49 protein-coding genes and 2 tRNA genes (1 of these 51 only partly in view) are annotated in these 57,671 nt (G+C 68.7%); 18 read left to right on the forward strand and 33 right to left on the reverse strand.

Annotation, left to right across the window (positions count from 1 at the left end):
• The 20 genes from eccE to AC5Y4Z_RS14655 form a co-directional block, all read right to left on the reverse strand.
• A protein-coding gene (gene eccE, locus AC5Y4Z_RS14560; protein WP_499965041.1) for a type VII secretion protein EccE crosses the window boundary here: on the reverse strand, positions 1–262 show its start. Its footprint begins 1,304 nt before the window's first position; only the first 262 of its 1,566 coding nucleotides appear in the window; its start codon is at positions 260–262; the stop codon falls past the left edge of the window.
• A complete protein-coding gene (gene mycP, locus AC5Y4Z_RS14565) occupies positions 259–1,926 on the reverse strand; it encodes a type VII secretion-associated serine protease mycosin (protein ID WP_499965043.1) in 1,668 nt (555 codons plus the stop codon). Before mycP ends, eccE begins: the two co-directional genes overlap by 4 nt.
• Entirely contained in the window at positions 1,911–3,437 is a 1,527-nt protein-coding gene (gene eccD, locus AC5Y4Z_RS14570) for a type VII secretion integral membrane protein EccD (protein ID WP_499965500.1), read from the reverse strand. The genes mycP and eccD overlap by 16 nt, the downstream gene beginning before the upstream one ends.
• Positions 3,438–3,445: 8 nt before the next feature.
• Positions 3,446–4,474, reverse strand: a complete 1,029-nt coding sequence (locus tag AC5Y4Z_RS14575; protein ID WP_499965045.1) for a MinD/ParA family ATP-binding protein — start codon at positions 4,472–4,474, stop codon at positions 3,446–3,448.
• A 147-nt stretch (positions 4,475–4,621) separates the two neighbouring features.
• Positions 4,622–5,452 carry an ESX secretion-associated protein EspG gene (locus tag AC5Y4Z_RS14580; protein WP_499965048.1) on the reverse strand — a complete coding sequence of 277 codons (831 nt, stop codon included), beginning with the start codon at positions 5,450–5,452 and terminating at the stop codon, positions 4,622–4,624.
• Between the two features lie 116 nt (positions 5,453–5,568).
• On the reverse strand, positions 5,569–5,856 hold the full coding sequence (locus AC5Y4Z_RS14585) for a WXG100 family type VII secretion target (protein ID WP_499965050.1): 288 nt from the start codon (positions 5,854–5,856) through the stop codon (positions 5,569–5,571).
• Between the two features lie 37 nt (positions 5,857–5,893).
• On the reverse strand, positions 5,894–6,217 hold the full coding sequence (locus AC5Y4Z_RS14590) for a WXG100 family type VII secretion target (RefSeq protein ID WP_499965052.1): 324 nt from the start codon (positions 6,215–6,217) through the stop codon (positions 5,894–5,896).
• A 130-nt stretch (positions 6,218–6,347) separates the two neighbouring features.
• A complete protein-coding gene (locus AC5Y4Z_RS14595; RefSeq protein WP_499965054.1) occupies positions 6,348–7,535 on the reverse strand; it encodes a PPE domain-containing protein in 1,188 nt (395 codons plus the stop codon).
• A 7-nt stretch (positions 7,536–7,542) separates the two neighbouring features.
• A complete protein-coding gene (locus AC5Y4Z_RS14600) occupies positions 7,543–7,842 on the reverse strand; it encodes a PE domain-containing protein (RefSeq protein WP_499965056.1) in 300 nt (99 codons plus the stop codon).
• A 312-nt stretch (positions 7,843–8,154) separates the two neighbouring features.
• Positions 8,155–12,372 carry a type VII secretion protein EccCa gene (gene eccCa / locus AC5Y4Z_RS14605; protein WP_499965057.1) on the reverse strand — a complete coding sequence of 1,406 codons (4,218 nt, stop codon included), beginning with the start codon at positions 12,370–12,372 and terminating at the stop codon, positions 8,155–8,157.
• A gap of 3 nt (positions 12,373–12,375) precedes the next feature.
• Complete coding sequence (gene eccB, locus AC5Y4Z_RS14610) at positions 12,376–13,860, reverse strand: type VII secretion protein EccB (RefSeq protein WP_499965061.1); 1,485 nt, start codon at positions 13,858–13,860, stop codon at positions 12,376–12,378.
• Positions 13,861–13,863: 3 nt separating this feature from the next.
• Positions 13,864–14,706 (reverse strand): transglycosylase SLT domain-containing protein, encoded by an 843-nt coding sequence (locus AC5Y4Z_RS14615; protein ID WP_499965501.1) that lies wholly within the window; start codon positions 14,704–14,706, stop codon positions 13,864–13,866.
• Between the two features lie 10 nt (positions 14,707–14,716).
• Complete coding sequence (locus AC5Y4Z_RS14620; RefSeq protein WP_499965063.1) at positions 14,717–15,112, reverse strand: DUF2710 family protein; 396 nt, start codon at positions 15,110–15,112, stop codon at positions 14,717–14,719.
• Between the two features lie 254 nt (positions 15,113–15,366).
• On the reverse strand, positions 15,367–16,287 hold the full coding sequence (locus tag AC5Y4Z_RS14625; RefSeq protein WP_499965065.1) for a hypothetical protein: 921 nt from the start codon (positions 16,285–16,287) through the stop codon (positions 15,367–15,369).
• A 119-nt stretch (positions 16,288–16,406) separates the two neighbouring features.
• On the reverse strand, positions 16,407–18,386 hold the full coding sequence (locus AC5Y4Z_RS14630; RefSeq protein WP_499965067.1) for a DUF5631 domain-containing protein: 1,980 nt from the start codon (positions 18,384–18,386) through the stop codon (positions 16,407–16,409).
• Positions 18,387–18,699: 313 nt separating this feature from the next.
• The gene (locus AC5Y4Z_RS14635; RefSeq protein WP_499965069.1) at positions 18,700–19,230 is read right to left on the reverse strand and encodes a hypothetical protein; all 531 of its coding nucleotides are present in this window, start codon (positions 19,228–19,230) and stop codon (positions 18,700–18,702) included.
• Between the two features lie 122 nt (positions 19,231–19,352).
• The gene (locus AC5Y4Z_RS14640) at positions 19,353–21,215 is read right to left on the reverse strand and encodes a putative alpha/beta hydrolase (protein ID WP_499965071.1); all 1,863 of its coding nucleotides are present in this window, start codon (positions 21,213–21,215) and stop codon (positions 19,353–19,355) included.
• A complete protein-coding gene (locus AC5Y4Z_RS14645) occupies positions 21,182–21,511 on the reverse strand; it encodes a DUF2563 family protein (RefSeq protein WP_499965073.1) in 330 nt (109 codons plus the stop codon). The genes AC5Y4Z_RS14640 and AC5Y4Z_RS14645 overlap by 34 nt, the downstream gene beginning before the upstream one ends.
• Positions 21,512–21,589: 78 nt before the next feature.
• Complete coding sequence (locus AC5Y4Z_RS14650; protein ID WP_499965075.1) at positions 21,590–22,099, reverse strand: pullulanase; 510 nt, start codon at positions 22,097–22,099, stop codon at positions 21,590–21,592.
• Between the two features lie 24 nt (positions 22,100–22,123).
• Positions 22,124–23,563, reverse strand: a complete 1,440-nt coding sequence (locus AC5Y4Z_RS14655) for a CCA tRNA nucleotidyltransferase (protein WP_499965077.1) — start codon at positions 23,561–23,563, stop codon at positions 22,124–22,126.
• Between the two features lie 114 nt (positions 23,564–23,677).
• Here AC5Y4Z_RS14655 and AC5Y4Z_RS14660 point away from each other — a divergent pair, with 114 nt between their 5' ends.
• The 8 genes from AC5Y4Z_RS14660 (at position 23,678) to AC5Y4Z_RS14695 (ending at position 34,620) form a co-directional block, all read left to right on the forward strand.
• Positions 23,678–24,412, forward strand: a complete 735-nt coding sequence (locus AC5Y4Z_RS14660) for an NUDIX hydrolase (RefSeq protein WP_499965079.1) — start codon at positions 23,678–23,680, stop codon at positions 24,410–24,412.
• The gene (locus tag AC5Y4Z_RS14665) at positions 24,409–26,790 is read left to right on the forward strand and encodes a hypothetical protein (protein ID WP_499965081.1); all 2,382 of its coding nucleotides are present in this window, start codon (positions 24,409–24,411) and stop codon (positions 26,788–26,790) included. The genes AC5Y4Z_RS14660 and AC5Y4Z_RS14665 overlap by 4 nt, the downstream gene beginning before the upstream one ends.
• Positions 26,787–30,416, forward strand: a complete 3,630-nt coding sequence (locus tag AC5Y4Z_RS14670; protein ID WP_499965083.1) for a lipid II flippase MurJ — start codon at positions 26,787–26,789, stop codon at positions 30,414–30,416. Before AC5Y4Z_RS14665 ends, AC5Y4Z_RS14670 begins: the two co-directional genes overlap by 4 nt.
• 61 nt (positions 30,417–30,477) lie before the next feature.
• Complete coding sequence (gene sigM / locus AC5Y4Z_RS14675; protein ID WP_499965085.1) at positions 30,478–31,047, forward strand: RNA polymerase sigma factor SigM; 570 nt, start codon at positions 30,478–30,480, stop codon at positions 31,045–31,047.
• Positions 31,048–31,090: 43 nt separating this feature from the next.
• Positions 31,091–31,831, forward strand: a complete 741-nt coding sequence (locus AC5Y4Z_RS14680) for an RsmA family anti-sigma factor (protein ID WP_499965087.1) — start codon at positions 31,091–31,093, stop codon at positions 31,829–31,831.
• Positions 31,832–31,908: 77 nt separating this feature from the next.
• Positions 31,909–32,925 (forward strand): thioredoxin-disulfide reductase, encoded by a 1,017-nt coding sequence (gene trxB, locus AC5Y4Z_RS14685; RefSeq protein ID WP_499965089.1) that lies wholly within the window; start codon positions 31,909–31,911, stop codon positions 32,923–32,925.
• On the forward strand, positions 32,922–33,275 hold the full coding sequence (trxA, locus tag AC5Y4Z_RS14690; RefSeq protein WP_499965091.1) for a thioredoxin: 354 nt from the start codon (positions 32,922–32,924) through the stop codon (positions 33,273–33,275). Before trxB ends, trxA begins: the two co-directional genes overlap by 4 nt.
• Positions 33,276–33,399: 124 nt before the next feature.
• On the forward strand, positions 33,400–34,620 hold the full coding sequence (locus AC5Y4Z_RS14695) for an N-acetylmuramoyl-L-alanine amidase (RefSeq protein ID WP_499965093.1): 1,221 nt from the start codon (positions 33,400–33,402) through the stop codon (positions 34,618–34,620).
• Between the two features lie 4 nt (positions 34,621–34,624).
• On the opposite strand, the gene AC5Y4Z_RS14700 is transcribed toward AC5Y4Z_RS14695, so the two are convergent.
• From AC5Y4Z_RS14700 to rpmH, 9 genes are all read right to left on the reverse strand, one after another.
• Complete coding sequence (locus AC5Y4Z_RS14700) at positions 34,625–35,392, reverse strand: acetyltransferase (protein ID WP_499965095.1); 768 nt, start codon at positions 35,390–35,392, stop codon at positions 34,625–34,627.
• A 277-nt stretch (positions 35,393–35,669) separates the two neighbouring features.
• Entirely contained in the window at positions 35,670–36,662 is a 993-nt protein-coding gene (locus AC5Y4Z_RS14705) for a ParB/RepB/Spo0J family partition protein (protein ID WP_499965097.1), read from the reverse strand.
• A gap of 29 nt (positions 36,663–36,691) precedes the next feature.
• Entirely contained in the window at positions 36,692–37,759 is a 1,068-nt protein-coding gene (locus AC5Y4Z_RS14710; RefSeq protein WP_499965099.1) for a ParA family protein, read from the reverse strand.
• Positions 37,654–38,352, reverse strand: a complete 699-nt coding sequence (gene rsmG / locus AC5Y4Z_RS14715) for a 16S rRNA (guanine(527)-N(7))-methyltransferase RsmG (protein ID WP_499965502.1) — start codon at positions 38,350–38,352, stop codon at positions 37,654–37,656. The genes AC5Y4Z_RS14710 and rsmG overlap by 106 nt, the downstream gene beginning before the upstream one ends.
• 94 nt (positions 38,353–38,446) lie before the next feature.
• Positions 38,447–39,025: a Jag family protein gene (locus AC5Y4Z_RS14720; protein WP_499965102.1), complete on the reverse strand. Its 579-nt coding sequence runs from the start codon at positions 39,023–39,025 to the stop codon at positions 38,447–38,449.
• A gap of 76 nt (positions 39,026–39,101) precedes the next feature.
• On the reverse strand, positions 39,102–40,196 hold the full coding sequence (gene yidC / locus AC5Y4Z_RS14725) for a membrane protein insertase YidC (RefSeq protein WP_499965104.1): 1,095 nt from the start codon (positions 40,194–40,196) through the stop codon (positions 39,102–39,104).
• Complete coding sequence (yidD, locus tag AC5Y4Z_RS14730) at positions 40,177–40,482, reverse strand: membrane protein insertion efficiency factor YidD (protein WP_499965107.1); 306 nt, start codon at positions 40,480–40,482, stop codon at positions 40,177–40,179. The genes yidC and yidD overlap by 20 nt, the downstream gene beginning before the upstream one ends.
• A complete protein-coding gene (rnpA, locus tag AC5Y4Z_RS14735) occupies positions 40,479–40,835 on the reverse strand; it encodes a ribonuclease P protein component (RefSeq protein WP_499965109.1) in 357 nt (118 codons plus the stop codon). Before rnpA ends, yidD begins: the two co-directional genes overlap by 4 nt.
• 23 nt (positions 40,836–40,858) lie before the next feature.
• On the reverse strand, positions 40,859–41,002 hold the full coding sequence (rpmH, locus tag AC5Y4Z_RS14740; protein WP_499965111.1) for a 50S ribosomal protein L34: 144 nt from the start codon (positions 41,000–41,002) through the stop codon (positions 40,859–40,861).
• A 610-nt stretch (positions 41,003–41,612) separates the two neighbouring features.
• Here rpmH and dnaA point away from each other — a divergent pair.
• The 9 genes from dnaA to AC5Y4Z_RS14785 all read left to right on the forward strand — a co-directional run bounded on the left by dnaA (position 41,613) and on the right by AC5Y4Z_RS14785 (position 53,371).
• Positions 41,613–43,157: a chromosomal replication initiator protein DnaA gene (gene dnaA, locus AC5Y4Z_RS14745; RefSeq protein WP_499965113.1), complete on the forward strand. Its 1,545-nt coding sequence runs from the start codon at positions 41,613–41,615 to the stop codon at positions 43,155–43,157.
• A 478-nt stretch (positions 43,158–43,635) separates the two neighbouring features.
• Entirely contained in the window at positions 43,636–44,835 is a 1,200-nt protein-coding gene (gene dnaN, locus AC5Y4Z_RS14750) for a DNA polymerase III subunit beta (protein WP_499965115.1), read from the forward strand.
• Positions 44,836–45,996: a DNA replication/repair protein RecF gene (gene recF / locus AC5Y4Z_RS14755; RefSeq protein WP_499965117.1), complete on the forward strand. Its 1,161-nt coding sequence runs from the start codon at positions 44,836–44,838 to the stop codon at positions 45,994–45,996.
• Complete coding sequence (locus AC5Y4Z_RS14760) at positions 45,993–46,547, forward strand: DUF721 family protein (protein ID WP_499965119.1); 555 nt, start codon at positions 45,993–45,995, stop codon at positions 46,545–46,547. Before recF ends, AC5Y4Z_RS14760 begins: the two co-directional genes overlap by 4 nt.
• A 255-nt stretch (positions 46,548–46,802) precedes the next feature.
• The gene (gene gyrB / locus AC5Y4Z_RS14765; RefSeq protein WP_499965121.1) at positions 46,803–48,836 is read left to right on the forward strand and encodes a DNA topoisomerase (ATP-hydrolyzing) subunit B; all 2,034 of its coding nucleotides are present in this window, start codon (positions 46,803–46,805) and stop codon (positions 48,834–48,836) included.
• Between the two features lie 17 nt (positions 48,837–48,853).
• Positions 48,854–51,952 carry an intein-containing DNA gyrase subunit A gene (gyrA, locus tag AC5Y4Z_RS14770; protein WP_499965123.1) on the forward strand — a complete coding sequence of 1,033 codons (3,099 nt, stop codon included), beginning with the start codon at positions 48,854–48,856 and terminating at the stop codon, positions 51,950–51,952.
• 101 nt (positions 51,953–52,053) lie between these two features.
• The gene (locus AC5Y4Z_RS14775; RefSeq protein WP_499965125.1) at positions 52,054–52,899 is read left to right on the forward strand and encodes a DUF3566 domain-containing protein; all 846 of its coding nucleotides are present in this window, start codon (positions 52,054–52,056) and stop codon (positions 52,897–52,899) included.
• Positions 52,900–53,073: 174 nt separating this feature from the next.
• A tRNA-Ile gene (locus AC5Y4Z_RS14780) sits at positions 53,074–53,147 on the forward strand.
• Positions 53,148–53,298: 151 nt separating this feature from the next.
• Positions 53,299–53,371, forward strand: a tRNA-Ala gene (locus AC5Y4Z_RS14785).
• A gap of 36 nt (positions 53,372–53,407) precedes the next feature.
• On the opposite strand, the gene AC5Y4Z_RS14790 is transcribed toward AC5Y4Z_RS14785, so the two are convergent.
• The 3 genes from AC5Y4Z_RS14790 to AC5Y4Z_RS14800 all read right to left on the reverse strand — a co-directional run bounded on the left by AC5Y4Z_RS14790 (position 53,408) and on the right by AC5Y4Z_RS14800 (position 55,748).
• Positions 53,408–54,562 (reverse strand): PPE family protein, encoded by a 1,155-nt coding sequence (locus tag AC5Y4Z_RS14790; protein WP_499965127.1) that lies wholly within the window; start codon positions 54,560–54,562, stop codon positions 53,408–53,410.
• A 5-nt stretch (positions 54,563–54,567) separates the two neighbouring features.
• A complete protein-coding gene (locus AC5Y4Z_RS14795; RefSeq protein ID WP_499965129.1) occupies positions 54,568–54,867 on the reverse strand; it encodes a PE family protein in 300 nt (99 codons plus the stop codon).
• Between the two features lie 329 nt (positions 54,868–55,196).
• Positions 55,197–55,748 (reverse strand): TetR/AcrR family transcriptional regulator, encoded by a 552-nt coding sequence (locus AC5Y4Z_RS14800; protein ID WP_499965131.1) that lies wholly within the window; start codon positions 55,746–55,748, stop codon positions 55,197–55,199.
• A gap of 195 nt (positions 55,749–55,943) precedes the next feature.
• Between AC5Y4Z_RS14800 and AC5Y4Z_RS14805 the strand changes: the two genes are divergently transcribed.
• Entirely contained in the window at positions 55,944–57,167 is a 1,224-nt protein-coding gene (locus AC5Y4Z_RS14805; protein ID WP_499965133.1) for a cytochrome P450, read from the forward strand.
• On the opposite strand, the gene cwsA is transcribed toward AC5Y4Z_RS14805, so the two are convergent.
• Positions 57,164–57,592 (reverse strand): cell wall synthesis protein CwsA, encoded by a 429-nt coding sequence (gene cwsA / locus AC5Y4Z_RS14810; RefSeq protein WP_499965135.1) that lies wholly within the window; start codon positions 57,590–57,592, stop codon positions 57,164–57,166. The genes AC5Y4Z_RS14805 and cwsA overlap by 4 nt on opposite strands.
• Between the last annotated feature and the right edge of the window lie 79 nt (positions 57,593–57,671).

A 57,671-nucleotide genomic window follows, 5' to 3' on the forward strand; every position in this document is an offset into this window, starting at 1 on the left:
CGCCGCCGGATCGGTTGCTGGCCACCGTGACCGGCTCGCTCCAGCTGATCGGCCGCCGGCCCCGCAGCGCCAGCACCGCCCACGACCACGCCGGCTGACCCCGCCACGGGACGAACACCACCGCCACGCCCACCACCACGGCGACGGCGGCGCCGATGTACCCGCCGAACGGCCAGCTCGCCAACGCGAGGAGGAACACCACCAGTATCCCGACCACCCGCCGATTGCTGGCCGCGCCGAATCCGGTCAGCCGCGACCTCATCGCGCTCTCCGCAACCGGGTCCCGACCGCCACCACCAGCACGCCGGCGACCACGGCGCCGAGGAAGCCGAGCGCGATGTTGCGCGCCCGGTGATCGGGCGGCGGCGGGGGTGCGGCCGGTTTGATCACCCGGGTCTGCGCTCCCGGGGGCAGCCGGTCGCCGGGCGGGATGTTGAACGTCAACGCCGCGACCGGGTCCACCAGGCCGTAGCCGACCTTGTTGTCGACGCCGGCCGGCGGGTTGTGCGCAGACTGCACGATCCGGTTGATCACCTGATGTGCGCTCAGCTCAGGGTATTTCGCGCGCACCAGTGCCGCGACGCCGCTCACGTAGGCCGCCGAGAAGCTGGTGCCCCAGAACGGCATGTTCTTCTCACCCGGCCGCGACGGCGGGTAGGCGTTGACCGGGCCGCCGCCCTGCGGCGACAGGCCCATGATGTGGGTCGCGGGACCGGCCACACCGACCCAGGGACCCGACATGCTCTTGTCGATCGGGGCGCCGGTGGCGTCGACTCCCCCCACCGACAGGACGTAGTCGGAGAACCACGACGGCGAGGAGATGACCTTGACCTGATGCCAGTCACGCGGGTCCGACGGGTCCAACGGGTCATACATCGGGTTGTTGTCGCAGCCGCCCTCCCCGTCGTTGCCGGCGGCGGCCACGATCACCGCATCCTTGGCGGTCGCCGCGTACCACAGCGCCGCACCGAGTGCCCGCTGGTCGGTGGACGACGCGGCCGGCAGGCAGGAGGTCACAGAAATGTTGATCACCTTCGCGCCCATGTTCGCCGCGTGAACGACGGCCCGGGCCAACGTGTTCAGCGTGCCGGCCTTGACCTTCTCGTCCGAGTTCGGGTCGGCCGGGGCGGGATTGACCTGTTCGAAGGCGCGTGAGGACTGCCGGATCGAGATGACGGTCGCGTGCGGGGCCACGCCCACCACCCCGTCGGGCGCCCCGGGCGGGGGCGGCGGCACCGCGGGTTCGTCCTCGGTCTGCGGGTCGGGCGGCCCGTTGGAGGGCGCCATCGCGCCGGCCTCCGGCGGCGGGGGCGGGGGTGGCGGCGGCGGGGGGACGAGGGTGATCGTCACCGGCGGCGGCGGGGGCGGGGGCGGTACGGGCGGCGGCAGCTCCACCGGGGGCAGCGGCGCCCCGGCGGCCGGCGGCGGCGCGGCGGGCGGGGGAAACGCCGGCGTGGCCGGGATCGGCCGCGGCATCGGCACCAGTCCCTGAGGCGCGGCGCCGATGATCGCGCCGACGACGGTGCCGTGGGCGTCGCAATCCGACAGCCCGTCCTCACCCATGATGTAGTCGCCGCCGGGCACGACCGGCAGCCGCGGGTTCGGGGTGATCCCGGTGTCGATGACCGCCACGGGCACCCCGTTGCCGGTGCTGTACTGCCAGGCCTGGCTGACGTTCAGCAGGTTGAAGCCGGGCGCCAGCTGCGACACGTCGGGGGTCTTCACGGTGATCGGCACCGAGCAGCTGTTGGCGCGGCGCATCGGTTGGTCCGAGCGCGGCGGCCCGTCCGGGGGCACCGCTCCCGGATCCACCTTAGGCGGTGAAATGGCTTGCGCGGCAGGGATGTTCCCCGCGAAAGCGACCAGGGTCAGGACTGCGACGACCGCGGCGGCCTTCGTGCACAGTGGTTTCAGTGACGCAGCCACGCGAACAGCCCTCCCAGCGCCGCGGCGGCCGGCAGCAACACGATGATGGCGATCACCTCGAGCCACTCCACGGTCAGCCGGATCAACGGCCGGAACCGCGTCGCCGGCACCAGAAGCGCTGCGGCCAAACCGAATGCGGCGAACGCCACCACCAGCGCCACCGGCCAGATCAGCCCGGTCTCGAGGCTCCTGGGTCCGGCCAGCGCGTACTTGACGATGCCGGCGCAGACCGCCGCACACGCCCCGCACACCAGCGCGACCGCCTGGTACTTGGCGGCGAACCCGCGGCCCTGCGTGATGAAGATCCCCACCACCAGGCCGGCCACCAACAGCGCCAGCCACGACCAGTGACGGCCCGGCGCCAGCACGCCCCACACCGCGACCGGCAGCACCATCGACACCCCGGCGCACAGGCCCACCTGGATGGCGTTGACCAACCGCGCCGACGCGGCGATCGCGGCGCCGCGGGCGGTGATGTCGGTGAGTTCGTCGTCCTCGTCCTCGGTTTCCTTCGCGGTCACCGGCGACACCGTGTCCACGGGCATGCCCTCGCGGCGCGCGAACAGGTCGCGGCCGGTGATGGATCCGAAGTGCGGCGGCCGCACCCGCGCCACCCACAGCGCGATCGTCGGCGCCATCCGCACCAGGACGAGCAGCCCGACCAACACGCACACCGACAGCACCTGCACCGACACCGGCCGGAACATCCGGGCCGCGGCCACCGCGGCGACGATCCCGCACACGGTAACGACCGCGGTCGCCGCGGCGGTCTGCCACCGCTTCCGCGTCGCCGCGCTGATCGCGATCGCGCCCAGGATCACCACTACGAGACCGATCAGCGCATGCGGCGCTCCCAACCGTCCGGGTGGGGCGCAGGCGCCGGCGACGGCGACCAAAAGCACGGTAAGCCAAGCGAATCCACTGAACATGTCGCGCCGATGCGACCAGCCCCGGAACACCACGATGGTCGCGATCGCCAGCAGCACACCCACCCCGCCGGCCACCAACGCCGGGATCAGGCTGTCGTTGGCGGCGCGTTCCCGCAGGGTCAGTCCCACCACCACACCGACGGCCATGGCCGCGATCACGATAGCGGTGTGGGCTGCGGTCAGCGCCGACACCGGTGCGAACATCCGATCCCCGCCGTCGCGGCCCAGCCACTTGCCCATGGCCGCCAGCGCCGTGGACAGCGACTCGTATTGCGGCTCAAAGGAATCGCCGTCGACGCGAGGCACCAGCACCAGCGTGTCGCCGTCCTGGACCCCGAGTTCGTCGAGGCTCTTGTTGATGTCCAGGCGCACCCCGTTGACCTTGTGCAGCTCGTAGCTGCCCGGCGGCAGGGCGACCCCGTCGAAACCCTTGCGCTTCAGGTCGTCGCTGAGCAGCTCGACCATGCCCTCGAAGAAACCCTCCACCGGTGTCCCCGCCGGAAACACCTGGGAGCACAGGTGTTTGTCGTAGGAGACGTTGACTGCACAACGCGCCGGGAAAGCGACCTTGTGCGGCTGCAACCGCTCGGTCACTGCTGCGCCCTCTCAGCGCCTGCCTCGGGCACGTATTTGTCGGCCAGCCCCGCGGTGATCTCGAACAGCCGCAGCCGCGACTTCTTCTTCAGCTCGTGGACGGTGTCGATGATGCCGCCCTTCGCCAGGTGCGGATCGAACGGCATCACCTCGACGGTCGCCCCGACCTTGGTGAATCGCTCGGTCAGATAGGCCAGCGCGTCCTTGTCGGCCGCGCTGTCGGTGTGGTTGATGATCACCGTGCTGTGCGACACCAGCTCGTGATAGCCCTGCGCGCTGAGGAAGTCGATGGCGCGCAGCACCGGCCGGGACCGGTCGGCGGTGATCCCCGAGACGAACACCAGGGTGTCGGTGTTGTCCAGGACGGTCTTCATGACGGGGTGCTCGAGGTCGGGGGCCGTGTCGACCACCATGACGTTGTGGGTGCGCCGCAACCGCGCCAGCACCCCGGCGAACATCGCCGGGACCAGCGGCCGGGGCTGGTCGGACGTACGGTTGCCCGCGAGCACGTCGAGCCCAACGACGTTCTGCCCCAGGTGTTCCCGGATGTCGGCGTAGCCCTGCACGTCGGTGTCGTTGATGATGGCGGTGTAGTCGCCGGGCGGGGACTCGTCGATCCGGTCGGACAGCGTGCCGAAGCCCGGGACGGCGTCGATGGCGATCACGTTGGTCGGCCGGCATTCCCGGAACACGCCGCCGATGCACGCGGCCATCGTCGACACGCCGACACCGCCCTTGCCCGACACCAGGGTGATCACAAATTGCCGACGGATATGCCGACGGATGCGTTCCTTTAATTCGCGATAATGGCGTTCGCCCGGCGATTCTCCGAGGTTTATCTTGTGGAACGAAATGTTGTAAATGAATTTACGCCATCCCGAGCCCGGCGGAATTTTTCGAGGGGCGGCTAAATCGGTAATACGCATCGTGTCCGATACCGAATCCCGGTGGCGCACCGCTGGCGGATCCCCCCGCCCAAGCCTCTCTTCGTCGAACATATTGGGGTCATTCCACGAGGTCGTCACGACCGTCGATGCTAACACGATTCGCGATACGCCGTTTACGCGATCAATGCCGGATCAAACCCGCTCAAACCGCGAAGTGCATTAGCAGCGCGACCAGCTTTGCTATTACCAAGATTGGTTGTAACGGCGCCGCTTTGGTGCTTTCGCTCAGACCACGCGTCGGTAGGAGTACCACTCCTCGCCCGCGGGCAGGCTCTGGATGAGCCGCTGCACCGCTGCGGCGATGTCGCTGCGGGATCCCGGTGCGAGGACCTGGTAACGACGCCCGCCCGACATCACGCCTTCCACGCACAGCCGACCGGCGGCGGTGTCGACGACGGCCACCGCCGACTGCCCGATCGCCAGGCGGGCCGTCTTCTCCGGGCCGACCCCGGCCTGCAGCGCCACGATGGCGGCGGACGCCGAACGGGCCGGGTCGGCGGCCATGGTCAGGATGTGCAGCTGGTCGACGTCCAAACTCTGCTTGAGCAGAAACGATTTCAGGCTGGCGGCGTCGTGCACGGACTCCTGCAGCTCGGCGGTGTCCACGGTGACCGGCCGCAGCGGCGCCGCCTCGGCGACACCGCACAGCCGCTCGACCTGGCCCACCACGAGCTCGGTGGCCGTGCCCGAGTCGCCGGCGGTGCCGGCCGGATAGAGGCGCACCAGCTCACCGTGGCGCTCCAGGACCACCCACCAGGTGGCGAACCGGCAGATGGCCGCGCGCGTCGGGTCGCGGCCCGGCACGTTGATGTGCAGGAGTAACCCGAGGTCGCGCCGAAAGAGCACGGTCAGCCACTCGCGGATCATCGGGTCGGCGTTTCCGGCCTCGTCGAGCGCACCGCACGCTTTGAGTTCGTCGACCACCGGGTGGCGCAGCGCAAACTCCGGGGTTTCCAGCCGCGGCAGCAGCGGCCGCAAACCCAGCTCGGGGCACAGCTGCTCCACGCCGGTCACCGCCTGCAACACCCACAGGCCGTCGAGCGTCGTTGTCAGCACGGAAGATTCACCTCAGCCAGCTTGCATACCAAAGGTGGGGCGATGCGGATGCCGGCGGCGCCCCACCTTTGCCTCACCCGCCGTCGGTCACCAATGGCGCCGTCGGGCAGGCGATTTCAGAACAGGCGGCGGATGTGCTCGTCGGTGGCCATCGCGCCGTCGAGCACGTTGCCGGTCGTCTTGCCGTGCTGGCGCACCGTGTCGATGAGGCCCTGCAGGCCCGAGAGCATCTGGTACTGGGCGTCGAAGAATCCGGCCGCGCCGTGACCGGCGAAGAACTCCTGAAGCGAGTTGGTCTTGTTCGCAACGTCGGCGTGGATGGCGTCGAGCTGGCCGGCGCGCGATCCGACGTCGGCCGCGAAGTCGGCAACGGGGCCGGGGTTGTAAGCGATGGGACCGGTCATGATGACTTCCTTCCTGGAAAGCTAACTGGGCTGGTGATTAGGTGACGTTGTGGGCGGTGCCGCCGAACAGGGCACGAAATGCGTGCTGCGAGTCGGCCTCGTGGCCTTCCATCAGCGCCGCGGCCTGCTTGAGGCCCTCGGCCAGGCGGGTGCCGCCCGTCAGGACCTTGTTGAGGTCGTTCGAAACTTCCATGGCCGTCACGTGCGAGGCGACGACCGCGTCACCCGACCAGGTCGAAGGGTTCATCACGTTTTCCTGGTTCGCCAGGTAGCCCTGGCCGATCGCGATCGCATGCTCCATGTGCGCCTGGATCGCGTCGCTCATGCTTCGTAGCACGTTGGCGTCTACAACAATTGACACGGTTGACTTCTCCTTCTGCGGTTAGGCGTTTTCTCTATTCGATTTGATTGTTCCCGCTGGTTTCTCGGGGGATCGTCGAAGTGTATGGCGGCTATTCAGATGTGTCGATTCACCCTTTGAGCAGGCCTTTTCAGACTCTTTCGTCGACGACGCGCACGGTTGCCGGCTGCTCGGACTTCTTGTCGGACCCACCGTGCCCGCCGGCCGCGGCGCCCACCGGCATGCCGCCGACGCCCGTGCCGGCCGGCGTCGTCGTAGTGGGGGACCGCAGCGCTTCGGCCCCCAGCGCCCCGCTGGGTCGCAGCCCCACCGGGCGCCCGCCACTGCCGGGCTCGAACGCGCTGACCGGGCGGGTGAAGGTGGACGCGGGCACGCCGCCGCCGAGCGATGCCCCGCCGCCGCCGCCGCCGACCGCTCCCGGCGCGGCGGAAACCGCGCTGACCGCGGTGGCCGGTGTGCCGGCGCCTGCCAGCCCGGCGCCGGGGCTGGCGAACATGCCGCACATCATCGACTGCATCGGCTGCATCGCGCTCATCGGCGCCTGCATCAGCTGCGCGGGGGCCTGCATCGCCTGCGGGACCGCGCCCAGCAACGACTGCACCGGCTCCATGAAGCTGTTCAGGCCACCCATTCCCTGGCCCCCCGACGCTGCCCGGCCGGCGCCCGACGTGCCGGTCTGCGCGCCCTGAAAAGCGGTGCGCATCCCGTCGCCGGCCGCGGCGTCACCCGCCGCCTGGCCGATCGCGGAGGCAGCCTCGGCCGGCGCGGCCGGTGAGGCCCCCATGGTCGCCAATGGCGGTGGGATGGCCAGGCTTTCGGCCAGCACGGCGAGCGCGGCGCCATACGTGGCTCCCCGCAGGGAGTTGTTGTTCCACATCACCTCGAAGTACTCGACATTCAGCTCGGCGATGCGCGGCGTCAAGGTCCACAGGACGCTCGGATTGGCGATGTTGTCGGCCGCCTCTTCGGTACGGTTGGCGGTGCACACCGGCGCCGGGACCATGCCGGAATTGGCCATCTCATACGCCGAGATCGCGGCGGCGACCACTCCCGGCTTGACGTCCACCCAGCCGGCCAGTCCGTGCAGCGACGCATTGAGGGCGGTGACGCTCGCGGCGGACCCCAGCGACCCGCCGCCCAGCCAGCTTGCCGAGGTCACGGCGGTGTTGATCATCGACGCGCTGGCCGAAGCGTGATGACTGGCGCCCACCGCGGTCCAGGCCGTTTGGTTGGCCAGCATCGTGGCCACCCCGGTGCCCGTCTTGAGCAGCAGGTCGTTCGCTTCGGGTGGACGCGCCGCCCACCCTGGGTCAGGCATAAGCGGCTTACAGCCCGAGCGTCAGGCTGCGCGCCGCCTCGGTGGCGGTGTAGACGCACGCCGAAATGCTCTGCGTTCCGGCGAACAGCCCGCGCTGCACGGCGTGCTCCTGGACGACGCCGAGGTAGGCGCCCCCGCATGCGTTCAGGGCCGCGGCGAACAAGGCGGAGTCAGGATCATTTCCCATCGGCAAAGCGCCGAGCAGCGCCGGCGCGGCCGCCGCGGCCGATGACTCGACTTCTGCGCTGATCGCCGATTCCGCGCCGGCTGAGCCCAGGACAGCCTCGGGCTGAACGGTAAACGACATATTTCCCTCCGAACGTTCTCGCAGTCCCACCGCTGCGAATGATGGGTCAGTCTAATGCCTGCGCGCCGATCGTGTATTCACAATATTTATCCGCCGATCCTGCGACGCCAAATCCGGTTCGCAAGAGCGATTGTTGTACTTGCGTAGAATTGTTGCCACTTGCAGCGCAGCGGACGCTATTGCCACTTCTGCAACGCCAGTCACTCGGACAGCCTCGGCCGACGTCGAAGCGGAAATCGCCGTTTTCACAACGGGACTGGTGTCGGACTTTCCCCGGTGAATTTGGTGTTTAATGCGATGAAATCGCCGCCGCTATTGGCTGGCAACGATCGATGGCAAGCCCACCAGAATTCCCTCGACGTCCGATTCGTCGCTCACCAATAATCCGCGTCCCGGCGGCAGCATTTGGGCCCGAACGAGCCGGTTGATCTTGTTTTGCGGATCGTTATCCATATACAGCTGCGCGACTTTTGCCGACGATTGATATCTCATCCACGGGTCCATCTGCAACGTCGCCCAGTTGGTGCTGTTGCGTGTCGTGAACACGTGCAGACCGATCTGCCGGGCGCGTTCCATCAGCATCCACAGCGCCGCCCCCACCGGCGCGGTCGCCGGGTAGGTCCCCGACTGCGCCGGCCGCAGGTCCTGGACGTCGTCGATGAGCACGAAGTGCCGCGTGCCCTCCCACGGCTTCAGCGCGCGCAGTTCCTCCTGGCTCAGACCCTTGGGTGGCAGCCGGGGCAGCAACACCTCCTGGGCCAGTTCGGTGATGACCCGGTCGATCTCGTCCTGGTCATAGGCGTAGGCGCGCACATAACCCGGCGCGTGCAGGTCCCGTAGCCCGTGCGGAGCGGCCTTGGGGTCGATCAGCGTCAGTTGCGCCTCATCCGGACTGAAGCGGCTCATCACCGCCTCGCCGATGGCCACCAGCGACAGGCTCTTGCCGCAGCCCTGGCGGCCCAGGATCATAAGGCCCGGGGTCTCCGCCAGCCGCACGGGCACCGGCCCCAGCTGGTGTCGCTCGCCGATCGCGAACGCGATAGACAGCTCGTCGGGGCCGCGGGTGGCGGCGTGGGCCTGCAGAATCGCCTTCAGCTCCACGCGGTCCGGCAGCCGTTGCAGCACCGCGTGTTTGGTGATTCCGGCGACCTCGGCGACGCGGGCGCCGACGCCGGGGGTGTCCACCAGCGTGCGGGTGGCCGGGTCGACCACCATGGGCAGGCCGATCAGCAATTCGTGTAGCGAGTCGGTCAGTCCGAAGCCCGGGCGGTTCAACGTTCGACGGGCCGCCTCGCGCGACTCGATCGCGGAGTGCCCCATCTGGCTCTCCCCCGGCTCGGCCAGCCGCAACTGGATTCGCGCCGTGGCGTTCTGCAGCAGCTTCTGCCGCTGCCCGTGGATCCAGCCGCCGGCGCTGCACATCACGTGCACCCCGTATTCGGGGCCGCGGCTGCTCAACGAGATGATGCGGTCGCCCAACACCATGTCCTTCGTGTACAGGTCGTCGTAGTCGTCGACCACCACGAAGACATCGCCGAACGGGTCGTTCGGGTCGGTCCCGCCCAGGCCGTCGCTGCCGGGCCCGAACCGTCGCTCGCGGAACCCGTCGAGGTCGATGTTGGCGCGCCGGAACGCGTCCTCGCGGGCGTCGATCAACGCGTCCATGCTGCTCAAGATCCGCTCGATGCCTTCGGTGTCCTTGGGCGACACGATGTCTGCGATGTGCGGCAGAGAGCCGACCTGAGCCATGGTCGCGCCGCCGACGCAGAAGAATGTCACCCGCGACGGGGTGTACATCATTGCCGCCGAACACATCAGCGTCATCAGCGTCGTGGTCTTGCCGCGCTGCTTGGCGCCCACCACGATGATGTTGCTGCGCAACGCATCAATGGAATGCACGACCTGCTTGGATTCCTCGGGAATGTCCATGATGCCCACGGGGAACACCAGTCCCGGGTTGCGGCCGTAGTCGACGTGCCATGGCTTGCCCCGCCACCCCGCCACCACCACGTCGACGGGCTCGGGGTTCTCCAGCGGCTCGAGCCATGGCCGTCGCGGCGCCCGGTGGGGCACCGTGTGCAGCGACTCCCGCAACACGTCCACGATCTTCTTCTTCTTGAAACCGTCGTCGTGCAAGAGGAATTCGTCGGGTTCCTCGTCGGCGGCCGACGCGGCCTCCAGCGCCGCGGCGTCGGCCTCGTCCAGGGGCTGGTACTGCCAGTTGTACAGCCGCGGCTGCGTCAGGGTCATGTCGACGGTCCTGACCACCTCGGCCTTCTTGGGCACGACGAACGGCGCGGACAGGTAAAAGCAGCGGAACGGTTCCAGGTCGCGCGGCCCCACCTTGAGCAGCGCGAAACCGTTCTCCTTCGACGGCAGGTGGTAGGCGGCGTCGGTGCCGATCACCTCGCGGCTGTCGTCGCCGGACTCGGCGCGCAGCGCGATCCGAAAGGCGATGTTGGACTTGACCTTCTGCAGCGAAGACAGGTCGAGTCGTTGGCCGCCCAGCATGAAGAATACGTTGGCGCCTCGGCCCTCCTGGCCGATGTGGATGATCAGATTGATCCACTTGTCGTGGTTGGCGAACAATTCGAGATATTCGTCGACGATGACCAGCAACACCGGAACCGGCGGGAGATCACGCCCGGCGAGGCGGATCTCCTCGTAGTCGTTGGCGTCGCGGGCACCCACGGACGTGAAAAGCTCGTAGCGCTGCTTGATTTCACCGTCGATGACCCGCCGCATCCGCTCGGCCAGGTGCCGCTCGTCCTTGCCCAGGTTCGACAGCGCGGCCACCACGTGGGGGATGCCCAGGATGTCCTGTGCGGCCGACTCGAACTTCATGTCCACGAAGATGACGTTGAACGTCTCCGGTGAGTGTGTCAGCGCGATGCCGTAGACCAGCGACAGGAAGAACTCCGACTTGCCGGAGCCGCTGGTCCCGATGACCACCGAGTGAAAACCGAAGCCGCCGAAGTCCTTTGCGCGGACGATGACGTTCTGCAGCTCGCCGTTCGGTTTGGCGCCCACCGGGATCTCGCACCACCGCTCGTCGCCGCGGCCGCGCCGCTCGGCCCACAGGCGATCGACATCCAGGTCTCGCGGATCGCTGATCCCCAAGGCGCGCAGGAGCTCGGCGGCTCCGCTGGTGGAGTCGGCGATCTCCGCGCTGCTCGTCGGCGACCACCGCGCCATCGCGCGGGCGTACCGGTAGGCCCGCGGAATCGACAGCTGGTCGGCGTGGGCAAAGAACTTGCCGCCCGCGCGCAGCAGCGGCGCCGGGCGGCCGTCGTCGTCCTCGGCGCTGTCCCCGTTGCGCGAAAGCTTCGCGGACCCGTTGGCGAGCGCGTGCGACACCGGCCGCTCACTCATCTCATAGAGCTGGTCCTTATCAAACCCCACGCCGATACCGGCCCGAGACGCGATGCGCAGCACGGTGATTCCCGCCTTGCCCACCTGGCCGACCACGCTCTCCCAGGCCTCCGGGCTGCCGGTGTTGTCGTCCACGATCACCCAGTGCGGGCCCAGTTCGGCCCCGGTGTCGAGTTGCCCCGTCTCCAACGCCGAGCCGGTCGTCGTCGGGGCGGCCGCCGCCAGCGGCGTCCACTGGCCCCGCCGGCCCTTCATGTGCAACTCGGCGCCCAGCGTCGCTTCGAGGTCCTCTGGCGTGGCGAAAATCAGCCGCCGCCAACCGCACGCGTCGAACAACTCGTCGTGCAGGTTGTGCGGCAGCCACACCATCCACGACCACAGCTCGGGATTGCGGGTCACCACCATCAACTTGACGTCGCGCGGGTTGTGGAACACCGCCAGCGAGCACAGCAGTGAACGCATCAGCGACCGCACCCGGTTCAGGTCGTCGCCGACGAAGCTGAATCCGGGCGCCGATCGCAGGTTCACCACCTTGGCGATATCGCGAATCTTCCGCTGCTCCAAGATGAAATCGCGCAGCGCCTGCCCGGTGACGGGCTCCAGCTCCTCATCGGAGGCGATGTCGGGCCAGGTCACCGACAGCACCGAATCCGGGGCGTGCTGCACGCCCGTGCCGAGTCGGACCTCCAGGAAGTCGACGTCACCGCGGCCGCGCTCCCACATCCGTGGGCCGCCGATGATGGCGCCCAGCCCGCGCGGATCGGAATGCACAGACTCCTGCCACTTGCGCTGCGCACACACCGCCGACTGGATCTCGTCGCGGTTGCCGTCGAGGTCGCGAAGGTAGCGGCGGCGGCCCTTTTCCATTTCCCCCCAAGTGATTTTGCGGGCTCGCCCGAAGCGTCCGGAAAACGCCAGCATGCTGAACGCGCCGATGCCCATCAACGGGAAGAAGCCCGTCGACAGGCTGCGCACCCCCGAGACGTACAGCATGACGATCGTGCCGATCAGGGCCACGATGAGCGCCGGCACGCCGATCATCACCCAGATGTTGCGCGGCTCGCGCTCGGGGAGGGCGATCGGCGCATTCGGCGCCACCCGAACGGGTTTCGGCGGCTGGATCTTGACCCGGTTGATGGGAAACGCTCTCTTGGACATCCGCTAGCCTCCCGCCTTCGGCGATGTCGTCAGCACGGCCGCCTGCCCGAGCGCCGGCACGGTGTCACGCGCAACCAGCGCCGCCTGTTGCGACAGCGCCGGGCCCGCGGCGAAGGTCCGCAACAGCGGCCAGGGGGCCTGCACCGCCATCGCCGGATCGAGGGCCAGCGCACGCAGCGTCGAGTCGTCGGAGGCGATGCCGAACCGCACTCCGTTGTCGGCCACCCAGAACAGCGATTCGCGTGAATCGCTGGTGATCACGCCGCTCGTCGATGTCACGAAGTTGGCCGCGCCCGGCAACACCAGCACCTGGTTGGCCACCACCGATGCCGGATCGCGGTCGTCACGGACCAGTCGCACGATCCGGTCGTCCATCGACGGAAGCACCGGAAGCCCCCGCCCGTTGTAGATGGCGACCCGGGCCTGCGGATCCGTCGACGCCTTCTCCCATGCGACGCAGGTGGTCGGATTCGCCGCGGAGTCAATGAAATTCAGTCGCCCGGTCGGGTAATAGTCGACGGGCAGTGAATTCACTTCCGGGATGTTGACCAGCACGTCGGGAGTCACCGTCCGTGGCGTCGTCGATCCGTAGGAGTTCGCGCTGCGCATCAGGTCGGCAACGAAGCCGCCGACCTTTTGCACCCCGTCGGCGAGCAACACGTAGAACTGGCTGCCGCCGCCGGCCGTTTGGGACTGCAGCACCGCACCCACCTGCGAGCCCGCCAGGAACCTCGACGGTGTACCGGCCTCGGGGACCTTGGGTACGCGCAGCGGCTCGGTCGCCGGCATCCCGTCGAACAGCGCCCGCGAGATCTCCACGGGGACAGTGACTCCGGGGTCCAGCCCCAGGCTCAAGGTCACCGCCCGGTCGGTGGGATCGACCTGCGAGCGCTTCCCGCCCCAGATCACGTAGGCGGAGCCTTGAAAGCTCGCCAACAGCGCCGCGTCCTTGGCCATCGGCGCCGCCCGTCCGCCGAAGAGCTGTCCAGCAATGGACGTCACGACGGGCTTGTCCGACGTGCGGGGCCGGCCCGCCGTGTCGCACACGGCCCACGCCGAGGCGGCGCCCCGATGCACCGGCATCGCCGCCGGCGCGCCCGGGATGCCGATCAACGGGCCCGTCGGATATTTCGCGACCTCGGCCGGCTTCACCCACGTCGGCTGCCCGGCGTTGCCCGTCGCCAGCCGCGCGGAGGTCAGGTTCAGTGCCGGATACAGCCGGCCGTCGATACGCGCGTAGATCGCCCCGGATTCGCGGTCGCCGATGATGGCCGAATCACCCACCACGCCACTGGGTTTGAGCACGTTCAGCAGCACCATCCAGCCCGCGGCGATGGCCACCAAAACCACCGACAACGCCAAAGCGGCGGTCTGCTTGCGGTCGTCGTGTTTCATTCGCACCGAGAAGCGGGTCGTCGCCGCCCGGAGCCGCCGGTTGTAGAACAGGTGGCCCGAATTCTGGTCGCGGTTGGACAAACTCAACGGCATCGGTCAGTAACCCCTTGGTCCGCGGTGGGGATCGGCCTGCTGGATCCGGGCCGCCAGATTCGACGCATCGGCGGCCACACCGTAGCGGCGTTGCGCGTAGTTGATGAACGCGCAGGCTTGCGCTACCAGATCGTGGATGCTCGCCGAGGTCCCCGGCTCGTGATACGCGGCGAATGTCGGCGCGATGAACTGAAAGACCCCCTTGGCCGGGGTGCCCCTGGCCGCGTTGGAGTCCCAGCGGTTTACCGCGTAGACGTTGTAGTTGGACTCGCGGCGCGCCACCAGGTCCATGCCGCGCGCCCATCGGGCCCGGGCGTCGGCATCGTGAATGCCCTTGATGTCCAGGGCTTCGCGGATTGCCTCCCAGACTGCCGCGCGCCCGCTGCCATGTCCGTGCCGTGCCCGGTGTGCGTGTGGGTAGTGCAGCCGTTGTAGCCGCGTCGCCAGCTGCCTTGCGCGCGCCCGCGACCGCACGATGTGGCGGTGCTGCGTGCGCAACCGTGCCGCCATCCGGGCCATCGCCTCGCGTCGGCCCATCGGCGTATCGGCCGCCGGCATGGCATCGACAACCGCTGCGTCCAGGTTGAGTCGGGTCGCGGTGCGTGCGTCGGCTCGGTCGGCCCGCGCTCGTGCCAGGGCGGCGTCCAGCGCCGTGTCCGTCTCGGCCAGCCGGCGCAGCCTGGAGGCCGACGTGGCTGACCTCGCCGCCGCCCTCCCGGCGTGCGTTGCGCGCCGTATCCGGTCGGCGTGAGCGTCTACCCGCACAGGTGCGTCGCCGACCCCGTGGCCCGCATCGCCGCCGACGAACAGGCCGTGGCCGCGGGACAGGGCGGCCACCGCCCGCATCACCAGCGGATCATTCAACGATTCCCCCACCGTAATTCCGATCAAAATCGGCCTGCGCTTCTTCGCGCAATGCCTCGAAAACCATATTCAGTCGATCCACCAGCTCCCGACAGGTGTACGACGTCATCACGTGCGGCGCCAACGACAGCCCCGTGAGCCGCCCATCGGAATTGCACACCGCGTAGATGTCGCCGACGTCGGCGGTAAAAGTCACCGCCTCCTGGGCGGCCAGTACTTCCTCCCACTTTTCGAAATTCGCCTTCAGGTCGGCCAGAACCTGGTCGACCAATGCCTTGTCCGCCGCCGCGTCCGGGCGCACCGCATCCGTACCGGACACCTCAGCCGCAACTCCCATAACTTCTGGCTCGTCGACCGCCGTCACTTCGGCCGCGTCGATAGGATGCACCACGCCGGTGGTCGGTGGGCACCTGTACCCCCAGCACGTTCGCTACCCCCGCAACAGTCGCTGTGCCGCAAGGATTTTCGGAAGCGTTTGTGTAGCCCACGATGGCCTCAGCAATTCCGAACTCGGCAGCGTCTCGATAATGGCCACAGCCCAAGACATTACTGCCTTTAACCACGCCCGGACCACTCGCCTTGTGTTGGGGGTTTAGCGGAATTAGTTCGGTAATGCATATGGCGAAACAGCCATTTTCAGTGCTATTGCGTAGGCGGCTCTTCGTCCGCCGGCACAATCACGATCCGCCGGTTGGGCTTGGCGACGACGGGCGGCTTGCCGTCCGATTTCGTGACGGGAACACTCGGCGGCACCGTCAGGCGGCCCTTGACCGGTTGGCCGTTGGGGATGCCGGAGACGGTCACCCGCTTTTCGGCGGGCTTGTCCTTGCTGCTGGCTTCACCGCCTGCGCCCATCGCGCCGGGCATCATCGGCATACCGGTCATTCCCATCGGTCCCGCGGCCGGGGGCATTCCGCCGGTCGGTGTCATCGCCGGCGACTTGACCGATGCCGCCGCCGGTGTGGTGGGCGGTGATGACGACGGCACGGGCGGCGGTCCCAGGTAGCCGGTCGGGGTGGTTCCCCCGGCCCCGATGCCGCCTCCGCCGCCGGAACCGCCTCCACCTTCACCGGCACCTTCGAAGGGCGCCGCCTCGCCCGACATACCCGTGAGGGCGGCTTCCGCCGCTCCGCCGCCTTTGGCCGCTCCCATCAGCGGCTGCATCGCGCTCTGCGCGGCCTGCATGAACTGTTGCGGAATCTGGGTGAGCGGCCCCATGAAGCCGCCGAGCGCGCCGGTAAACGCGCCCATGAACCCTGATGCCATTTGCGGAAGCATCTGTGAGAGTTGCTGGAACTGCTGTGCGGAGTCGGCCTCGTTGGCGGGAAATTTCTGGGCGGCGTCGAGCGCGTGCGCCCGGCGATCGGCCTCGCCTTCCAGGCTGGAGGCCTGGTCACCGGGGACACCGGCATTTCCGAGTTGCGTTAGACCGGTGATGGTTATATCTGTCGGCGTTGCACCGCCGCCAGGAACCGGGTTCGGCCCCACCGTCGGCGGAAGGTTAGGAGCGGTCGGCAAGGTCGGCGCGTCTATGAATATCGGACGCCCCCCGCCCGTCGTCATAATTGCACCTCAACCCTCACGTGTCGCTGCCTAGTCAGGTTAGCTGCCACAGCCGCTCAAGACATGTCCTAGTGGATCGCATCGTAGGGCGCTACGTGCTTGAAAGGTAGTCACCTCAGCTATGCCGCGACTGCTAGATACCACGCCATGTGGTAGTTCGCTATGGATTCGCGTCCGGCGATAAGGGCCTCGATAGCTGCCAGGAGCATCCAGTCGGCCGCCCGCGCGAGGTCGTGTGGATCCTCCAGGGTCTTCTGATATGCGGCTTGCTGCTCGTGTTGCAACACGTCGACCTCGTTCTCGGTAACGCCCGTTCCCCGGCTTGCAGCTTGCGCCAGCGTCTGGGCGATTCGCGGCAAGCCGTCGCGGCGCCTAACGGCCTCGACCAACGCCGGACCCAGCTCGTCGACTTCGGGTCCCGTCCGCGTCAGTCGGTCACCGGTGAGCGCGGGATCATCGGGCTCCGCCTTGCCGATAAATCCGTGCGGCTTGTGCACCGCGGCCGCCGAGACGGTCCCTAGCAGATCAACCACGCTGGCATCAGTCCGGCGGAGTGCGGGGTCCAGCAATCGATTCACGCCGACGGGGATCTTCACGTTTGGTGGGATCCATCCGCCGGCGACATTGCTGACCAGAAGAGTTGTGCCGTCGTCACGCAGGCCGGCCGCCCATGACAGACCCGGCGCCTGGCGAGCTACCGCGTCGACGAGGCGCTGGAGCCGCTGTTGTTCAGCGGCCCGGCTCGATACATCGCCCGCGACAGCACCGGCGGTTGCGGACAATGCCGATGCACCTGCTGGACTTGCCGCGCTCGCGCCGACCTGCTCGCCGGCGCCCCGTTGGACCGTCGACATTAATGGGCTGCCCGCTGAGGGGGACGTGGGTGGCGACGTCGAGGTCGACGGTGCGACAGGCGCGCCAGACACCGGGGTAGTCGGCGCCGAAACCGACGGCGGAGCAATAACTGGGGGCCGCAGGTCGGAGCCGTAGGCGGGCAACGGGCCGGCAGGGGTCGCCGGGGCTCCGGTCACTGGAGTCATCGGCGGCGACATGGGCATCGGTGCGGCGACCGGCACTGCGCCACCCGTCGAGACCACCGGTGCACTGGCGCCGGTGGAGGCCGGGGCGCCCGAGCCGTGGTCCACCACAGCGGCGTCGATACCTGCAGCAGCAGGGGTACCTGCCGCAGATACCGGCGGCACGACTGGCGGTTGTGGGGGTGGCGCCGAACCCGCACCGGTCGCATTCATCAGCCCTTGCGACAGTTGGTTCGCGCCCGACCCCGCCGGCTGGCCTGCCATAACTCCTTGGGAGAATGAGTTGCTCAGTTGGTTCGGTGAAAGCCCCCCAAAAGCAGTTGCCGGCGAGAGTCCACTACCTCCGGCTAGTGGCGAATGCACTGCAGGCGGGCTTGGAAGATGCCCTGCGCCGGCAGGAGGCGCAGCGATGACCCCGTTGCCACCCACCCCACCGGGTTGCCCGATGCCCGCCCCAAACGCACTCGGCGCCAGTTCGCCGCCCTGGCCCGGACCGCCTCCGGCGAATTGGCCGCCATTGCCCATCCCCGAGCCCATGGGGCGGGCAACAAACTGGCCACCACCACCACCGTTCTGACCTTCGTTGCAGATGCCCCCACCCATAGCAGTCTGCTTCCCGGGATCCAGCCCCTGACTGCCGAGGAATTCCTGCGGTGACATCGTCATTCCCTCGGCGGTGAGAATCTTCTGGATCGCATCCATGATCGTTGCAACCGCCGCGGCAGACTTATGTGCTGCGAACCCGTTAGCCTCGGCGATCAGCTGCTCGATTTCCGCGGCCTTCACGGCTGCGGGCTCCTTCGAGTTCTCGATATTGGCGATCCTCTGGTTGTAATCGTCAGCGATCCCTCGAAGCCCCTCGCGTAAATTATCGACAGCGTCTGCTCCTTTTTCAAAAGCGGCGGCCTTGGCCTTATACTTCTCTGCTAGGTCCAGATGGTGCTTTTCGCCCTGTTGAAAGCGTGTCACAAGATCGTCGACAGTATGCCCTTTATTCTGCGACGCTAATTGTGTCCATTGGTTATGTAATTCCTGGGCATACCCTTCTTGCTGCTGCTGCATGGATATCCAATGTGCAGCACCCGTTCTGGTACTCGTTGAGGGTTGCGGCCACCAGGCGCCGATAAGAGCGGCGGTGTACTTCCCAGCGGGCAAGTCAGGTCCCACCGCCCCCTCCTCACCGCATCAGCTCTTCGAGACAGGTCTCCGCCCCGGCGCCTCTTCGCTCTCAATGTTGGAATACCGGCACTGTGGTGGCAAATCACTGCCTCCCTCGCTATGTCCCGCGTACCACATCGACCCTACTGGCCCAGTGCTAATTGCGTGGTCCGCAAGGTGCTGGAGTCGCGCCTTCCGCATCCATGCCAGCGTCTCACTAGGGACACTTCGCGGCCATGACCCCGTCCAGTCGGTTCACATCATCTATTGACTCTTGGAGAACCGACGACGTCTTATCAAAAACGCTACTGATCGCGACAGCGGTGCGGTATCCAGCAGCTAGGTTATTCGCAGCATCTCGGTCACCCTGTTCCAGTGCTGGATTGCTGGCTGCCGCTTCAAGCATCCCGGCAGCATTAGTCGTCGAAATTCGTGCAAGGGCGACATCTGTCCCGTTGGTGTCGTGCTTCACCGATCGCGCCGCGACTTGATACATAGTGCATAGATTCTTCTTCGCGCTTGCTACCTGTTCGGGCGTAAACGCCGGCGGTGGGGCCGCGGTTGTCGAGCCCTTCGCCGCGCCATCTGCAGCGGGCCGGGAGACGGCAATAATCCCGATAACAAGCGCGGCTAGCGCAATTAAGCCAATAGCGGATATGGCGGTAAGGCTGCGGCCATTCGATTCTGGCCTGACCGGCCCCGCGGATGGCGGCCACTGCGCCGGATGAGGCGGTTGAGGATTCATCACCTTGCCAAGGCTAATAGCCAGTGAGGCAACGTCACTTTAGGCCCGCGCCCGGAGGCCTTCGGAGGTCTGGCAATCGAAACGTACCCGTCGCGTTACAGACTGCAACGTTGTGCGAGCGGCGCTTAACCCGTCGGCGCCGGATGCCGATGCCCGCCAGTCCCCGGCCGCGCGAGTTCGGGGTCGACCCATTCGCCCGCTCCGTATTCGCCCCGGTGCCGCGCGGTCATGCCGTCGCGTTGCAGCGCGTCGCCGTGACCGGAGACCACGTCGGAGATGCTGAACAGCGACTCCGACCCGTCGTCGAAGTAACGCAGGTGGTCGTAGACCGGATTCAGGGAGGTGCCGGGCACCTCGGCTTTGAACCGGGTCGAGCCATAGCCGTCGACGGCAGGATCGTCGCCCAGCCCACCAAAACTCAGGCCGATCAGGCCGGGGCCGGTCACGTGAGTGGGTGACCAGGTGACCGCGTCGCCGGAGGCCGCACCGACGTAAAGGTGACCACCGGCGGGCAAATGGAAGTCAGCCGCCGAATGCGCCAGGTCGGTGCCCGGCGAGCCGACCAGCACTACGTCGCTGGCGCGCATCCCGTAGGCCGTCGCCGCATCGGCGACGGCGGTCGATCCATAGGAGTGGCCGACCACGGTCACGTGCGCGGGCGCGCCCTCATGCGTCACCGCAAGTGCGTTCACGTCGGCGGCCAACACCCGCGCCCCGACACGAGCCATGTCCGGCTCCCGAAGGCCCGGGTCGTACCAACCGTCGGGGGTGTCGTAGCCAATCCACGTCACCACCGCAGTGCGCCTGCCCCACTCGGCACGGGCCGACTCCCGGTACACGTTGACGCCCTCGGCTTGGGCCAAGCTTCCGTCGCGCACGCTCGTGCCCGCGCCCTTCACCAGCACCGCGGTGTTGGTCGCTGTGTCGGGATTTCCGATCGCGACGGCCGCGGCCCCCTCCCCGCCGAAAGCCTCGGGTTGGTACTTCACCAGGAAGGCGTCCGCGCCGCCCGAGCGCGCCTCATCGAGGCCCTGTTCGGTGCGGCAGGCGTTGGTGTAGCGCGTAACGGCTGCAGGGCTCACCCCGAACTTGGCCGGGTCGGCGAGCACGACGTTGATCGACACGCCGCGCTCCGCGGCGACATCCTCGACGCGCCGCAGATCGTCGTACAGCACCGCATTGTTGACTTGGCTGCGGACGACGACCGGGATGCCATTGAGGTTGCCCAGCTCCGGCGGGTGGTCGGCGATCAGCCGGCTCTGCTGCTCGCGGCTGAGGGTTTTCCACCACCGATTGATCCCCTCGGCGCTGGTCTCCGGCGGCGGGAGTTGCAGCGGCTCATCAAAATTCGCGTGACCCGGCGCATCCACCGCGGACAGAACCGCGGGGTCATAGCCGTCGGTGCGCAACATCGTGAGCGACCTGTCCAGGGACTGCGAGTAGCCGTTGCGCTCCGACGTGAGCCGGCCCACCGCCGCGGAGGTGCCGTCGATAGCTTGCTGCTCCAGAGCACCGACAAGCGCATCCAGCCCGGACCGATCGCCCGCGTCGAGTCCGCCGTTCCGCTCGAGCGCCATCGCCTGACCGAGCAGGTCGTCGGCCTGCCGCAGCTGCGCCTCCAATGCCGAGATCAGCGCCGCGCCGGCGCGTTGGGCCTCGGCCAGCCCGGCCGCGACGTTCTCCAGCTCCGCCGCGATCGCCGGCAGCTGCAACGACTGCCGTCCCAGCGACTCGATCACGCGTCGCACCTCGGCCGAGTCGTTGATCGGGTGCTCACCATCAACCCGGTTCCACGACGCCTCGAAGCGGCGGCGCGCGTCGTCGAAGGCGGCCCAGGATTCGGCGGTGCACCGACCGGAGCCAAGAAAGGCCCGCGCCAAATCGGAAATCTGCCCTGGGCGCCCGGCTTGCAGGCTGTCGTTGATCGCCCACGGATCGCCGCGGGCTTCGGCTATCAGGTGCGGACGGCTGATGTATCGGAGGTCCATCGCACCGCCCGCTCTTCTGCGGCGTTGCGCTCATCCATGTTGGTGAAACCGTTCGCGGCGTAGTGCGCCTTGTGACCGAGTCCGGTCAGCGTCTCCTGGTGGGCCTGCAAGTTCTTGACGTGCTGCCCATGCGCGGCGGTCACCGCCCCGTGAAACATCTCGGCCGCGGGAAAGCCGCCGAACATCCCGGGGGCCAGCGGGCCCTGCGAGAGCCGGTCGGCCCCCTCTTGGGCGTGCCCGCCCGCTCGGTGCGAGTCATTACCGCCCGTGTGCAGCAATTCAGTGTCGACGAACATCGCCATCCCCTCCGCGTGAGCTGGTGGTAAAGGTAATTTCCGCCGGGATGCCGGTCAATTCAGTCCCTGCCGGCGCTGTCATAGGTTGCCCGCCCCGTCGGCGCGACCGTCGCCGTCGGTGTCGGTGAGCCGGACGTCCCACTTGCCGTCGCCGTCGGTGTCGACGTACCCGGTCGCGCCGTTCTCGCCGGCGCACAGCACCCGGTCGGCCACCCCGTCTCCGTCGGTGTCGAGCAGGCGGTCGTCGGCCTGACCGTGGCCGTCGAAGTCGACCAGCGGCCCGCCGGTGTGCTCGACGCCGTCGAGGCCGAACCACCGCAGCTGCCCGCCCCGGTCGACGGCCACGCCCCAGGTGCCGGCCCCGTCGTCGGTAAACCAAGCCTCCGGGGCGCCGTCGTTGTCCACATCGAGGACGGCGTGGTCGGCCGTCCCGTCGCCGTCGAGATCGGCCAGCGCGTCGTCCTGCATCCCGTCGCCGTCGAGGTCCAGTCCGATCGCATCGAGGCGGCCGTCGCCGTCCAAATCGAGGGTGGGCTGGCCGTGCCAGATGGCCGCTGCGCCACCGTCATTCGCGAGGCAATAATCCATGCCTTCTCGGACGCACCGCCGCCGCTATGCGTTCCCCCGCGATCGCCACCAGGACAGCAGCTCGGCGGTCGCCTCCTCGGTGGTCAGCGGGCCGCGCTCGAGTCGCAGCTCCTTGAGATAGCGCCACGCTTCGCCCACCTGCGGGCCCGCCGGGATCCCCAGCAGCTGCATGATCGCGTTGCCGTCCAGGTCCGGGCGCACTCGCGCCAGGTCCTCCTGGGCGGCCAGCTCGGCGATGCGCTCCTCCAGCCGGTCGTAGCTGGCCTGCAGCCGCGCGGCCCGGCGCTTGTTGCGGGTCGTGCAGTCGGCGCGCACCAGCTTGTGCAGCCGCGGCAGCAGCGGCCCGGCGTCGGTGACATACCGGCGCACCGCGGAATCGGTCCACTTGCCGTCGCCGTAGCCGTGGAACCGCAGATGCAGATACACCAGCTGCGAGATGTCCTCGACCATCTGCTTGGAGTACTTCAGCGCCCGCAGCCGCTTGCGGACCATCTTGGCGCCCACCACCTCGTGGTGATGGAAGCTCACGCCGCCGTCCGGCTCGTGCCGGCGGGTCGACGGCTTGCCGATGTCGTGCAGCAGCGCGGCCCAGCGCAGCACCAGATCGGGCCCCTCGTCCTCCAGCGCGATGGCCTGACGCAGCACCGTGAGCGAATGCTGGTAAACGTCCTTGTGCTGGTGGTGTTCGTCGATGGCCATCCGCATGCCCCCGACTTCGGGCAGCACCACCTCGCCCATCCCGGATTCGACCAGCAGATCGATCCCGGCCACCGGGTCGTCGCCGAGCAGCAGCTTGTCCAGTTCGGCGGCCACCCGCTCGGCGCTGATCCGCGCCAGCTGCGGGGCCATCTGTTCGATCGCCTGCCGCACCCGCGGGGCCACGGCGAAGCCCAGCTGCGACACGAACCGCGCGGCGCGCAGCATCCGCAGCGGGTCGTCGCCGAAGGACACCTCCGGCGCGGCCGGCGTATCCAGCATCCGGGCGCGCAGCGCCGCCAAACCGCCCAGCGGGTCAAGGAATTCGCCCGGGCCCGTCGGCGTTACGCGCACCGCCATCGCGTTGGCCGTGAAGTCGCGGCGCACCAAGTCGTCCTCGAGGCGATCGCCGAAACGGACCTCGGGCTTGCGTGACACCTGGTCGTAGGCGTCGGCGCGGAACGTGGTGATCTCCAGGCGGTAGTCGCCCTTGCCGACGCCGACGGTGCCGAACTGGATCCCGGTCTCCCACACCGCATCGGCCCACCGCCGCACGATGTCCTGGACCTGCTCGGGGCGGGCGTCGGTGGTGAAGTCCAGGTCGGGACTCAGCCGGCCCAGCAAGGCGTCGCGCACCGAACCGCCCACCAGATACAGCTCGTGGCCCGCGGCGTCGAACGCGGCGCCCAGCTCGCGCAGCACGGGCGCGTGCTTGTTCAGCGCGACCGCGGCGGCGGTCAGCAGCTCGGCATCCTGGGCGTCAGGCACGTTCGATGAGCGTAGTCGGGTGACGCGGCCAACAACGCCCCCTGGCCCGGTCGCCCATCCGGCCAGCGGCGAGCATCTCGGGAAGACCGGCCCCCGCCAGCTACTATCGCTTGGGTGTCGGACGCCGAACAAGCTAGACCACGTCGACGCCGGGGGCGGCGCCGGCGTCGCGGCGCTGGCGGCGCAACCGAGAACACCGCCGACCCGCAAACCAACGGCGACGCGACGGCGTCCAAACCTCGCAAATCGCGCGCACCCCGCCGCGGCCCCGATCGGCTCCGAACCGTGCACGAAACCTCCGCCGGCGGCCTGGTCATCGACGGCATCGACGGGCCGCGCGACGCACAGGTCGCAGCGCTGATCGGCCGAGTCGACCGGCGCGGACGGATGCTGTGGTCGCTGCCCAAGGGACACATCGAGATGGGCGAGACCGCCGAGCAGACCGCCATCCGTGAGGTCGCCGAGGAGACCGGCATCCGCGGCAGCGTCCTGGCCGCACTGGGACGCATCGACTACTGGTTCGTCACCGACGGCCGCCGCGTGCACAAAACGGTGCACCATTATTTGATGCGCTTCTCCGGCGGGGAGCTTTCCGACGAGGACCTCGAGGTCGCCGAGGTGGCTTGGGTGCCGATCCGCGAGCTGCCGTCGCGGCTGGCCTACGCCGACGAGCGCCGCCTGGCGCAGGTCGCCGACGAACTGATCGACAAGCTGCAGAGCGACGGCCCGGCCGCGCTGCCGCCGCTGCCGCCCACTGCGCCGCGCCGGCGCCCGCAGACCCATTCGCGGACCCGGCATTCCGACAAGCCCATCGCGGGCCGGAAGAACGGTCACGGGCCAGGGCCGTGACCGCGCCGCGACTCTGCTGGGCCGGCTTAGTGCGCCTTGCCGCAGTGGTGGGCATCGTGGCCGGTTTCGCGGTCCTCGCCGGACCCGCCCCGCGCGCGGTCGCGGGCGAGCCCGGTTCCACGCCGTTCGTCCGCGTCCGCATCGACCAGGTGACCCCGGACGTCGTCACCACGACCAGCCCGCCCGTCGTCACCGTCAGCGGAACGGTGACCAACATCGGCGACCGCCCGGTCCGCGACGTCATGGTGCGGCTCGAGCACGCCCCGGCCGTCGACGCCTCGGCCGCCCTGCGCACGTCCCTGGACGGCGACACCGACCAATACCAGTCGGCCGCGGACTTCCTCACGGTCGCCCCCGAACTGCAGCGGGGACAAACCGCCGGCTTCACGCTGGCCGCCCCCCTGCGATCGGCGACCAAGTCCTCGTTGGGCATCGAGAAGCCGGGCATCTATCCCGTGCTGGTCAACGCCAATGGGACACCCGACTATGGCGCCCCCGCCCGGCTCGACAACGCGCGGTTTCTGCTGCCCGTGATCGGTGTCCCGCCCGACCACGCCGACGACGTGAACTCCGCCGTCGCGCCCGACACCTCCAAGCCCGTGTGGATGACCATGCTCTGGCCGCTCGCCGACCGGCCGCGGCTGTCGCCCGGCGTGCCCGGCGGCGCCATCCCGGTCCGGCTGGTCGACGACGATCTGGCCTCCTCGCTGGCCACCGGCGGCCGGCTGGACATCCTGCTGTCCGCGGCCGAGGTCGCCACCAGCCACGACGTCGACCCCGACGGCGCCGTCGGCCGCGCGCTGTGCCTGGCGGTCGACCCCGACCTCCTGGTCACCGTCAACGCGATGACCGCCGGCTACGTGGTGTCCGATTCGCCAGACGGCCCCGCCCAGCTACCCGGCACCCCCACCCACCCGGGCACCGGCCAGGCCGCCGCGGCCGGGTGGCTGAACCGGCTGCGCGCGCTGGCCCACCGCACCTGCGTGGCGCCGCTGCCCTACGCCCAGGCCGACCTCGACGCCCTGCAACGCGTCAACGACCCGGGCCTGAGTGCGATCGCGACCAAGAACGTCGGCGGCATCGTCGACCGCATCCTCGACGTGCCCTCCGCCCGCGGCGCCACGCTGCTGCCCGACGGCCCGCTCACCGCCGGCACGGTCAGCCTGCTCAACGGCGACGACAGCACGGTCGCGATCGCCGCCGGCGACCTGTCCGCCCAGGATTCGGCCGCTTCCAGCGTGGACACCGCGCCCCGGCGGCTCTCCCCCCAGGTGGCGGTCGCGCCGTTCGACCCGGCCGTCGGCGCGGCGCTGGCCGGCGCGGGCAACAGCCCCGCCGCCCCCACCTATCTGGACCCCTCGCTGAGCGTTCGGCTCTCGCACGACTCGAACGTCGCTCGACGCCAGGACGCGCTGGGCTCCATCTTCTGGCACGCCCTGCAGCGCGACGCGGCACCGCGCACCCAGCTGCTGGTCCCGCCGGCGACGTGGAACCTGCAGGCCGACGACGCGCAGGTCATCATGACCGCGCTGGCCACCGCGATTCGTTCCGGGTTGGCGGTGCCCCGACCGCTGCCGGCCGTGGTGGCCGAGGCCGCCGCCCGCAACGACCCCCCGCAGCAGGTGGCGGCGGACGGATCCACCCGCGGGCGATTCGCCGACGACGTGACCGCCGCCATCTCCGGTCAGGTCGGCCGGCTGTGGGGCTTGACCTCGGCGCTGAGCACCGACGAGCGCACCGGGCTGACCGGCGTCCAGTACACCGCTCCCCTGCGCGAGGACATGCTGCGCGCGCTGAGCCAATCCGAGCCGCCCGACACCCGCAACGGCCTGGCCCAGCAACGCCTGGCGGTGGTCGGCAAGACCATCCACGACCTGTTCGGCGCCGTCACGATCGTCAACCCCGGCGACTCCTACACCCTGGCTACCGAGCACAGCCCGCTGCCGCTGGCGCTGCACAACGCCCTGGCGGTCCCGATCCGGGTGCGGCTGCAGGTCGACGCGCCGCCCGGGATGACGGTCACCGACGTCGGCCTGATCGAGCTGCCGCCGGGCTACCTGCCGCTGCGCGTGCCGATCGAGGTGAACTTCACCCAGCGCGTCGCCGTCGACGTGGCGCTGCGCACCCCGGACGGCATGCGGCTGGGCGAGCCGGTGCGCCTGTCGGTGCATTCCAACGCCTACGGCAAGGTGCTGTTCGCGATCACCCTCAGCGCGGCGGCGGTGCTGGTGCTGCTAGCCGGGCGCCGGCTGTGGCACCGCTTCCGCGGCCAGCCCGACCGCGCCGACCTCGACCGCCCCGATCCGCCCCACACCAGGCCCGCCGAGCTGCATGACGAGATCGGCGAGCGCGTCGACCACGAGCAGCACACCGTATGAGTCCCGCCTATCGGCGCACCCACCCCCCGGCGCCGTCGCACGCCCTGCGCCAGCCACCACCGACGCACCGGCGGCGCCCGGGCCCGCCCACCGGCCCCCTTCCGCCGGTGCCGGAGCTGGCGCGGCGGCGACCCGAACTGTCGGACGCCGCACTGGTGTCGCGCTCGTGGGGGATGGCGTTCGCGACGCTGGTCAGCCGCCTCACCGGCTTCGCGCGCATCGTCGTGCTGGCCGCCATCCTGGGCGCGGCGCTGTCCAGCTCCTTCTCGGTGGCCAACCAGCTGCCCAACCTGGTCGCCGCGCTGGTGCTGGAGGCGACGTTCACCGCGATCTTCGTGCCGGTGCTGGCCCGCGCCGAGCAAAGCGACGCCGACGGCGGCGCGGCGTTCGTGCGGCGCCTGGTCACGCTGACGACGGCGCTCTTGGTGCTCGCCACGGCCCTGTCGGTGCTGGCCGCGCCGCTGCTGGTGCGGCTGATGCTGGGCCGCATCCCGCAGGTCAACGAGCCGCTGACCACCGCGTTCGCCTACCTGCTGCTGCCCCAGGTGCTGGCCTACGGGCTGACGTCGGTGTTCATGGCGATCCTGAACACCCGCAACGTGTTCGGGCCGACGGCGTGGGCGCCCGTCGTCAACAACGTCGTCGCGCTCGTCACCCTCGGGGTGTACCTGGCCGTCCCCGGCGAGCTGTCGGTCGACCCCGTCCGGATGGGCAACCCCAAGCTGTTGGTGCTCGGCGTCGGCACCACCCTGGGCGTGTTCGCGCAGACCGCGGTGCTGCTGGTGGCGCTGAAGCGCCAGCGCGTGAGCCTGCGCCCGCTGTGGGGAATCGACGAGCGCCTCAAACGCTTCGGGGCGATGGCCGCGGCCATGGTGCTCTACGTGCTGATCAGCCAGCTCGGCCTGGTGATCGGCAACCAGATCGCCAGCACCGCCGCGGCGTCCGGGCCGGCGATCTACAACTACACCTGGCTCGTCCTCATGCTGCCGTTCGGCATGATCGGCGTGACCGTGCTGACCGTGGTGATGCCGCGGCTGAGCCGCAACGCCGCCAACAACGACACCCGCGCCGTGCTCGCCGACCTGTCGCTGGCCACCCGCCTGACGTTGATCACGCTGATCCCGATCGTGGCGTTCATGACCGTCGGCGGCCCGGCGATCGGCAGCGCGCTGTTCGCTTACGGCCATTTCGGCGAGGTCGACGCCGGATACCTCGGCGCCGCGATCGCGCTGTCGGCGTTCACGTTGATCCCCTACGGGCTGGTGCTGTTGCAGCTGCGCGTGTTCTACGCGCGCGAGCAGCCATGGACGCCGATCGTGATCATCCTCGTGATCACGGCCGTCAAGATCGCCGGCTCGGTCCTCGCGCCGCACCTCACCGGCGACCCGAAGTTGGTGGCGGGTTTTCTTGGCCTGGCCAACGGCATCGGATTCCTGGCCGGCGCGATCGTCGGCTACTACCTGTTGCGCCACGCGCTGCTACCCAAGGGCGGCCAATTGATCGGCGTCGACGAGCTGCGCACGATCCTGGTGACGATCGTCGCGTCGATGCTGGCCGGATTGGTCGCCCATGTGGCCGATCGGCTGCTGGGGCTGAGCCGGCTGACGGCGCACGGCGGCGCGGGTTCCCTGCTGCGCCTGTTCGTGCTCGCGCTCATCATGGTGCCGATCATGGCCGCGGTGCTGGTCCGCGCGCGGGTGCCCGAAGCCCGGGCGGCGCTGGGCGCGATCCGGCGACGGGTTGCCGGGGGCCGAGCGGTAGCCGCCCCACAGGGATCGTCCCGACACGCCAGCGTCACGTACCCTGAGCAGAGGAATTCGTCCCCGCCGGGGGTAAGTGCGGTCCAGGAGCCGATCCGGCGCAGGCCTCCGGAGCGGGTTGGCAGCGCCCGCCTAGCGAAAGGACCGGAGGTGACCGACCGCCCAGTGGAAAGCGCATCCGGCGCTGGATCCGGCGTGGGATCGGGAGCCCAGCTGCCGTCCGACCACAAGAGGCCCGTCGCCGACGACTTCCAGCCCGACATCCCGCGTGAACCCGGGCCGCGCCGGTCCGACCGCCAGAACGGCGACCCCGCGGCCGAAAACGGCCGCGGCCCAACGCCATTCGGCGCGCCCCGCGACCGCGGCGGCGATTCGTCCACGGAGACCTTGCACCTGGTTCCCGGCGCCCGCATCGCCAGCGGTCGGTATCGGCTGCTGGTCTTCCACGGCGGCGCCCCTCCCTTGCAGTTCTGGCAGGCGATGGACACCGCGCTGGACCGTCAGGTGGCGCTGACCTTCGTCGATCCCGACGGAGCCCTGCCCGACGAGGTGCTGCAGGACGTCCTGTCCCGCACGTTGCGGCTGAGCCGGATCGACAAGCCCGGCGTCGCCCGGGTCCTCGACGTGGTCCGCACCGGACCCGGGGGCCTCGTCGTCTCGGAGTGGATCCGCGGCGGCTCGTTGCAGGAGGTGGCCGACACCGCGCCGTCGGCCATCGGCGCCGTCCGGGCGATGCAATCGCTGGCGGCCGCCGCCGACGCGGCCCACCGCGCCGGTGTCGCCCTGTCGATCGACCACCCCAACCGGGTGCGCGTCAGCATCGAGGGCGACGTGGTGCTGGCCTATCCGGCCACCATGCCCGACGCCAACCCCCAAGACGACATCCGCGGAATCGGCGCCGCGCTGTACGCCCTGCTGGTCAATCGGTGGCCCCTGCCGCAGTCCGGGGTGCGCAGCGGCCTGGCGCCGGCCGAGCGCGATTCGTCGGGCAACCCCGTCGAACCCATGGTCGTCGACCGCGACATCCCCTTCCAGATTTCCGCGGTCGCGGTTCGGGCGGTCCAGGAGGACGGCGGGATACGCAGCGCCTCAACGCTTTTGAACTTGCTGCAGCAGGCGACGGCGGTGGCCGACCGCACCGAGATCCTCGGGCCGATCGACGATTCGCCGGCGCTGCCCAACCCCCGGCCGTCCTCGACCGGCCGCGAGTACGCCACATTCGTCCGCAGGCGCCGCAACGTGCTGATCGGCGTCGGGGCCGCGGTCGCGGTCATCGTGGTGGCGCTGCTGGTGCTGGCGTCGGTGGTCAGCAGCATCTTCGGCAACGTCGGCGGCGGCCTCAACAAGGACGAGCTCGGGCTGAACGGTCCGTCGTCGTCGACGGCGTCGTCGGCTCCCAGTTCCGCGGCCGCCGGCAGCGTCGTCAAGCCCACCAAGGCGTCGGTCTACTCCCCCGACGGCGAGGCCGACAACCCCGGCCAGGCCGGGCAGGCCATCGACGGCGACCCGTCGACGGCCTGGTCCACCGAGGTCTACACCGACGCGGTCCCGTTCCCCAGCTTCAAGCAGGGCGAAGGGCTGATGCTGCAGCTGCCGAACCCCACCGTCATCGGCCAGGTCAGCATCGACACCACCAGCACCGGCACCAAGGTCGAGATCCGCTCGGCCAGCACGCCGTCGCCGTCGAAGCTGGAGGACACCACCGTGCTGGCCCAGGCCTTCACGCTCAAGCCCGGCCACAACGTGATTCCGGTGCGCGGCGGCTCGGCGACGTCGAACGTGCTGGTGTGGATCTCCACGCTGGGAACCACCAACGGCAAGAGCCAGGCCACCATTTCGGAGATCACGGTTCAGGCCGCGTCCTGACGGTGCACAGACCCCGCGCCGGTGAAGTGCCGGGCGGGCACCGATTGGTTACTGTCCGGCCGTGGGTCTCGGGGAAAACGGCGAAGGGCAGCGCAGCGACGCCGAACTGCTGGCGGCCCACGTCGCCGGCGACCGCCACGCCTTCGGCGAGTTGTTCCACCGCCACCAACGGCAGTTGCACCGCCTCGCCCGGCTGACCACCCGCACGCCCGAGGACGCCGAGGACGCACTGCAGGACGCGATGCTGTCGGCACACCGCTGCGCGGGTTCCTTCCGGCACGACGCCGCGGTCGGCAGCTGGCTGCACCGGATCGTGGTGAACGCCTGCCTGGACCGGCTGCGCCGGACCAAAGCCCACCCGACGGCCCCGCTCGAGGACGTCTACCCCGTCGCCGACCGCACGGCGCAGGTCGAGACGGCGATCGTGGTGCACCGGGCCCTGATGCGCCTCCCCGCCGAGCAGCGGGCCGCGGTGGTGGCCGTCGACATGCAGGGCTACTCGGTCGCCGACACCGCCGCGCTGCTGGGCATCGCCGAGGGCACCGTCAAGAGCCGGTGTTCCCGCGGCCGGGTCCGCCTCGCCGAGCTGCTCGGGTACATCGGAGCCGACCGTCCCGCCGGCCGGTGCTAGCGCGCTTTGGCCGACTGTCAGGGCATGACGGACACTGGGGCGGATGGGTGAACCCGACGACGAGACTGCGGACCCGCCGTTAACCGTCGAGCTGCTGGCCGACCTCCAGGCGGGCCTGCTCGACGACGATGTCGCGGCCCGCGTGCGCAGGCGGGTCCGCGACGACCCCGACGCGGAGAAAACCCTGCGCGCGCTGCACCGGGTGCGCCGCGACGTCGCCGCGCTGGGTGTCGACGCGGATTCGGCGCCCGAGGTTCCCCCGCACGTGACCGCCCGGATCTCGTCCGCCCTGGAGTCGGCGGATAGACGCGCCGGCGTCGCGCACTCGGCGCGGCCGCGCCCGCGGCCCGCGCGGGTTGTCGCCGGTGTCGTCGGCGCCTGCGCAGTGCTCGCGGCCGTCGGGGTCGGCACCGCGGCGCTGATCAACGCGCCCGAGCCCACGCCCAGCGCCCCGGCCACCGCGCAGCACATCACGGTGTCCACGCCCCCGATGGCGATCCCGCTCTCGAGCGCGGAGATCCTCGGCCTGCTCACCCGCAGCCCCGACTACGGCCCGCTCGTCGATCCCCCGCGGCGCGCGTCCTGCCTCAGCGGCCTCGGCTACCCGGCGTCCACGCAGGTGCTCGGCGCGCGACCGGTCGACATCAATGCCCGGCCCGGGGTGCTGCTGGTGTTGCCCGGCGACACGCCCGACAACCTGGCCGTCTTCGCCGTGGCGCCGAACTGCAGCGCCGCCGATACCGGGCTGCTGGCCAACACGCAGGTCCCCCGCCCCTCGTCTTAGTGTGGTGCCCAGCACCCGGGAACACCCGCGCCTACGCTGGCGTTCGTAGACGTAGCTTCCGCACCTGAAAGGCCCGAATGACCGCCGACACCCACGACACCGTCCACGACGTCATCATCATCGGCTCCGGCCCCGCCGGGTACACCGCCGCCCTCTACACCGCCCGCGCGCAGCTGGCCCCGCTCGTCTTCGAGGGCACCTCGTTCGGTGGCGCGCTGATGACCACGACCGAGGTGGAGAACTACCCCGGCTTCCGCGACGGCATCACCGGCCCGGAGCTGATGGACGAGATGCGTGAGCAGGCGCTGCGGTTCGGTGCGGACCTGCGGATGGAAGACGTCGAATCGGTCTCGCTGGACGGGCCGATCAAGTCGGTCGTCACCGCCGACGGCGAGACGCATCGGGCCCGGGCCGTCATCCTGGCCATGGGCGCGGCCGCGCGCTACCTGCAGGTCCCCGGCGAACAGGAATTGCTGGGGCGCGGCGTGAGCTCGTGCGCCACCTGTGACGGGTTCTTCTTCCGCGACCAGGACATCGCCGTCATCGGCGGCGGCGACTCGGCCATGGAAGAGGCCCTCTTCCTGACCCGGTTCGCCAGCAGTGTGACGCTGGTGCACCGCCGCGACGAGTTCCGGGCGTCCAAGATCATGCTCAACCGGGCTCGTAGCAACGACAAGATCAAATTCGTCACCAACGCGGTCGTGGAGGCCGTCGAGGGCGACACGACGGTGACCGGATTGCGGTTGCGCGACACCGTAACTGGCGACCAGTCAACCCTCCCGGTCACCGGCGTCTTCGTGGCAATCGGTCACGAGCCGCGCTCGGCGCTGGTGCGCGACGTCCTCGACGTCGACCCCGACGGCTATGTCCTGGTCCAGGGGCGCACCACCAGCACCACGCTCGAGGGCGTGTTCGCCGCCGGCGACCTGGTCGACCGCACCTACCGGCAGGCGGTCACCGCCGCGGGCAGTGGCTGCGCCGCGGCCATCGACGCGGAGCGCTGGCTGGCCGAGCACGAGTCCGACGCACCCGACCACGCCGCGGGCGCCGGAACCGCCGAAGGTACCGACACATTGATTGGAGCACCACGATGACCGATGCCGAAAAGTCCGGCGCCACAATAGAAGTCTCGGATGCGTCGTTTTCTACCGACGTGTTGACGAGCGACAAGCCTGTGCTGGTTGACTTTTGGGCGACGTGGTGCGGTCCGTGCAAGATGGTGGCACCGGTGCTCGAGGAAATCGCCGCCGAGCGGGCCGGCCAGTTGACCGTCGCCAAGCTCGACGTCGACGCCAACCCCGAGACGGCGCGCGATTTCCAGGTGGTTTCGATCCCCACCATGATCCTGTTCAAAGACGGCCAACCGGTGAAGCGGATCGTCGGTGCCAAGGGCAAGGCCGCGCTGCTGCGCGAGCTTTCCGACGCGGTCCCCAACCTGACCTGACCGTCGTCTGATCCGCCGCGCCGCGCCCCGCGCTTAGCCTGGGGTTTTCCGAAAACGGAGAAGCGTCTGCGACAATACGGGTAGCTGTTGCACGTGTTCAGCCTTGTCCCGGAGGACCCTTGGTATGTCGAGTCCGCGCCGCGAAGACGGCGACGCGCTGCGCTGTGGTGACCGCAGCGCTGCCGTGACCGAAATCCGGGCGACGCTGGCCTCGCTGGGACTGCTGGAAAACCCCGACGAAGACATGACGACCGGCCGCCACGTGGCCGTCGAGGTCTTCGATGCCGAACTCGACCAGGCCGTGCGCGCTTTCCAGCAGAACCGCGGCCTGTTGGTCGACGGCATCGTCGGCGAGGCCACCTACCGCGCGCTCAAAGAGGCCTCGTATCGGCTCGGCGCGCGCACCCTGTATCACCAATTCGGGGCTCCTCTGTACGGCGACGACGTCGCCACCCTGCAGGCGCGGCTGCAGGACCTCGGTTTCTACACCGGCCTGGTCGACGGCCACTTCGGCCTGCAGACCCACAACGCCCTGATGTCGTATCAGCGCGAGTACGGGCTCGCCGCCGACGGCATCTGCGGCCCGGAAACCCTGCGCTCCTTGTATTTTCTGAGCTCGCGGGTCAGCGGCGGCTCACCGCACGCCATCCGCGAGGAAGAGCTGGTCCGCCGATCCGGCCCGAAGCTGTCCGGCAAGCGCATCATCATCGACCCGGGCCGCGGCGGGGCGGACCACGGCATGATCATGCAGGGCGTGGCCGGCCCGGTCAGTGAAGCAGATGTGTTGTGGGACTTGGCCAGTCGGCTCGAGGGCCGGATGACCGCCATTGGCATGGAGACGTTCTTGTCGCGGCCCACCAATCGCAGCCCGTCGGACGCCGAGCGCGCCGCGACGGCGAACAACGTCGGCGCCGACCTGATGATCAGCCTGCGCTGCGAATCGCAGGCCAGCCCGTCGGCCAACGGCGTGGCCTCCTTCCACTTCGGCAATTCGCACGGTTCGGTCTCGACGATCGGTCGCAACCTGGCCGACTTCATTCAGCGAGAAGTGGTGGCCCGCACCGGGTTACGGGATTGCCGCACGCATGGCCGGACGTGGGACCTGCTGCGGCTGACGCGGATGCCGACCGTGCAGGTGGACGTCGGCTACATCACCAACCCGCGTGACCGCGCGATGCTGGTCTCCACGCAGGCGCGCGACGCGATCGCCGAAGGCATCCTCGCCGCGGTCAAGCGGCTCTACCTGCTCGGCAAAAACGACCGCCCCACTGGCACATTCACCTTCGCCGAGCTGTTGGCTCACGAATTGTCGGTGGAACGGGCGTCGAGGCTCGGCGGTTCCTAGTTTCTTAAGCGCCGCCGCTGATCCGTGGCGTGTCGCCCGCCATCAACGAAGTCGCCGAACCCGCCCCCACCGGCTGTTGCAACTGAGCGTTGGCCAGCAGGCGCTCCAGCGCCGCCTCGACCTCGGCCTTCCAGCCCAGTCCCTTGTCCAGCTCCAGCCGCAGCCGCGGGAAGTACGTATGTGGTGCCACCACAACGAATCCCACGTCCTTGAGGAACTCCGCGTCGATCATGCAGTGGTCGACCGAGCAGTCCCCGAGGGCCTCCAGCACCGGCCGCACGTCGGGATCCACCGCCCGCGGATCCTGCAACTCGGCGGCCGCCGGGGTCCGGCCGAACGCCTCCAGCGCCCGCACGCCGCGCCGTACCAGCTCGTCGATCACGGTGGCGATGAGTCCGTGCGGCAGGTCGTCGGCGTCGGGACCCGGCTCGATGTTCATCGACGTCAACAGGATCGCGTCGGCGGATACCGGCGCGGTCGGGAACCGCTGCGCCCGCGGCACCGCGCGCGGCGGCGCGTAGAGGACGTAGCCCAGGCAGGGCGGTTCGATGTGGCTGCGCTCATCGTCGGGCGCCGCGGTGGCGACCTGGCCGCACGAACCCCACTCGAGCATCACCATGGACAGCCAGGCCTCTTTTTCGAATTCGGGATCGGCGAGGTGGTCCTGGTTGCCGAGGGTCGCCGGGTCGACCTCCCAGAAGACGCAGCGGCGCGCGTGCTTGGGAAGGTGCTCGAATGCCTCGAGTCGCAGCGGCGTGATTCGAGCGGACACTAGCCTCCTGGCTTCCGTGCGGTATCGGGGTCTCTCGGTTAACGGGACCACCGGCAACCTCTCCAGGATAGGAGAGTTTGTCCACAAGAGACCAGTGTTTGCCGCGCCACGTGGGCCGGCGCCGCCGATCGGGTGCGGGCAGCGCGGCGAAATCCGGCTTAGTGGCCAAACACCTTGGGGCACACCAGAACTCGGGGTGCGGCCGGGCGTCGCACGGGCGATTTCGGTCGCAAAACCGCCCCAGTGTCACAGTGACGTAATTACACCGTATGGAGCGTCATGGCTTGGGCGGGGTCATCACGTCGACGATCCGCTGCAGGTCCTCCACCGAGGCGAACTCGACCACGATCCGCCCCTTGCGTTTGCCCAGGCTGACCGTCACCCGCGTGTCGAAGGTGTTCGACAGCCGCTCGGCAACGTCCTGCAGCCCGGGCATCTGGATCGGCTTGCGGCGCGGCGCCGCGGGCGGGGCCGCGTCGCCGCGGTTGGCCAGCGTCACCGCCTCCTCGGTGGCTCGCACCGACAGGCCCTCCGCGACGATCCGGCTTGCCAGCTCCTCCTGCGCCTCCGGGCCGGCCTCCAGCGACAGTAGCGCCCGGGCGTGCCCGGCGGACAGGACACCCGCCGCGACCCGCCGCTGCACCGCGATCGGCAGCTTCAACAACCGGATCATGTTCGAGATCAGCGGCCGCGACCGGCCGATCCGGGACGCCAGTTCGTCATGGGTGACACCGAACTCGTCGAGCAGCTGCTGGTAGGCCGCCGCCTCTTCCAACGGGTTCAGCTGCACCCGGTGGATGTTCTCGAGCAAGGCGTCGCGCAGCAGGTTGTCGTCGCCGGTCTCGCGCACGATGGCCGGGATGGTGGCCAGCCCCGCCTCCTGGGCCGCCCGCCATCGCCGCTCCCCCATCACGATCTGGTACCGCGCGCCGCCCGGTGTGCCGGCCACCGCCCGGACCACGATCGGCTGCAGGAGCCCGAACTCGCGGATGGAATGCACCAGCTCCGACAACGCCTCCTCGTCGAACACCTGCCGGGGCTGTCGGGGGTTGCGCTCGATGTCGGCCGGCGCGATCTCGCGGTAGACCGCCCCCACCCCGGCGGCGTCCGCCGCGGCAGCGGCCGGCCCGCCGATCAACACATCGGCGGCCGCGTCGCCCATCCGCGGGCCCAGCGTCGCCGGACCGGAGTCACCTTCCGCCGGACCGGTCGGGATCAGCGAAGCCAGGCCCCGGCCGAGGCCGCCCTTCTTGCGTAACGGCTGCGTCATGGTCGTCCCTTCGCGGATGGTGGGTGTGGTCAGTCCCGTTCGGCGAGTTCGCGGCTCGCGTCCAGATAGCTCATCGCCCCGCGCGAACCGGGGTCGTAGTCGATGATCGTCATGCTGTAGCCCGGCGCCTCGGAGACCTTGACGCTGCGCGGGATCACCGTGCGCAGCACCTTGGTGCCGAAATAGCGGCGCACCTCTTCGGCGACCTGGTCCGCCAGCTTGGTCCGCCCGTCGTACATCGTGAGGACCACGGTGGTCACCTCCAACTGGGGATTGAGGTGAGCCTTCACCATGTCGATATTGCGCATCAGCTGTGACACACCCTCGAGCGCGTAGTACTCGCACTGGATCGGGATCATGACCTCCGGGGCGGCCACGAGGGCGTTGATCGTCAACAGGCCCAGCGACGGTGGGCAGTCGACGAACACGTAGTCGAAGTCGAACTGCTCGAGCTCGGCCAGCGCGGTGCGCAGCCGGTTCTCGCGTGCGACCATGCTGACCAATTCGATCTCCGCGCCGGCCAGATCGATCGTCGCCGGCACACAGAACAACCGGGGGCTGTGCGGGCTGGGCCGCAGCGCGTCCCGCAGCGCGACCTCGCCGATGAGCACCTCGTACGACGACGGGGTGCCCGCCTTCCGGTCGTGGATGCCCAGCGCGGTGCTCGCGTTGCCCTGGGGGTCGAGATCGATCACCAACGTCTTGAGTCCCTGCACGGCCAGGGCGGCGGCGAGGTTGACCGCTGTGGTGGTCTTGCCGACGCCGCCCTTCTGGTTCGCGACTGTGAACACGCGGCGGTGGCGGGGCCGGCGCAGCGGCGGGTAGGTGGTGTGCAGGACCCGCATCGCGCGCTCGGCGGCCGCGGCGATGGGGGTGTCGTATTCGTTCGACGTTTCACGTGAAACATCTCCGGCCCCGGCGTCCGCCGCGACGGGGGGCTGGGGCTCGGTGAGGCTCGGCGCGGAAGCGGCCTGCCCGTCCTGCGGAGCGCTCACCGCGTCCCCCTGTCTGCCATCCGTGACGCCCTGGGGCGCGGGTGCTTCTCGCGTCGCGCCAGCACTACGGTTGCGGGCGGACATAAATAGTTCGCGCCACATGTCACCACCCTGGCATCAACCGCGCCCGCCGCCGCCATCACACGCCGGTGCGTTTTGAGTTCCTCGGGAGCGCGCTCCCCTTTGATCGCGACCATCCGCCCGTCCGGCCGTAGCAACGGCATACTCCACTTCGTCAGCTTGTCCAGCGGCGCCACCGCGCGCGACACCGTGGCGTCCCGGGCCCCGAACCGTTCGCGCACCCAGGGCTCCTCCGCGCGGCCGCGCACCACCTCGATCGCCAACCCTAGTTCGGCAACCACCTCGGTGAGAAACTCGCTTCGCCGCAGCAGCGGCTCGAGGAGGACGACCTCGAGATCGGCCCGCGCGATCGCCAATGGAATCCCGGGCAGCCCGGCCCCGCTGCCGATGTCGATGACCCGCTCTCCCGGTTCCAGGAGCTCGGCCACCGCGGCGCTATTTAATAGGTGGCGCTCCCAGAGGCGCCCCGCCTCTCTGGGACCGAGGAGCCCGCGTTCGACGCCGGCCCCCGCGAGCAACTCGGCGTAGCGCCGTGCGCTGTCTATCCCCGGACCGAAGACCGCGGCGGCCGCATCGCTTGAGGGCTCGGGCACGGGGTGTTTCACGTGAAACATTTCGTCGTCTCGTTTCACGTGAAACATCCCCGATCCCTGCGGGCCCGCGCCACCGGATGGGCGGAGGCCCGCGAATTACATCGCTGTGACTCGGTCAGTCGAGCAGGACGACGACGCGCCGCGACGGCTCCTGGCCCTCGCTCTCGCTGTGAACGCCCGGCACCGCCGCCACGGCGTCGTGGACGATCTTGCGCTCGAACGGCGTCATCGGCGAGAGCTCCTCGCGCTCGCCGGAGCTGAGCACCCGCCGCGCCACCTTGTCGCCCAGCGCGGCCAGTTCTTCGCGCCGCCGGCGACGCCAGCTGGCGATGTCGAGCATCAGCCGGCTGCGCACCCCCGTCTTCTGATGCACGGCCAGCCGGGTGAGCTCCTGCAGCGCGTCGAGCACCTCGCCCCCGCGGCCGACCAACTTGTTGAGGTCGTCGCTGCCGTCGATGCTCACCACGGCGCGGTCGCCCTCGACGTCGAGGTCGATGTCGCCGTCGAAGTCCAAGAGGTCCAGCAGCTCCTCGAGGTAGTCGCCGGCGATCTCCCCCTCGGCGACCAACCGCTCCTCCGCGTCGTCGGGCTGGTCCGCGTCCGCGCCGCCCGACTCCGCAACTTCCTCGTCGACCGGCGCTTGCGTGTCGAGTTCCGCGTCCACGTCGCGCTCGGTGGTGTCGGCGTCCGTCATCTCGTTATCTCTCCCTCATCCATGGCTCCCCGTCCCGGTCACTGGTCCAGGGGCCGGTGGCTGCGTCGTCGCTGCGTCAGCGTTTCCGCTTTTTCGGTCGCGCCCCGGGTCGCGGGGTGCGGTTGGTCGGACCGTCGGTGCGTCCCTCCGCCGTCGGCTTGTCCGGCTGGGCCGTCGTCGTCTTCGCGCCGCCGGCGTCGTCGCTCGACCCATCGGACTCCGGTCCCGCTGGCGTATCCGCCGCCTTGGGGTTGCGCTTGGGCTTGGCGCCGGGCGCCGGCGCGTTCGCGGCCCGGCGCTGGATCGCCTGCTGACGCTTGGCCTCGTCCTCTTTCTCGATCATTCCGAACACGTAGTGCTGCTGTCCGAACGTCCAGATGTTGTTGGCGAAGAAGTACAGGATGATCGCGAGCGGAACGAACGGCCCACTGACGATCACGCCGAGCGGAAACACGTACAGCGAAAGCTTGTTCATCATCGCGGTCTGCGGATTGGAGGCCGCCTCCGGGCTCTGGCGCGCCACCGACGCGCGGCTGTTGAAGAACGTCGCGATGCCGGCGAGGATCATCACCGGCGCGCCCACGGCGATCACCGCGGGGCGGCTGAAGATGGTGAACGCGTCCAGCCCGGACCGCTGCGTCATGAACGCGCCGATCGGCGCGCCGAACAGGTTGGCGTCCAGGAAGTGGCCCACGTCGGCGGGGCTGAAGAAGTAGTTCCCGGTCATCCGGTTCTGCGCCACCGACAGGTGCGCCTGGCCGAAGCCCCCGGTGGTGCGGTTGAACGACCGCAGCACGTGATACAGCCCGAGGAACACCGGGATCTGGGCGAAGGCGGGCAGGCAGCCCAGCAGCGGATTGAAGCCGTGCTCGCGTTGCAGCTTCTGCATCTCGAGCGTCATGCGCTGCCGGTCCTTGGCGTACTTCTTCTGCAGCGCCTTCAGCTGCGGCTGCAGTTCCTGCATCTGCCGGGTGAAGCGGATCTGGTTCACCACCGGCTTGTACAGCAGGGCTCGCAGGGTGAACACGAGGAACATCACCGACAGGGCCCAGGCGAAGAAGTTCGACGGGCCGAGGATGGCCGCGAACAGCTTGTACCAAGCCCACATGATCCACGACACCGGGTAGTAGATGATGTCGAGGCTGAAGAAATCAAAGTGCAAAAGACTCACTCTTCCCTTGCTTCGCTGGGGATTCCCAGGCCGTGCTGGCGTCGTCGAAGCCGGCTCGGGAGCCGCTTCGCTCGGGTATCGGATCCCATCCTCCCCGATGCCACGGTCCGCATTTGGCGAGCCTGATCGCGGAGAGCCAACTCCCCCGGATCAAGCCGTACTCGGTGAGGGCGTCGACGGCGTACTGGCTACAGGTCGGGGTGAAGCGACACGTCGGCAGGCGCAGTGGCGACACCATGTGCTGGTACAGGCGGATCAGGAAAATCAGGCCGCGCGCCGCGCTCATCGGCCGGCCCCCACCGACTCGAGGGCGCGCCGCAGCCCGCGCCGCAGTTGCTGTTCGAGCCGCGCCGACGAGGCCTGGCGGCTGCCCGGCAGCGCCCGGATCACGAGGTGATCGGATTGGCGAAGGTCGCCGACCATCGTGCGCGCCACGTGCCGGAGCCGTCGGGCCACCCGGTGGCGTTCCACCGCCGAACCCACCGGCTTGGCGATGATCAGCCCGACGCGCGGCCCGGTGTCGTCCTCCGCCGCCCGGCGCAGATGCACGACGACGTCGGCCTGCGCCGAGCGCACCCCGTGCCTCACCGCGGCGTCAAACTCCGTTGAACGCCTCATGCGGTTGCGTGCGGGAAGCACCGCCGAAAAACCTGACGTTGCGATCAGGCAGTTAGCGCGCGGCGGCCTTTGCGGCGCCGGTTGGAGACGACGGCCCGCCCGGCGCGGGTGCGCATCCGCAACCGGAAGCCGTGCACGCGGGCACGGCGCCGGTTATTCGGCTGGAAGGTCCGCTTGCCCTTGGCCACGGCGTTCTCCTCGTATTCGAACCATCCGGCCGCTCACGCTGCTCGACTGCGTTCGTCCGCGAGTCGGTCGGGGGTGGGTCTTGCTGCTGGCCGGCGCGGTCCCCGGGCTAGGTCCGGGTCGCAGCCGTATCGCCGACTTTCGGGCGACTGTTCGAGGGTACTGACGAGCCTTCGCTGGGTCAAACTTGGTCTGCCGCTTGGTCTGCCACAAGAAGCCAACTCACACATCCGCGAAAACAGAAGTTCTCGACGCGGACTCTGCGGCACCATTAGACAACAACCAGCATGCACCCCCCGAACGACCCTAGAGAAGCTGATTGGAATGCAGCAGAACGGTTGGCAGCAGAACGGAAAACTGTTAGCTTCGGGCAATGCCGTTTCAGCGTGGAACGGCGCTCGACGACTAAGCGAGGATGGCGGATCGACTAGCTGTCTAGGCGGCCTGCAGGGGTTGTCATCAGCATGGAGATCGCGGGCCGTCGCCGGTAGGCTGCGGCTCGTTGACGCTCATCCTGTCCACACCTGTGCATAACTATGTGGACAGTTGCTTTGTCGCCCAGCGTGACCGCTCCTCGACCCGGGATCTGCGAGAACCAGGGAGATTACGTCGTTGACCGATGACCCCGGTTCAGGATTCACCACCGTGTGGAGTGCCGTCGTCTCCGAGCTGAACGGCGAGCCGGCCTCCGACGGCATGTCCGCCAATCGCACCGCCCTCGTCACACCTCTGACCCCTCAGCAAAGGGCGTGGCTGAACCTCGTACAGCCCCTGACGATCGTCGAGGGCTTTGCTCTGTTGTCAGTGCCCAGCAGCTTCGTGCAAAACGAGATCGAACGCCACCTGCGCGCTCCCATCACCGACGCGCTCAGCCGGCGTCTCGGTCAGCAGATCCAGCTCGGGGTGCGCATCGCCCCGCCCGAGGACGGCGCCGACGGCCCGTTCGCGCAACCGGAGAGCTTCCCGCCGGACACCCAAATCCTGACCCAGCCCGACGACGCCGACATGGACACCGCGCTCGACGCCGACGAGGCCGACGAGAACGGTGAACTCGGCGGCGCCGAGCAGAGCTGGCCCAACTACTTCACCGAACGCCCGCACACCGCCGACCCGGCCGTCGCCGGCGGAACCAGCCTCAACCGGCGCTACACCTTCGACACGTTCGTCATCGGCGCCTCCAACCGCTTCGCCCACGCCGCGGCGCTGGCCATCGCCGAAGCCCCGGCCCGCGCCTACAACCCCCTGTTCATCTGGGGCGAGTCCGGCCTCGGCAAGACCCACCTGTTGCACGCCGCGGGTAACTACGCGCAGCGACTGTTCCCCGGCATGCGGGTCAAGTACGTCTCCACCGAAGAATTCACCAACGACTTCATCAACTCGCTGCGCGACGACCGCAAGGTCGCGTTCAAGCGCAGCTACCGCGACGTCGACGTGCTCCTGGTCGACGACATCCAGTTCATCGAGGGCAAAGAAGGTATCCAGGAAGAGTTCTTCCACACCTTCAATACGCTGCACAACGCCAACAAGCAGATCGTCATCTCGTCCGACCGGCCGCCCAAACAACTCGCCACCCTCGAGGACCGGCTGAGGACGCGGTTCGAGTGGGGCCTGATCACCGACGTGCAGCCCCCCGAACTGGAAACCCGCATCGCCATCCTGCGCAAGAAGGCACAGATGGAGCGGCTGGCGGTGCCCGATGACGTGCTCGAGCTGATCGCCAGCAGCATCGAGCGCAACATCCGCGAGCTCGAAGGAGCCCTGATCCGGGTGACGGCGTTCGCGTCGCTGAACAAGACTCCGATCGACAAGGCGCTGGCCGAGATCGTGCTTCGCGACCTGATCGCCGACGCCAGCACCATGCAGATCAGCGCGGCGACCATCATGGCGGCCACCGCCGAGTATTTCGACACCACCGTCGAGGAGCTGCGCGGCCCGGGCAAGACCCGCGCGCTGGCGCAGTCACGCCAGATCGCGATGTATCTGTGCCGCGAACTCACCGACTTGTCGTTGCCCAAGATCGGTCAGGCGTTCGGCCGCGACCACACCACGGTCATGTACGCGCAGCGAAAGATTTTGTCGGAGATGGCCGAGCGGCGTGAGGTCTTCGACCACGTCAAGGAGCTCACCACGCGCATCCGTCAGCGCTCCAAGCGCTGAATCTGCTCCTCCAGGCGCCGTGCCGCCGACTTTTTCAAAAAACTTCCCACTCCCCTGTCACACCCGTCACAGCCGGGCGGCTGTGTGCAGCGCTGTGCAGAAACCCGCCAAACACCGGTGCAGCACTGGGACTTCCGTGCACATCCGTCTCCCATCCCCAGCGGCCCAACACAGCCCACACGGTTGTCAACGCCGTCATCCACAAGCCGGCCACTCCCCTAGCTGCGCCGCGACCCGGCTGTCCCCAGAATGCACAGGCCTTAATACTGGTACTGAAATCTCTTCGTCGTTTCTTCTTTGAAGAACGCCGTTGGGGACACGCGTTGCCCGGGCGACGCGCAGCCGTCGTTGGCCCGGCTTGTCGGCCTATTGGATTAGCTTTCAAGATGGCCGCAGAAGATCTACGGTTGTGGTTCGACCGCTAGCGACGGGCGGCTAGCCATCTCGGTTACGAACACTTGGCAGGTGAAGGGACGCTATGGACGCGGCGACGACAACAGCTGGCCTCACCGACTTGAAATTCCGCCTGGTGCGAGAGTCTTTCGCCGACGCGGTGTCGTGGGTGGCGAGGAACCTGCCGACCAGGCCGGCGGTACCGGTGCTGTCCGGGGTCCTGCTGTCCGGTTCGGACGACGGGCTGACGATTTCCGGATTCGACTACGAGGTCTCGGCAGAGGCCCAGGTCGCGGCCGAAATCGCTTCTCCTGGAAGCGTTTTGGTATCCGGCAGGCTGTTGTCGGACATCACCCGCGCGTTGCCGAACAAGCCCGTCGACTTCTACGTCGATGGCAATCGGGTCGCGTTGACCTGCGGAAACGCCAGGTTTTCATTGCCGACGATGCCGGTCGAGGACTATCCGACGCTGCCCGCGCTGCCGGAAGGTACCGGCACGCTACCCGCGGAGTTGTTCGCCGAGGCGATCAGCCAGGTGGCCATCGCCGCCGGCCGGGACGACACGTTGCCCATGCTGACCGGGATCCGGGTCGAGATTTCCGGCGACCGGGTGGTTTTGGCGGCGACCGACCGGTTCCGTCTTGCGGTTCGCGAGCTGACCTGGTCGGCGTTGTCGCCGGACATCGAGGCCGCGGTGCTGGTGCCGGCCAAGACGCTGTCCGAGGCCGCCAAGGCCGGCGCCGACGGGGATGAGGTTCGGCTGTCGCTGGGGGCCGGCGCCGGCGTGGGCCAGGACGGGTTGCTGGGTATCAGCGGCAACGGCAAGCGCAGCACCACGCGCCTGCTTGACGCGGAGTTCCCCAAGTTCCGGCAGCTGTTGCCGGCGGAGCACACGGCCGTCGCCACCATCGACGTCGCCGAGCTGACCGAGGCCATCAAGCTGGTCGCCCTGGTCGCCGACCGGGGCGCGCAGGTGCGGATGGAATTTTCCGACGGGACGCTGCGGCTGTCCGCCGGGGCCGACGACGTGGGTCGCGCCGAGGAGGATCTGCAGGTCGACTTCGTCGGCGAACCTTTGACGATCGCGTTCAACCCGACGTACCTGACCGACGGGCTGGCGTCGGTGCATTCGGAGCGGGTGTCGTTCGGTTTCACCACCCCGGGCAAGCCGGCATTGCTACGGCCGGCGCTCGCCGACGACAGCTCGCCGACCGACACCGGCCCCTTCCCCGCGTTGCCGACGGCCTACGTGTACCTGTTGATGCCCGTCCGGTTGCCCGGGTAGGTGTACGTCCGGCACTTGGGCCTGCGCGATTTTCGGTCCTGGGCGCACGTCGACCTCGAATTGCAGGCGGGCCGGACGGTATTCGTCGGCCCCAACGGGTTTGGCAAGACGAATCTGATTGAGGCCCTGTGGTATTCAACCACCTTGGGGTCGCACCGGGTCGGAACCGACGCGCCGCTGATCCGGGCCGGCGCGAACCGCGCGGTGGTCTCGACCATCGTCGTCAACGACGGCCGGGAATGCGCGATCGATCTCGAGATCGCGGCGGGCCGCGCCAACAAGGCCCGGCTGAACCGGTCACCGGTGCGCAGCACGCGCGAGGTGATCGGCGTGCTGCGGGCCGTGCTGTTCGCGCCCGAAGACCTGGCCCTGGTGCGGGGCGACCCGGCGGATCGCCGGCGTTACCTCGACGACTTGGCGACCGTGCGCAGGCCGACGATCGCCGCGGTGCGCGCCGATTACGACAAGGTGTTGCGGCAGCGTACGGCGCTGTTGAAGTCGCTGTCGGGGGCGCGCTACCGCGGCGACCGGGGCGCTTTGGACACCTTGGACGTCTGGGATAGCCGGCTGGCCGAGCACGGCGCCCAATTGATGGCGGCCCGCATCGATCTGGTGAACCAGTTGGCGCCGGAGGTGGAAAAGGCCTATCAATTGCTCGCCCCGGGATCGCGGCCCGCGTCGATCGCCTACCGCTCGAGCCTGGGCAACCAGGCCGGCTTGGAGGACGGCGACCCCACCGACCGGGAGTTCCTGGAGGCCGCCCTGTTGGCCGGGCTGTCGGCGCGCCGGGATGCGGAGCTGGAACGCGGGATGTGCCTCGTCGGTCCGCACCGCGACGATCTGGAGCTGCGGCTCGGCGACCAGCCCGCCAAAGGCTTTGCGAGCCACGGGGAATCGTGGTCGTTCGCGGTGGGTCTGCGCTTGGCGGCCTACGAGCTGCTGCGCGAGGACGGCGGTGACCCGGTGCTGTTGCTCGACGACGTGTTCGCCGAACTCGACGCTACGCGGCGGCGCGCGTTGGCGGCGGTGGCCGAATCGGCCGAGCAGGTTCTGGTGACCGCGGCGGTGCTGGAAGACATTCCGGCGGACTGGGACGCTAGGCGGGTGCACATCGATCTGCGCGACGACGACACGGGCCGGGTGTCGGCGGTGCTGTCATGACCGGCGACGGCGACGCGGAAACCGTGGACCGGCTCGGCGGGTTGAGAGGCATCGACCTGGTGCGGCGCACCCTCGAGGAGGCGCGTGCCGCGGCCCGCGCGCAAGGAAAGGACGCCGGTCGCGGGCGCGCGATGCCGTCGGGCCCGCGTCGCGTGGCGGGACAGCGACGGAGTTGGTCGGGCCCGGGCCCGGACGTTCGCGATCCGCAGCCGCTGGGCAGGTTGGCGCGCGAGCTGGCCAAAAAGCGCGGGTGGTCGGCGCACGTGGCCGAGGGCACGGTGCTGGGCCACTGGTCGTCGGTCGTCGGCCAGCAGATCGCCGACCACGCGACCCCGACCGCGCTCAACGACGGGGTGCTCAGCGTGACGGCGGAATCGACCGCCTGGGCCACCCAGCTGCGGATGATCCAGGCGCAGCTGTTGGCCAAGATCGCCGCGGCGGTCGGCAACGGCGTGGTGACGTCGCTGAAGATCACCGGCCCGGCCGCGCCGTCGTGGCGTAAGGGGCCGCGCCACATCGCGGGACGGGGTCCGCGCGACACGTATGGTTGAGGCGGCGTAACGGCCCGAACGATCCCCAGTCACGCCTTCATCAACAGGCGGCTGAGAGCCACCAGGACGACACGGACTCCTAGATTGCACGTCGGGACGCGCCCGGAAGAAAGAAATCGTGTGCACGGCGCGGTTAGCTGGGTAGAAACGCCGCCGGAGAAACGGTCCGGGGCCCCGATCACGGTAGAGTGATGGAATGCGACTGCTGCGGTGACCGGACCGCCCGCATGAAACCCCAAGGAGAGCATTCCGACCGTGGCTGCCCAGAAGAAGAAGCCCCAAGCCGGATACGGCGCCGAACAGATCACCGTTCTGGAAGGGCTGGAGGCCGTCCGCAAACGCCCGGGCATGTATATCGGCTCCACCGGCGAGCGTGGTCTGCATCACCTCATCTGGGAGGTGGTCGACAACTCGGTGGACGAGGCGATGGCCGGTTTCGCAAACCGGGTCGACGTCCGGCTGCTCGACGACGGCGGCGTCGAGGTGGCCGACAACGGCCGCGGTATCCCGGTGGCGATGCACGCCACCGGCGCCCCCACCGTCGACGTGGTGATGACCCAGCTGCACGCCGGCGGCAAGTTCGGCGGCGAGAACAGCGGCTACAACGTCAGTGGCGGTCTGCACGGCGTCGGCGTGTCGGTGGTGAACGCGTTGTCCACCCGGCTCGAGGTCGACATCGCGCGCGACGGGCACGAGTGGTCGCAGTTCTACGACCACGCCGTGCCGGGAACCCTCAAGCAGGGTGAGGCCACGAAGAAGACCGGGACCACCATCCGGTTCTGGGCCGATCCGGACATCTTCGAAACCACCGAATACGACTTCGAGACCGTCGCGCGCCGGCTGCAGGAAATGGCATTCCTCAACAAGGGCTTGACGATCGAGCTCACCGACGAGCGGGTGACCCAGGACGAGGTCGTCGACGAGGTGGTCAGCGACACCGCCGACGCGCCCAAGACCGCCGAGGAAAAGGCGGCGGAATCGACCGCGCCGCACAAGGTCAAGCACCGCACCTTCCACTACCCCGGCGGCCTCGTCGACTTCGTCAAGCACATTAACCGCACCAAGAACCCAATTCAGCAGAGCGTCATCGACTTCGACGGCAAGGGCGCCGGCCATGAGGTCGAAATCGCGATGCAGTGGAACGGCGGCTATTCGGAGTCGGTGCACACGTTCGCCAACACCATCAACACCCACGAGGGCGGCACCCACGAAGAGGGTTTCCGCAGCGCTCTGACGTCGGTGGTGAACAAGTACGCCAAAGACAAGAAGCTGTTGAAAGACAAGGACCCCAACCTCACCGGCGACGACATCCGGGAGGGCTTGGCCGCCGTCATCTCGGTGAAGGTCAGCGAACCGCAGTTCGAGGGTCAGACCAAGACCAAGCTGGGCAACACCGAGGTCAAGTCGTTCGTGCAGAAGGTGTGCAACGAGCAGCTCACGCACTGGTTCGAGGCCAACCCCTCGGAAGCGAAAACCGTGGTGAACAAAGCGGTCTCGTCCGCGCAGGCGCGGATCGCTGCGCGCAAGGCGCGAGAGCTGGTGCGGCGCAAGAGCGCCACCGATCTCGGCGGGCTGCCGGGCAAGCTCGCCGACTGCCGCTCCACCGATCCCCGGAAGTCCGAACTGTATGTGGTGGAGGGCGACTCGGCCGGCGGCTCGGCCAAGAGCGGCCGCGACTCGATGTTCCAGGCGATCCTTCCGTTGCGCGGCAAGATCATCAACGTCGAGAAGGCGCGCATCGACCGGGTCCTGAAGAACACCGAGGTCCAGGCGATCATCACCGCGCTGGGCACCGGGATTCACGACGAGTTCGACATCACCAAGCTGCGCTACCACAAGATCGTGCTGATGGCCGACGCCGACGTTGACGGCCAACACATCTCGACGCTGCTGCTGACGCTGTTGTTCCGGTTCATGCGGCCCCTGATCGAAAACGGGCACGTGTTCCTGGCGCAGCCGCCGCTGTACAAGCTGAAGTGGCAGCGCAGCGAGCCCGAGTTCGCCTACTCCGACCGCGAGCGCGACGGCCTGTTGGAGGCGGGCCTGAAGTCCGGCAAGAAGATCAACAAGGAAGACGGCATCCAGCGCTACAAGGGTCTCGGCGAGATGGACGCCAAGGAGTTGTGGGAGACCACCATGGACCCGTCCGTGCGGGTGTTGCGCCAAGTCACGCTGGACGACGCCGCGGCCGCCGACGAGTTGTTCTCGATCCTGATGGGCGAGGACGTCGACGCGCGCCGCAGCTTTATCACCCGCAATGCCAAAGACGTTCGCTTCTTGGACGTTTAAGGGAATTTAGGAAATAGATGACTGACACCACGTTGCCGCCGGGCGACGAAGCCGGCGACCGCATCGAACCGGTCGACATCCAGCAGGAGATGCAGCGCAGCTACATCGACTACGCGATGAGCGTGATCGTGGGCCGCGCGCTGCCGGAGGTGCGCGACGGCCTCAAGCCGGTACACCGCCGCGTGCTGTACGCGATGTACGACTCCGGGTTCCGCCCCGACCGCAGCCACGCCAAGTCGGCGCGGTCGGTGGCCGAGACGATGGGCAACTACCACCCGCACGGCGACGCGTCGATCTACGACACGTTGGTGCGCATGGCCCAGCCGTGGTCGCTGCGCTATCCGCTCGTCGACGGCCAGGGCAACTTCGGTTCGCCGGGCAACGACCCGCCGGCCGCGATGCGCTATTGCGTCTCAGGGGATGCGTTGGTGGCGCTGCCAGAGGGCCAATCGATCCGCATTGCCGATGTCGTCCCGGAAGCAAACCCGAACAGCGACAACGCCATTGATCTGAAGGTGCTCGACCGGCACGGCCTGCCGGTCTCGGCGGACCGGCTGTTCCACTCGGGCGAACACCCGACGTTTCGGGTGCGCACCGTGGACGGGCACGAATTGACGGGCACGGCCAACCACCCCTTGCTGTGCCTGGTGAATCTTGGTGGTGTGCCGACGCTTCTATGGAAGCTGATCGAAGAGATTCGACCGGGCGACTGGGCTGTCATGAGCGCCGAGCGTGGGGCCTATGGACGGAAAACGCCACGCGCGGCGTGCATAATCCCCACGGTCGACGAGGTACCCGGACTGGCCGAGTTCTTGCGCGTCCATGGGGATGACGCGGACGCGGCCGCCATCGCCACCGATCTCACCGACGGCCGCTTCTACTACGCGCGCGTCGCCTCGGTGACCGATGCCGGTGTGCTGCCGGTCTACAGCCTGCGCGTCGATACCGACGACCACGCATTCCTGACCAACGGGTTCGTCAGCCACAACACCGAAGCCCGGCTGACCCCGCTGGCGATGGAGATGTTGCGCGAAATCGACGAGGAGACAGTCGATTTCATCCCCAACTACGACGGCCGGGTCCAGGAACCCACGGTGCTGCCGAGCCGGTTCCCCAACCTGCTGGCCAACGGGTCGGGCGGGATCGCGGTCGGCATGGCGACCAACATCCCGCCGCACAACCTGCGCGAGCTGGCCGAGGCGGTGTTCTGGTGCCTCGAAAACCACGAGGCCGACGAGGAAGCCACGCTGGCCGCCGTCATGGAACGGGTCAAGGGCCCCGACTTCCCCACCTCCGGGCTGATCGTCGGCTCGCAGGGCATCGGCGATGCCTACAAGACCGGCCGCGGCTCCATCCGGATGCGCGGCGTTGTCGAGGTCGAAGAGGCCAGGGGCCGAACTTCTTTGGTGATCACCGAGTTGCCGTATCAGGTCAACCACGACAACTTCATCACCTCGATCGCCGAACAGGTCCGCGACGGCAAGCTCACCGGCATCGCCAACATCGAGGACCAGAGCAGCGACCGGGTGGGCTTGCGCATCGTCGTGGAACTCAAGCGCGATGCGGTGGCCAAGGTGGTGCTCAACAACCTCTACAAGCACACCCAGCTGCAGACCAGCTTCGGCGCCAACATGCTGGCCATCGTCGACGGGGTGCCGCGCACCCTGCGGCTGGACCAGATGATCCGCCACTACGTCGCGCACCAACTCGACGTCATCGTGCGGCGCACCACCTACCGGCTGCGCAAGGCCAACGAACGGGCCCACATCCTGCGCGGCCTGGTCAAGGCGCTGGACGCGCTGGACGAGGTGATCGCGTTGATCCGGGCCTCGGAGACCGTCGACATCGCCCGCGCCGGCCTGATCGAGCTGCTCGACATCGACGAGATCCAGGCCCAGGCGATCCTGGACATGCAGCTCCGCCGCCTGGCGGCCCTGGAGCGGCAGCGCATCATCGACGACCTGGCCAAGATCGAGGCCGAGATCGCCGACCTGGAAGACATCCTGGCCAAGCCGGAGCGCCAGCGCGGCATCGTGCGCGACGAACTCACCGAGATCGTCGACAAGCACGGCGACGACCGCCGCACCCGCATCGTGGCCGCCGACGGGGAGGTCAGCGACGAGGACCTGATCGCCCGCGAGGACGTCGTCGTCACCATCACCGAGACCGGGTACGCCAAGCGCACCAAGACCGACCTGTACCGCAGCCAGAAGCGCGGCGGCAAGGGCGTGCAGGGCGCCGGACTCAAACAGGACGACATCGTCAAGCACTTCTTCGTGTCCTCCACCCACGACTGGATCCTGTTCTTCACCACGCAGGGCCGGGTGTATCGGGCCAAGGCCTACGAGCTGCCGGAGGCGTCGCGGACCGCGCGCGGCCAGCACGTCGCCAACCTGCTGGCCTTCCAGCCCGAGGAGCGCATCGCGCAGGTCATCCAGATCCGCAGCTACGAGGACGCCCCGTACCTGGTGCTGGCCACCCGCAACGGCCTGGTGAAGAAGACCAAGCTGACCGACTTCGATTCCAACCGCTCGGGCGGGATCGTGGCGATCAACCTGCGCGACGGCGACGAACTGGTGGGCGCGGTGCTGTGCTCGTCGGAGGAGGACCTGCTGCTGGTCTCGGCCAACGGGCAGTCGATCCGCTTCTCGGCCACCGACGAGGCGCTGCGCCCGATGGGCCGGGCCACCTCCGGTGTGCAGGGCATGCGCTTCAACGCCGACGATTACCTGTTGTCGCTCAACGTGATTCGCGAGGATACGTACCTGCTGGTCGCCACGTCCGGCGGTTACGCCAAGCGGACCGCGATCGAGGAGTACCCGGTGCAGGGCCGCGGCGGCAAGGGAGTGCTGACCGTCCAATACGACCGCCGGCGCGGCAAGCTGGTGGGCGCGCTGATCGTCGACGACGACAGCGAGCTGTACGCGATCACCTCCGGGGGCGGCGTGATCCGCACGGCGGCGCGCCAAGTCCGCAAAGCGGGACGGCAAACCAAGGGCGTGCGGCTGATGAACCTCGGTGAGGACAACACGCTGCTGGCCATAGCGCGCAACGCCGAGGAAGCCGCCGACGAGGCGGTCGGGGACGCCGACGGCGAGGCGGATTCGGAAGGCTAGCCAGGTCACGATGCCGACGAAGCGGCGGTCCTGTGGGTACGGGCCCCGCTTCAGGCAATAGACTCGGCCCGACGACGCGCTAACAGTTCTAAGGAGTCGGGGTGACCTCACCGAACGAGCCGGGCGCCCCCAAACAGGGCGACGGCCTTAATGGGGACGGCGTGGCCGAGCGTGCCGGCGCGCACCGCGCGGCGCCCACGCAAGCCGGTCACAGCCAGGACGCCGGCGGTGCACCACCCCGACAGCGCGGCGGCGGTCGCCCGTCGCACGCGACCCAACGCGAGCCTGAACCCCACCCCGAGCCGAGGCCATCGGGCCCGCCGGCCGGCGCCGACGCCCGCCTGAACCGCTTCATCTCCGGCACCGCCGCCCCCGGCGCGGCCGCCGCTCGCGCCAAGGACGGACCACCCGCCGAGGCCTACGCCAGCGAGCTGCCCGACCTGTCCGGCCCGCTGCCGCGACCCCCGCAGCGCAAGCCCGCGCCGGATCGCGGCGCCGAGGGCTCGGGCCGGGCGGCGACCTCCGACGGCCCGGAAAACCGGGAAGCCCGCGACAACCGCGTCCAGGTGTCGCGGCGGACCCGGGGTCCCGTCCGGGCCAGCATGCAGATCCGCCGGATCGATCCGTGGAGCACGTTGAAGGTGTCCCTGCTGTTATCGGTGGCGCTGTTCTTCGTGTGGATGATCGCGGTGGCGTTCCTGTACCTCGTGCTCGGCGGCATGGGCGTGTGGGCCAAGCTGAACAGCAACGTCGGCGACCTGCTGAACAACACCAGCGGTAGCAGCGGCGAGCTGGTCTCCAGCAGCACGATCTTCGGCGGCGCCGTGTTGATCGGCCTGGTCAACATCGTCCTGCTGACGGCGATGGCCACCATCGCCGCGTTCGTCTACAACCTGGCCACCGATCTGATCGGCGGCATCGAAGTCACGTTGGCCGACCGCGACTAGCGGAGGTCCGGCCTCCGAGCATTCGCGAGAGTGCGCCTGGCGACGCATCGCCCGGGAGAAGGTGTCGGTAATTGCACTTTCGCGGAAGGCTGCCGGCGGGCCGGCGCGATCATGGGCTTTTGGGGGTGGGGCGGCGATTGCGGTAATCTCGTCGCTCGGCCATACGCGAAGTATGGGCCTATAGCTCAGGCGGTTAGAGCGCTTCGCTGATAACGAAGAGGTCGGAGGTTCGAGTCCTCCTAGGCCCACAACCATGTGCCCGTCCAGACGCTGCGTGAGACTTGCATTGCCACTGGCACTGGTCGCTGTAGCGGCGGCGGTGGTGCGGTCACGGCGCGGCGTCGAGGTCTGGCACGTGGCGGTGGCTGATCCAGCCGATCAGCCACCGACGCGCGACGAGGGGCCTTAGCTCAGTTGGTAGAGCACCGCCTTTGCAAGGCGGGTGTCAGGGGTTCGATTCCCCTAGGCTCCACCGATTTCTCCACCGATTTCGGCTGATTCGCTCGCGCTACCCGGCGGCTGGCGGCTTTGCCATCACCGCGGGCTTGAAGCCGTAGGTCGGAAGCATTCGCCCGTAACGGTTTCCGCCCATCGTCCCGAAGGGAGCCATCGGCAACGCGCCCATGCCTTCGGCCGCAGCCGGGGCCGCGGTGGCGTTGAGGGCCGCGACGCCCGGATTGGTCACCGCGCTCACCGGCGCCCAGCTCTGCGGCACCGACAACGCGCCCAGCGGAAGCGCTTTCCCCAGACCCGCCGCCGCCCCGCCGGCATTCGCCGCAACATTGGTCGCGCCCGCCGCGGCCGCCGGAGCCGCCGCCCCCTTGGCCGCCGACGCCGCCGCCGGGGCCAGACCCTTCACGAACGACGTCAGCGCGACGATCGCGTTCGTGCCCTGCGCCGTCGACGTGGCCGTGGGCATGAAACCGCTGATGTACTTGGTGTACAACGTGATGAAGTCGTCGATCGAGGTGTTGCTCGTGATGAAGTCGTCGATTGTCTTGCTGGAGAACGGCGCCGCCATCGTCTTCAACGCGGCGGTGATCGAATTCAGATTCGGCAACGAGCCCTGCACATCGGCCGCGGCGGAATTGCCCACGGCCGACGAGACCGCGGCGGCTTGCCGCGCCACCCCGGACGGATCGGCCACCTGCGGTGGCTGCTCGAAGTCGGTCAACTGCGAGGCCGCCGCCGACGAACTCGAATAGGCGTACATCGCCGCCGCGTCCTGAGCCCACATTTCGAAATACTCCCCCTCGGTGGCCGCGATCGCGGGGGCGTTTTGTCCCAGGAAATTCGTCGCGAGCAACGCCGCCAACAGCGCGCGATTGGCCGCGATGACCGGCGGGGGCACCGTCATCGCGAACGCCGTCTCGTGCGCGGCCGCCGCGGCCGCCGCCTGGGTCGCGGCGAGCTCGGAATGCGTTGCGCTGCTTTGCAGCCACGCCACGTAGGGGGTCGCGGCCGCCACCAACGACGTCGACGCCGGACCCAGCCACGGGCCGCTGGTCAGCGCGGAAATCACCGACTGGAACCCGGCGGCGGTCGAGTGCAAGTCGGCGGCGAGCTCGCCCCAGCCCGTCGAGGCGGCGACCAGCGAACCCGCACCCGGACCGGTGTACATCCGCCCGGAGTTGACCTCCGGGGGCAACAGCCCGTAGTCCATCGCGCTCAGCCCGCCGACGCCGCGTTGGCGGCTTCGGTCGCCGCGTACGAAGCCGCACCCGCCGACAGCGTGGCCACCAACAACTGCTGAATCACCGCCGCCTGAGCGCCCAGCGCCTGGTACCGCTGGGCATGGACGGCGAACTGCGCCGCGGTCAGGGCGGACACCTCGTCCGCCGCGGCGGGAACGACGCCGAGCGTCGGCGCGGACGCGGCCGCGATGCCGGCGTTCAACGTGTCACCGATGGACTGAAGATTGGCGGCGGCCGCGGCGAGTTTCTCCGGATAAGCGCTTACGAAAGACATCGGAGTTCCCTTTCAAAGTTTTGGTTGTCGCCACCGGACGATATAAGTAGCGCACCCCGCATCCCGCGGTTCTGATCAACACAGAACACACGTTGACCTGCGCACTTTCGTCAACGTTCACGCTGATTCAAATTTCCCGAATACCAAAACCCGCCCAATAGCCACAACCATATGAATTCGACACGGAACACAACAGAATTCGTATTGAAAAAGCGGCCGTGCGGCCGCAAGCTATGTGCGGCGTTTGAAATCGGGGCCCGCAAACAGTATTCGTCGGCGTGAAGATATGAATGCCGTGGGGATCCGGGTCCGATCCCCCTGTCGAACGATCACCCTTTCGCGTACGACGAGCCGAGGAAGCGTTGCACCAGCGCGCGTTCGGCCGCCGGGTCTTTGACGGGCCAGCACCACAGCGCCAGAAAGACGCGGATCAGCCACTGCGCGGCGAGCGGGTCGGGGTCATCCTCCCCGAGCATTTCGGCGGCCAGGGCGGTGACCGCGGGTGAGTTGGTGAGCCAGTCGTTGACGGGCGTCGCGTGTATCGACCGCATGAGGTAGGCCAGCGGATCGGAGCGCAGCCGCTGCAACGCGACGTTGGTGGCGGTCACCACCCGATCCGGGCCCTCGAGACCTCGGATGGCTTCCCGTGCGGCGTCCACGATGCGCACCGCATGGAGCGCGACGACGGCGTCGCGAATGGCCCCCTTGCCGCCGGCGTGGCGGTAAATCGTCGCGGGCGAGCAGTGAACAGTGGCCGCCAGGGCTTCGATCGTGAACGCCTCGTATCCCCGGCGAGCTATGAGGTCCGCGGCCGCGGTGTAAATCCGCGCGGTCGCTTCGCTGCGGCGATCGCGCCCCACCAACCAGTCGTCGCGCGGCATCCGTCCCACGCCCCTTCGCAGTAGTCGATGGAAATACTTCTCTCATTATGAGAATTTCCGACAGATAATTCTCAAGTCAATGCGCTGCTCGGGCCGGAGCCGGGCGCGCGCCCGCTACCGGTCCCGGGGCCGACGGCCCCTCAACTTCGCCACGACCCATTGACGCCGCAGGTCAGCGCGGCCGAGGGTGAACCCATGCCGGTCTTGGAGTCCCCGATCCGGTTCTTCGGCGCCGACGCGTTGCAGGACCCCTATCCGCTGTATGAGCGCATGCGCGCGGAGGCGCCGGTGCACCGCATCGGCGACTCGGTGTTCTACGCGGTGTGCGGCTGGGACGCGGTACTAGAGGCCGTCGAGCGGGTCGACGACTTCTCGTCGAATCTCACCGCGACCATGCTCTTCAACGACGACGGCACGGTCACGCCGTTCGACATGGCGCCGGCGGGACAGGCCGCGCACGCCCTGGCCACCGCGGACGACCCGACGCACGCGATCCATCGCAAGATCCTGCTCCCCCACTTGTCGGCCAAGCGCGTCCGGGTCATCGAGGAATTCGCCGCCGACACCGCCGACCGGTTGTGGGAGGAGAACCTTCGCGACGGCCAGATCGAGTGGATGAGCGCAATGGCCAACCGGTTGCCGATGATGGTGGTCACCAAGCTGCTGGGCCTGCCCAACGACGACGTCGACCGACTCATTCGGCTCGGCTACGCCACCACCACACTGCTCGACGGCATCGTCACCCCCGACCGGCTCGAGGAGGCGTTCGCCGCCGCGCTGGAGCTGTCGCAATACGTCGTGGCGCATTTCGAAAAGGCAAGCGCCGGCGCCGAATCCGGCCTCATCGCCGACCTGGCCGCGCGCTGCGCGGCGGGGGAACTAGAGCAGCTGCCGGCGCTGGGCATCATGCTCACGCTCTTCAGCGCCGCCGGCGAATCGACGGCATCGCTGCTGGGCAGCGCGGCGTGGATTCTCACCGATCGCCCCGCCATCCAACGCCAGCTGCGCGAAAACCCGGAATTGCTCGGCGCTTTCATCGAAGAGACGTTGCGCTTCGAGGCCCCGTTCCGCGGTCACTACCGGCACGTGTGGCGCGACACCACGCTCGCCGGGGTCGACGTGCCGGCCGGCGCACACCTGCTGCTGATGTGGGGGGCGGCCAACCGCGACCCGGCGCACTTCGACGCCCCGGACGAATTCCGCCTCGACCGCACCGCCACCAAAAGCCATGTCAGCTTCGGCAAGGGCGTCCACTTCTGCGTCGGCGCGGCACTGGCGCGCCTGGAGGCCCACATCGTGCTGCGCATGCTGCTCGCGCGCACGTCGTGGATCGAGGCGACCGACGTCGGGGAATGGCTGCCGAGCATCCTGGTCCGGCGCCGGGAACGCCTTCGGCTGGCCGTGACCCAGGCCCGCTAGGGGCGGGACTGCACGTCGACGCTCGGGGGGCGGGGCGACGGCTCCTCGGACCGCATCGAGCGGCGGACGATGCTGAACGCGACGGCTCCGCCCGCCAGGACGGCGACGGCGGCGCCGGCCAGCACCCAGGGGCGCGGCCTGCGGCGCTGGGAGCGGCGCGCGTCCTGCAGCGCCTGCGGCAGCCCCGAGACCACCTCTTGCGCGGCGGCCAGCTCCGAGGCCAGTGTCTCTTGGGCCGCGGCGATTTCGCGGGCGAGCCGGCCCTCCCGGTAGCGGCGGCGCAGCCCCGACGCGGTCGACTGCGCGGAGTGGGCTCCCAGCCCGACGAGCCCCCGCGTGACATCCACCGGTCCCACCGTCGAATAGGTCAATCCGCGGGCCAGTCGTTCGCGTGGGCTCAGCCGGGATTCCGTCTTCGCGCTCATCTCTGCCGCCCTTCTGTGCCGATCGTCCGGTGCCCCATCAGCCTGACACGCCCGGGCCCATTGTGCGCGCTCGTGTTTC

This window comes from Mycobacterium sp. NGS63, from assembly GCF_059812295.1.

Bases quoted from the DNA above. Each gene is read 5' to 3' on its own strand.
- AC5Y4Z_RS14585 (WP_499965050.1), bottom strand. From the start codon at position 5,856: ATGACCGGTCCCATCGCTTACAACCCCGGCCCCGTTGCCGACTTCGCG.
- AC5Y4Z_RS14595 (WP_499965054.1), bottom strand. From the start codon at position 7,535: ATGCCTGACCCAGGGTGGGCGGCGCGTCCACCCGAAGCGAACGACCTG.
- AC5Y4Z_RS14600 (WP_499965056.1), bottom strand. From the start codon at position 7,842: ATGTCGTTTACCGTTCAGCCCGAGGCTGTCCTGGGCTCAGCCGGCGCG.
- eccCa (WP_499965057.1), bottom strand. From the start codon at position 12,372: ATGTCCAAGAGAGCGTTTCCCATCAACCGGGTCAAGATCCAGCCGCCG.
- eccB (WP_499965061.1), bottom strand. From the start codon at position 13,860: ATGCCGTTGAGTTTGTCCAACCGCGACCAGAATTCGGGCCACCTGTTC.
- AC5Y4Z_RS14615 (WP_499965501.1), bottom strand. From the start codon at position 14,706: ATGCGGGCGGTGGCCGCCCTGTCCCGCGGCCACGGCCTGTTCGTCGGC.
- AC5Y4Z_RS14625 (WP_499965065.1), bottom strand. From the start codon at position 16,287: ATGACGACGGGCGGGGGGCGTCCGATATTCATAGACGCGCCGACCTTG.
- AC5Y4Z_RS14630 (WP_499965067.1), bottom strand. From the start codon at position 18,386: ATGCAGCAGCAGCAAGAAGGGTATGCCCAGGAATTACATAACCAATGG.
- AC5Y4Z_RS14640 (WP_499965071.1), bottom strand. From the start codon at position 21,215: ATGGACCTCCGATACATCAGCCGTCCGCACCTGATAGCCGAAGCCCGC.
- AC5Y4Z_RS14645 (WP_499965073.1), bottom strand. From the start codon at position 21,511: ATGTTCGTCGACACTGAATTGCTGCACACGGGCGGTAATGACTCGCAC.
- AC5Y4Z_RS14650 (WP_499965075.1), bottom strand. From the start codon at position 22,099: ATGGATTATTGCCTCGCGAATGACGGTGGCGCAGCGGCCATCTGGCAC.
- AC5Y4Z_RS14670 (WP_499965083.1), top strand. From the start codon at position 26,787: ATGAGTCCCGCCTATCGGCGCACCCACCCCCCGGCGCCGTCGCACGCC.
- AC5Y4Z_RS14680 (WP_499965087.1), top strand. From the start codon at position 31,091: ATGGGTGAACCCGACGACGAGACTGCGGACCCGCCGTTAACCGTCGAG.
- trxB (WP_499965089.1), top strand. From the start codon at position 31,909: ATGACCGCCGACACCCACGACACCGTCCACGACGTCATCATCATCGGC.
- trxA (WP_499965091.1), top strand. From the start codon at position 32,922: ATGACCGATGCCGAAAAGTCCGGCGCCACAATAGAAGTCTCGGATGCG.
- AC5Y4Z_RS14695 (WP_499965093.1), top strand. From the start codon at position 33,400: ATGTCGAGTCCGCGCCGCGAAGACGGCGACGCGCTGCGCTGTGGTGAC.
- AC5Y4Z_RS14705 (WP_499965097.1), bottom strand. From the start codon at position 36,662: ATGACGCAGCCGTTACGCAAGAAGGGCGGCCTCGGCCGGGGCCTGGCT.
- AC5Y4Z_RS14710 (WP_499965099.1), bottom strand. From the start codon at position 37,759: ATGTGGCGCGAACTATTTATGTCCGCCCGCAACCGTAGTGCTGGCGCG.
- rsmG (WP_499965502.1), bottom strand. From the start codon at position 38,352: ATGTTTCACGTGAAACACCCCGTGCCCGAGCCCTCAAGCGATGCGGCC.
- AC5Y4Z_RS14720 (WP_499965102.1), bottom strand. From the start codon at position 39,025: ATGACGGACGCCGACACCACCGAGCGCGACGTGGACGCGGAACTCGAC.
- yidD (WP_499965107.1), bottom strand. From the start codon at position 40,482: ATGAGCGCGGCGCGCGGCCTGATTTTCCTGATCCGCCTGTACCAGCAC.
- dnaN (WP_499965115.1), top strand. From the start codon at position 43,636: ATGGACGCGGCGACGACAACAGCTGGCCTCACCGACTTGAAATTCCGC.
- AC5Y4Z_RS14760 (WP_499965119.1), top strand. From the start codon at position 45,993: ATGACCGGCGACGGCGACGCGGAAACCGTGGACCGGCTCGGCGGGTTG.
- gyrA (WP_499965123.1), top strand. From the start codon at position 48,854: ATGACTGACACCACGTTGCCGCCGGGCGACGAAGCCGGCGACCGCATC.
- AC5Y4Z_RS14790 (WP_499965127.1), bottom strand. From the start codon at position 54,562: ATGGACTACGGGCTGTTGCCCCCGGAGGTCAACTCCGGGCGGATGTAC.
- AC5Y4Z_RS14795 (WP_499965129.1), bottom strand. From the start codon at position 54,867: ATGTCTTTCGTAAGCGCTTATCCGGAGAAACTCGCCGCGGCCGCCGCC.
- AC5Y4Z_RS14800 (WP_499965131.1), bottom strand. From the start codon at position 55,748: ATGCCGCGCGACGACTGGTTGGTGGGGCGCGATCGCCGCAGCGAAGCG.
- AC5Y4Z_RS14805 (WP_499965133.1), top strand. From the start codon at position 55,944: ATGCCGGTCTTGGAGTCCCCGATCCGGTTCTTCGGCGCCGACGCGTTG.
- cwsA (WP_499965135.1), bottom strand. From the start codon at position 57,592: ATGAGCGCGAAGACGGAATCCCGGCTGAGCCCACGCGAACGACTGGCC.